Annotated in this window: 57 protein-coding genes, 1 pseudogene and 2 other annotated features (2 of these 60 only partly in view); of the genes and pseudogenes, 54 read left to right on the forward strand and 4 right to left on the reverse strand. The window is 28.3% G+C overall.

The window, feature by feature from the left end:
• Positions 1–151: pseudogene (locus tag BM384_RS18605) on the forward strand (IS1595 family transposase); the annotation flags it as partial.
• Positions 152–376: 225 nt separating this feature from the next.
• Here BM384_RS18605 and BM384_RS00010 read toward each other — a convergent pair.
• The gene (locus BM384_RS00010) at positions 377–1,078 is read right to left on the reverse strand and encodes a DUF6873 family GME fold protein (RefSeq protein WP_090009194.1); all 702 of its coding nucleotides are present in this window, start codon (positions 1,076–1,078) and stop codon (positions 377–379) included.
• A 143-nt stretch (positions 1,079–1,221) separates the two neighbouring features.
• Here BM384_RS00010 and ytxC point away from each other — a divergent pair, with 143 nt between their 5' ends.
• The 9 genes from ytxC (at position 1,222) to pheT (ending at position 10,196) form a co-directional block, all read left to right on the forward strand.
• Positions 1,222–2,118, forward strand: coding sequence for a putative sporulation protein YtxC (ytxC, locus tag BM384_RS00015; protein ID WP_090009197.1), 897 nt, complete (start codon positions 1,222–1,224; stop codon positions 2,116–2,118).
• Between the two features lie 13 nt (positions 2,119–2,131).
• Positions 2,132–2,259: a sequence feature (ribosomal protein L20 leader region), on the forward strand.
• 24 nt (positions 2,260–2,283) lie between these two features.
• On the forward strand, positions 2,284–2,805 hold the full coding sequence (infC, locus tag BM384_RS00020; RefSeq protein WP_090009200.1) for a translation initiation factor IF-3: 522 nt from the start codon (positions 2,284–2,286) through the stop codon (positions 2,803–2,805).
• Positions 2,806–2,826: 21 nt separating this feature from the next.
• Positions 2,827–3,024 carry a 50S ribosomal protein L35 gene (rpmI, locus tag BM384_RS00025; protein WP_090009202.1) on the forward strand — a complete coding sequence of 66 codons (198 nt, stop codon included), beginning with the start codon at positions 2,827–2,829 and terminating at the stop codon, positions 3,022–3,024.
• 24 nt (positions 3,025–3,048) lie between these two features.
• Positions 3,049–3,408: a 50S ribosomal protein L20 gene (gene rplT / locus BM384_RS00030; protein WP_090009205.1), complete on the forward strand. Its 360-nt coding sequence runs from the start codon at positions 3,049–3,051 to the stop codon at positions 3,406–3,408.
• 102 nt (positions 3,409–3,510) lie between these two features.
• Positions 3,511–4,860, forward strand: coding sequence for a TrkH family potassium uptake protein (locus BM384_RS00035; RefSeq protein WP_090009208.1), 1,350 nt, complete (start codon positions 3,511–3,513; stop codon positions 4,858–4,860).
• Between the two features lie 12 nt (positions 4,861–4,872).
• Positions 4,873–5,541, forward strand: a complete 669-nt coding sequence (locus tag BM384_RS00040) for a potassium channel family protein (protein ID WP_090009211.1) — start codon at positions 4,873–4,875, stop codon at positions 5,539–5,541.
• A gap of 13 nt (positions 5,542–5,554) precedes the next feature.
• Entirely contained in the window at positions 5,555–6,331 is a 777-nt protein-coding gene (locus tag BM384_RS00045; protein WP_090009215.1) for a TrmH family RNA methyltransferase, read from the forward strand.
• A 43-nt stretch (positions 6,332–6,374) separates the two neighbouring features.
• Positions 6,375–6,608, forward strand: a binding site (T-box leader).
• Positions 6,609–6,787: 179 nt separating this feature from the next.
• Positions 6,788–7,807, forward strand: a complete 1,020-nt coding sequence (gene pheS, locus BM384_RS00050) for a phenylalanine--tRNA ligase subunit alpha (RefSeq protein WP_090009217.1) — start codon at positions 6,788–6,790, stop codon at positions 7,805–7,807.
• Between the two features lie 13 nt (positions 7,808–7,820).
• Complete coding sequence (gene pheT, locus BM384_RS00055) at positions 7,821–10,196, forward strand: phenylalanine--tRNA ligase subunit beta (RefSeq protein WP_090009219.1); 2,376 nt, start codon at positions 7,821–7,823, stop codon at positions 10,194–10,196.
• Positions 10,197–10,296: 100 nt separating this feature from the next.
• Here pheT and BM384_RS00060 read toward each other — a convergent pair whose 3' ends face one another.
• Positions 10,297–11,505, reverse strand: a complete 1,209-nt coding sequence (locus tag BM384_RS00060; RefSeq protein WP_090009222.1) for a CapA family protein — start codon at positions 11,503–11,505, stop codon at positions 10,297–10,299.
• Positions 11,506–11,683: 178 nt separating this feature from the next.
• Between BM384_RS00060 and zapA the strand changes: the two genes are divergently transcribed.
• From zapA to BM384_RS00130, 14 genes are all read left to right on the forward strand, one after another.
• Positions 11,684–12,931, forward strand: a complete 1,248-nt coding sequence (zapA, locus tag BM384_RS00065) for a cell division protein ZapA (RefSeq protein WP_090009225.1) — start codon at positions 11,684–11,686, stop codon at positions 12,929–12,931.
• Between the two features lie 142 nt (positions 12,932–13,073).
• Complete coding sequence (locus BM384_RS00070) at positions 13,074–15,419, forward strand: U32 family peptidase (protein WP_090009228.1); 2,346 nt, start codon at positions 13,074–13,076, stop codon at positions 15,417–15,419.
• Between the two features lie 3 nt (positions 15,420–15,422).
• Complete coding sequence (locus tag BM384_RS00075; RefSeq protein ID WP_090009231.1) at positions 15,423–17,783, forward strand: endonuclease MutS2; 2,361 nt, start codon at positions 15,423–15,425, stop codon at positions 17,781–17,783.
• A gap of 89 nt (positions 17,784–17,872) precedes the next feature.
• The gene (locus BM384_RS00080) at positions 17,873–18,817 is read left to right on the forward strand and encodes a carbohydrate kinase family protein (protein ID WP_090009235.1); all 945 of its coding nucleotides are present in this window, start codon (positions 17,873–17,875) and stop codon (positions 18,815–18,817) included.
• A 66-nt stretch (positions 18,818–18,883) separates the two neighbouring features.
• The gene (locus BM384_RS00085; protein ID WP_090009238.1) at positions 18,884–19,333 is read left to right on the forward strand and encodes a 2-thiouracil desulfurase family protein; all 450 of its coding nucleotides are present in this window, start codon (positions 18,884–18,886) and stop codon (positions 19,331–19,333) included.
• A 177-nt stretch (positions 19,334–19,510) separates the two neighbouring features.
• Positions 19,511–20,137, forward strand: a complete 627-nt coding sequence (locus BM384_RS00090) for a 50S ribosomal protein L25 (RefSeq protein ID WP_090009241.1) — start codon at positions 19,511–19,513, stop codon at positions 20,135–20,137.
• 127 nt (positions 20,138–20,264) lie between these two features.
• A complete protein-coding gene (locus tag BM384_RS00095) occupies positions 20,265–21,989 on the forward strand; it encodes a phospho-sugar mutase (protein WP_090009245.1) in 1,725 nt (574 codons plus the stop codon).
• A 109-nt stretch (positions 21,990–22,098) separates the two neighbouring features.
• Positions 22,099–23,187 carry a tetratricopeptide repeat protein gene (locus BM384_RS00100; RefSeq protein ID WP_090009247.1) on the forward strand — a complete coding sequence of 363 codons (1,089 nt, stop codon included), beginning with the start codon at positions 22,099–22,101 and terminating at the stop codon, positions 23,185–23,187.
• 12 nt (positions 23,188–23,199) lie between these two features.
• Entirely contained in the window at positions 23,200–23,910 is a 711-nt protein-coding gene (locus BM384_RS00105; protein ID WP_090009250.1) for a WecB/TagA/CpsF family glycosyltransferase, read from the forward strand.
• 10 nt (positions 23,911–23,920) lie between these two features.
• A complete protein-coding gene (gene murJ, locus BM384_RS00110; RefSeq protein ID WP_090009253.1) occupies positions 23,921–25,447 on the forward strand; it encodes a murein biosynthesis integral membrane protein MurJ in 1,527 nt (508 codons plus the stop codon).
• 10 nt (positions 25,448–25,457) lie between these two features.
• Entirely contained in the window at positions 25,458–26,738 is a 1,281-nt protein-coding gene (locus BM384_RS00115; protein ID WP_090009256.1) for a glycosyltransferase, read from the forward strand.
• A 3-nt stretch (positions 26,739–26,741) separates the two neighbouring features.
• Positions 26,742–27,875, forward strand: coding sequence for a glycosyltransferase (locus BM384_RS00120; RefSeq protein ID WP_090009258.1), 1,134 nt, complete (start codon positions 26,742–26,744; stop codon positions 27,873–27,875).
• A gap of 72 nt (positions 27,876–27,947) precedes the next feature.
• The gene (locus BM384_RS00125) at positions 27,948–28,865 is read left to right on the forward strand and encodes an AEC family transporter (RefSeq protein WP_242945916.1); all 918 of its coding nucleotides are present in this window, start codon (positions 27,948–27,950) and stop codon (positions 28,863–28,865) included.
• 26 nt (positions 28,866–28,891) lie between these two features.
• Positions 28,892–29,542, forward strand: a complete 651-nt coding sequence (locus tag BM384_RS00130) for a cyclodeaminase/cyclohydrolase family protein (protein ID WP_090009261.1) — start codon at positions 28,892–28,894, stop codon at positions 29,540–29,542.
• A gap of 59 nt (positions 29,543–29,601) precedes the next feature.
• Here BM384_RS00130 and pdaA read toward each other — a convergent pair whose 3' ends face one another.
• Entirely contained in the window at positions 29,602–30,393 is a 792-nt protein-coding gene (pdaA, locus tag BM384_RS00135; RefSeq protein ID WP_090009264.1) for a delta-lactam-biosynthetic de-N-acetylase, read from the reverse strand.
• A 311-nt stretch (positions 30,394–30,704) separates the two neighbouring features.
• Between pdaA and ychF the strand changes: the two genes are divergently transcribed.
• From ychF to BM384_RS00235, 20 genes are all read left to right on the forward strand, one after another.
• Entirely contained in the window at positions 30,705–31,802 is a 1,098-nt protein-coding gene (ychF, locus tag BM384_RS00140) for a redox-regulated ATPase YchF (RefSeq protein ID WP_090009267.1), read from the forward strand.
• A gap of 533 nt (positions 31,803–32,335) precedes the next feature.
• Positions 32,336–33,268 carry a 16S rRNA (cytosine(1402)-N(4))-methyltransferase RsmH gene (rsmH, locus tag BM384_RS00145; RefSeq protein ID WP_090009270.1) on the forward strand — a complete coding sequence of 311 codons (933 nt, stop codon included), beginning with the start codon at positions 32,336–32,338 and terminating at the stop codon, positions 33,266–33,268.
• Positions 33,269–33,302: 34 nt separating this feature from the next.
• Positions 33,303–33,794 carry a hypothetical protein gene (locus BM384_RS00150; protein WP_090009272.1) on the forward strand — a complete coding sequence of 164 codons (492 nt, stop codon included), beginning with the start codon at positions 33,303–33,305 and terminating at the stop codon, positions 33,792–33,794.
• A gap of 44 nt (positions 33,795–33,838) precedes the next feature.
• Positions 33,839–36,046, forward strand: a complete 2,208-nt coding sequence (locus tag BM384_RS00155; protein WP_090009275.1) for a stage V sporulation protein D — start codon at positions 33,839–33,841, stop codon at positions 36,044–36,046.
• A 30-nt stretch (positions 36,047–36,076) separates the two neighbouring features.
• Entirely contained in the window at positions 36,077–37,534 is a 1,458-nt protein-coding gene (locus BM384_RS00160) for a UDP-N-acetylmuramoyl-L-alanyl-D-glutamate--2,6-diaminopimelate ligase (RefSeq protein ID WP_090009278.1), read from the forward strand.
• A gap of 89 nt (positions 37,535–37,623) precedes the next feature.
• Positions 37,624–38,973, forward strand: a complete 1,350-nt coding sequence (murF, locus tag BM384_RS00165; RefSeq protein WP_090009282.1) for a UDP-N-acetylmuramoyl-tripeptide--D-alanyl-D-alanine ligase — start codon at positions 37,624–37,626, stop codon at positions 38,971–38,973.
• A gap of 48 nt (positions 38,974–39,021) precedes the next feature.
• The gene (gene mraY / locus BM384_RS00170) at positions 39,022–39,984 is read left to right on the forward strand and encodes a phospho-N-acetylmuramoyl-pentapeptide-transferase (protein ID WP_090009285.1); all 963 of its coding nucleotides are present in this window, start codon (positions 39,022–39,024) and stop codon (positions 39,982–39,984) included.
• 24 nt (positions 39,985–40,008) lie between these two features.
• Positions 40,009–41,121 (forward strand): stage V sporulation protein E, encoded by a 1,113-nt coding sequence (spoVE, locus tag BM384_RS00175; RefSeq protein WP_090009288.1) that lies wholly within the window; start codon positions 40,009–40,011, stop codon positions 41,119–41,121.
• A gap of 116 nt (positions 41,122–41,237) precedes the next feature.
• Entirely contained in the window at positions 41,238–41,984 is a 747-nt protein-coding gene (locus BM384_RS00180; RefSeq protein ID WP_175537233.1) for a cell division protein FtsQ/DivIB, read from the forward strand.
• A 20-nt stretch (positions 41,985–42,004) separates the two neighbouring features.
• The gene (locus BM384_RS00185; RefSeq protein ID WP_090009293.1) at positions 42,005–42,736 is read left to right on the forward strand and encodes a DUF881 domain-containing protein; all 732 of its coding nucleotides are present in this window, start codon (positions 42,005–42,007) and stop codon (positions 42,734–42,736) included.
• Between the two features lie 12 nt (positions 42,737–42,748).
• Positions 42,749–43,090 (forward strand): small basic family protein, encoded by a 342-nt coding sequence (locus BM384_RS00190; RefSeq protein ID WP_090009296.1) that lies wholly within the window; start codon positions 42,749–42,751, stop codon positions 43,088–43,090.
• Positions 43,091–43,099: 9 nt separating this feature from the next.
• Positions 43,100–43,831: a DUF881 domain-containing protein gene (locus tag BM384_RS00195; protein WP_090009299.1), complete on the forward strand. Its 732-nt coding sequence runs from the start codon at positions 43,100–43,102 to the stop codon at positions 43,829–43,831.
• Between the two features lie 97 nt (positions 43,832–43,928).
• Positions 43,929–44,609, forward strand: coding sequence for a YggS family pyridoxal phosphate-dependent enzyme (locus BM384_RS00200; protein WP_090009302.1), 681 nt, complete (start codon positions 43,929–43,931; stop codon positions 44,607–44,609).
• Complete coding sequence (gene sepF / locus BM384_RS00205; RefSeq protein WP_090009306.1) at positions 44,602–45,054, forward strand: cell division protein SepF; 453 nt, start codon at positions 44,602–44,604, stop codon at positions 45,052–45,054. Before BM384_RS00200 ends, sepF begins: the two co-directional genes overlap by 8 nt.
• Before the next feature lie 5 nt (positions 45,055–45,059).
• A complete protein-coding gene (locus BM384_RS00210; RefSeq protein ID WP_090009309.1) occupies positions 45,060–45,317 on the forward strand; it encodes a YggT family protein in 258 nt (85 codons plus the stop codon).
• A 5-nt stretch (positions 45,318–45,322) separates the two neighbouring features.
• Positions 45,323–46,090 (forward strand): YlmH family RNA-binding protein, encoded by a 768-nt coding sequence (locus tag BM384_RS00215; RefSeq protein ID WP_090009312.1) that lies wholly within the window; start codon positions 45,323–45,325, stop codon positions 46,088–46,090.
• A gap of 14 nt (positions 46,091–46,104) precedes the next feature.
• On the forward strand, positions 46,105–46,716 hold the full coding sequence (locus BM384_RS00220) for a DivIVA domain-containing protein (protein ID WP_090009316.1): 612 nt from the start codon (positions 46,105–46,107) through the stop codon (positions 46,714–46,716).
• 141 nt (positions 46,717–46,857) lie between these two features.
• Positions 46,858–47,775 (forward strand): RluA family pseudouridine synthase, encoded by a 918-nt coding sequence (locus tag BM384_RS00225; RefSeq protein ID WP_090009319.1) that lies wholly within the window; start codon positions 46,858–46,860, stop codon positions 47,773–47,775.
• 15 nt (positions 47,776–47,790) lie between these two features.
• The gene (pyrR, locus tag BM384_RS00230; RefSeq protein WP_090009322.1) at positions 47,791–48,327 is read left to right on the forward strand and encodes a bifunctional pyr operon transcriptional regulator/uracil phosphoribosyltransferase PyrR; all 537 of its coding nucleotides are present in this window, start codon (positions 47,791–47,793) and stop codon (positions 48,325–48,327) included.
• A 17-nt stretch (positions 48,328–48,344) separates the two neighbouring features.
• The gene (locus BM384_RS00235; RefSeq protein WP_090009325.1) at positions 48,345–49,517 is read left to right on the forward strand and encodes a THUMP domain-containing class I SAM-dependent RNA methyltransferase; all 1,173 of its coding nucleotides are present in this window, start codon (positions 48,345–48,347) and stop codon (positions 49,515–49,517) included.
• Positions 49,518–49,534: 17 nt separating this feature from the next.
• Here the strand turns inward: BM384_RS00235 and BM384_RS00240 are convergent, their stop codons facing one another.
• Complete coding sequence (locus BM384_RS00240) at positions 49,535–51,280, reverse strand: Rqc2 family fibronectin-binding protein (RefSeq protein ID WP_090009328.1); 1,746 nt, start codon at positions 51,278–51,280, stop codon at positions 49,535–49,537.
• Between the two features lie 181 nt (positions 51,281–51,461).
• Between BM384_RS00240 and BM384_RS00245 the strand changes: the two genes are divergently transcribed.
• Positions 51,462–52,463, forward strand: coding sequence for a hypothetical protein (locus BM384_RS00245; protein ID WP_090009333.1), 1,002 nt, complete (start codon positions 51,462–51,464; stop codon positions 52,461–52,463).
• 103 nt (positions 52,464–52,566) lie between these two features.
• Positions 52,567–53,913: a GspE/PulE family protein gene (locus tag BM384_RS00250; RefSeq protein WP_242945917.1), complete on the forward strand. Its 1,347-nt coding sequence runs from the start codon at positions 52,567–52,569 to the stop codon at positions 53,911–53,913.
• Positions 53,903–54,931 (forward strand): type II secretion system F family protein, encoded by a 1,029-nt coding sequence (locus BM384_RS00255; protein WP_090009336.1) that lies wholly within the window; start codon positions 53,903–53,905, stop codon positions 54,929–54,931. Before BM384_RS00250 ends, BM384_RS00255 begins: the two co-directional genes overlap by 11 nt.
• Positions 54,932–55,393 carry a pilus assembly FimT family protein gene (locus BM384_RS00260; protein ID WP_090009339.1) on the forward strand — a complete coding sequence of 154 codons (462 nt, stop codon included), beginning with the start codon at positions 54,932–54,934 and terminating at the stop codon, positions 55,391–55,393.
• Positions 55,386–55,820 (forward strand): hypothetical protein, encoded by a 435-nt coding sequence (locus BM384_RS00265; protein WP_090009343.1) that lies wholly within the window; start codon positions 55,386–55,388, stop codon positions 55,818–55,820. The genes BM384_RS00260 and BM384_RS00265 overlap by 8 nt, the downstream gene beginning before the upstream one ends.
• Positions 55,729–56,265 carry a hypothetical protein gene (locus BM384_RS00270; protein ID WP_139232015.1) on the forward strand — a complete coding sequence of 179 codons (537 nt, stop codon included), beginning with the start codon at positions 55,729–55,731 and terminating at the stop codon, positions 56,263–56,265. Before BM384_RS00265 ends, BM384_RS00270 begins: the two co-directional genes overlap by 92 nt.
• Positions 56,249–56,659, forward strand: a complete 411-nt coding sequence (locus BM384_RS00275; RefSeq protein WP_090009349.1) for a hypothetical protein — start codon at positions 56,249–56,251, stop codon at positions 56,657–56,659. Before BM384_RS00270 ends, BM384_RS00275 begins: the two co-directional genes overlap by 17 nt.
• Before the next feature lie 130 nt (positions 56,660–56,789).
• Positions 56,790–57,284: a hypothetical protein gene (locus BM384_RS00280; protein WP_090009352.1), complete on the forward strand. Its 495-nt coding sequence runs from the start codon at positions 56,790–56,792 to the stop codon at positions 57,282–57,284.
• Positions 57,265–57,671: the 5' portion of a hypothetical protein gene (locus tag BM384_RS00285; RefSeq protein ID WP_090009355.1), read on the forward strand. Its footprint extends 7 nt past the window's final position; 407 of the gene's 414 nt are visible here — the first part of the coding sequence; it begins with the start codon at positions 57,265–57,267; its stop codon lies beyond the right edge, outside the window. Before BM384_RS00280 ends, BM384_RS00285 begins: the two co-directional genes overlap by 20 nt.
• A protein-coding gene (locus tag BM384_RS00290) for a hypothetical protein (RefSeq protein WP_090009359.1) crosses the window boundary here: on the forward strand, positions 57,638–57,671 show its start. It continues 353 nt past the right edge of the window; only the first 34 of its 387 coding nucleotides appear in the window; it begins with the start codon at positions 57,638–57,640; its stop codon lies beyond the right edge, outside the window. Before BM384_RS00285 ends, BM384_RS00290 begins: the two co-directional genes overlap by 41 nt.

The following is a 57,671-nucleotide window of genomic DNA, read 5'->3' on the forward strand; positions in this document are numbered from 1 at the left end:
CTATTGTAAGCTTAATCATATAGCCATTCCAAAAGGAAAACATAGTTTCAAAGGTTTTAACATTCAAAGAATAAATAGTATTCACAGCAATATAAAAAGATTTATCTCTGTCTACAGAGGAGTTTCAACTAAATACTTAGCTAATTATTTATCCTTATTTAAATATATTTTTGATAAAATTCAGGAATATCCATTATTTATACAGGGTAAACATTCTTATAAAATCAAGAATTTTAAAGGCCGTCCACCTATATTTGAATAGCTAGTTTTATTTATCACTCTATTTCATAATTGAGCCTTTTTTATTAATAAGTTTTTAATATTAAAATCATATAAGAACAATTTATATATATTTATAGTAAAATAATATATAAGTTTATATAACAAAAAGGCTTCCTCTATCATATAGTCTGCCTTTTTTTAAGCTAATAGGCTCAACATCCATCTTATATAAAAATTTGTAAAGTTCATCTCCATATTTATAATAATCTAGTTCACCAAAAATAACTAATTTTTCAGGACTTATTAAGCCTCCTATGCCTCCAATAAAACCATAGTTTAAAGATGGAAGCTCAATATCGCCAGGAGGAAGAAGAAGACATTCCATATCTATTTCTTTTAATGCAGTATAAATTCCTTTATCGCTAGTAACAAAAGCGTTATGGCCTACAGGAAGAACTGAACACTTTGTATACCCCTGCTTTACATCTATTATTTTTTTGTTTTTTTGAAAAGGAAGAAGATTTTTATCAGTATATTTTAAGTTGTGAATAAAAATACTATCAGATATAAGAGCATTTAAAATAATATCATCAGGATATTTTGAAGAAAGTGAATTTTTTGATAGTACATAATTAATATCATGCATTGATAGTTCATCTAGGAATTCTTTGTCTATATCTTTTTGAACTATAATAAGCTTTTTTTCTTTATATAAAATATTTAACTGAATATCTACGTGGCCATTAATTGCTTCATATACTTTTGTTGATTTAGGTACTTTAATTGGTATTAAATCTAGCTTTTTTAAGCTTTGGATTTCTTCATCTGTAGTCCTATAATCGATAAAACATATCATATAAAAACACTCCTTAAAATCTCTTGTGTAAGATAAAAATACTATTAAAGATGTGAAAAATCAAGGAAATAATTACGAAAAATAAATTTTGTATAGAGTTGAAAATTTAATACATACTATTAGTAGGAAGGGAGTGAAAACCCATGCTTGTTCAGGAATTAGCTTATTCAGGTGATTTAGATTTTGTTGGTGAACTACAAGAATTAAAAAAAGTATTAGAAAAGAAAGATATAATAGTTGGAATAGTAGAAAGCCAGGAAGGCATTACTCATGTAGTTAAGTTAATCTGTGATGATGATACATACGATGAAAGAATAACAAATAGAGTTAACTTATATATAAGTAATATATTATATGAAATAGTTATATCTAAATATAAAGAAAAAGAAATGTTTCAATTTTTAACAGACACATATTTCTTCTTAAAACATGATGAAATATTAGAAGTAGAAGAAGATATTATGAAGGTTCTCCTTAGAAAAGAACAGATTAATAACGATTTATTTGTATATTGTAATAATAAAATCAATAGTATATTAGATAAAATACAGAGTTGTATGGAAGAAAATAAGGAAATAAATATAAATGGTTTCCTAACTTTTAGAATGAGGGAACTTAGAGAAGATATAGAATGTATTATAGAAAAAGTAGTAGAAGGATATTTAGTTGAAAAAGAATATAAAGAATTCGTAAAACTCTTAAAGTATTTTGTTGACATACAGGAAAGTAAAATAGAAAAAGTCAATATTTATGTGGAAGGAGATTCTACATATAAAGTAACAGATGGATATGATGAAGATATCTTCACTTCTTTTCTAAAAGATTTATCTGATTGTAAATTAGGTATAGATGCTAATGTTGAAGATATAATAATAAGTGGATTGATAAGCAATGCACCTAAAAGTATAAATATTTATGGAAAAGATAATTGTAAAAATAAAGAGTTTATTGATACAATTATTAATGTGTTTGGTGATAGAGTTAGGACGTGTGCAAAAGAAAATACATATAAAAAAAGTGTTGACATGCAGAAGAGTTAATGATAAAATAATTTTTGTTAAGAAGAAACAGCCGTTTCTCACCTTACAGCGCATTAAATTAGCAGCTAGTGTGGTTATTTATCGCAATGATTTTGTTTGATAATATAGGGCGGCAGTTTACTGCCGTTTTTTTATTATATAGAATATTGCTTTTATTTTTCGGAGGTGAAAACTATTAATAAAAATTATATAGTTAATGAAGATATAAGAGAAAAAGAAATAAGAGTTATAGCTAATGACGGAAGTCAGTTAGGTGTAATGGCTACTAGAGATGCGTTAGTTAAAGCAGAAGAAGCAGATTTAGATTTAGTTATGATATCACCAGGAGCTAAGCCACCAGTTTGCAAGATTATGGATTTAGGGAAGTTCATATACGAGCAATCTAAAAAGGAAAAGGAAGCTAAAAAGAAGCAAAAAGTTGTTAATGTTAAAGAAGTAAGAGTAAGTCTTACAATAGAAGAACATGACATCGATATTAAAGCTAAAAATGCAAGAAAGTTCTTATTAGACGGAGATAAAGTAAAGATCACTGTCAGATTTAGAGGAAGAGAAATGGAACTTGGTCATTTAGGACTTAGAATTTTGGAAAAATTCTCTACTAAGTTGGAAGATGTATGTGTAATAGAAAAGCCAGCTAAGAGAGAAGGAAGAAATATGACAATGGTTTTAGGCCCAAAGAAGGCATAAACTGAGAGGAGGAATTTAGCAATGCCAAAAATGAAAACTCATAGAGGTGCAGCAAAAAGATTCAAATTAACAGGTACAGGAAAATTAAAGAGAGCAAAGGCTTATAAGAGCCATATCTTAACAAAAAAGAGCTCTAAGAGAAAGAGAAATCTTAGAAAAGCTAGTCTAGTATCAAATACTCAAGAAAAAGCAATGAAGAAATTATTACCATATCTATAAGAGACGGTACAGGAGGTTTAAAGAATGGCAAGAGTAAAAAGAGCGGTTAATTCTCGTAAGAATCATAAAAAAGTTTTAAAGCTTGCAAAAGGTTACTATGGAGGAAAGAGCAGATTATTCAAAACTGCTAACGAATCAGTAATTAGAGCATTAAGAAATGCTTACGTAGGAAGAAGATTAAAGAAGAGAGATTACAGAAGACTTTGGATAGCAAGAATAAATGCTGCTACAAGAATGAATGGTCTTTCATATTCTAAATTCATGAATGGAATGAAATTAGCTGGAATCGACATAAACAGAAAAATGTTATCTGAAATAGCTATCAACGATCCAAAAGCATTCGCTGATTTAGTAGAAGTAGCTAAAAAACAAGTTAACGCTTAATATATATTTGTAAATAAAATGCGACTAATAGTCGCATTTTATTTTATATACAGAAAAATATTTAAAAACTAATGTGTTAAGTGTGGGGTGTGGAGTGGTAATATGAAAAGTAATGATAAGAGAATAAAGAAAAGTCTAAATGGAGTTCAAATATTATCAATAGGATTTTTAGTACTTATTGTGGCAGGAGCAATAATATTAAGCCTTCCTATATCATCAAAAGAAGGAGTATATACTAATTTTCTTGACTCCTTATTTACATCTACGTCTGCAGTTTGTGTTACTGGTTTAGTGGCAGTAGATACAGGGACTTATTGGAGTACATTTGGTCAATTTGTAATAATATTATTAATACAAATTGGAGGCCTTGGTTTCATGTCTATAACGGTATTTGTTGCAGCTTTATTAGGTAAGAAAATCACATTAAAGGACAGGCTATATGTACAAGAATCTTTAAATACACTAAGTATACATGGAATTGTTAAAATGGTTAAGTATGTAATAAGCTTTGTTTTTATAGTTGAAGGAATAGGGGCTCTTTTGTTATCAACTCAATTTATACCTGAGTTCGGACTGGTAAAAGGTATGGGTTATAGTTTTTTTCATTCTATATCTACTTTTTGTAATGCAGGTTTTGATTTAATGGGGAATTACAGTAGTGTTACATCATATAGCAGCAATGCAGTTGTATTAATTACTCTATCCTTGCTTATTATTATAAGTGGTCTTGGTTTTACTGTTATTTTAGAACTATTAAATTATAAAAATAATAAGAAACTTTCTATTCATTCTAAGATAGTTTTAACTATGACATTAGCTTTAATTATTTTTCCTACAATTTTTATATTTTTATTAGAATATAAAAATGCAGGTACTATGGCTAATATGAGTTTTGGAGATAAGATTCTAAATTCTTTCTTTACAGCGGTATCACCAAGAACAGCAGGATTTAATAGTATAGACTTAGCTAAGATGGAAATTGCAAGTATTTTTCTTACTATATTTTTAATGTTTATAGGGGGATCACCAGGATCAACAGCAGGAGGGTTAAAGACAACCACTTTTGCTATTGCAATATTAACTCTTATAAGTGTAATAAAGGGTTATGAAGATACAGAAGCTTTTGGAAGAAGATTTTCTAAGGAGTTAGTTTATAAAGCTTTTGCCCTTTTAATGTTAGGTGTTACTTTAGTGGTAACAGTTACAATGATATTATCAATTACAGAATATGATATACCTTTTATAGATTTATTTTTTGAAGCTGCATCTGCTTTTGGAACTGTAGGATTGACTTTAGGAATAACTCAAAAGCTTTCTGTTATAGGAAAGATAGTTATAATGATAACTATGTATTTAGGAAGAGTTGGTCCTTTAACAGTTATGCTTGCACTTATGCATAGACAAAAACAAAGAGGATTTAGTTATCCAGAGGGAAAGGTATTAATAGGATAGAGGTGTATTAAGATGTCAGAAAAACAATATATAGTTATAGGTCTTGGAAGTTTTGGTAAGGCTGTAGCTAGAAATTTAAATGATATGGGAAATGATGTGTTAGCTATAGATAAGAGTATGGAAGCTGTTCAGGAAATTTCAGAATATGTAACTCATGCAGTTCAAGTAGATGCTACTGATGAAGCTGCCCTTAAAAATTTAGGTATAAGAAATTTTGATGTTGCCATAATAGCTATTGGAAGTAATATTCAGTCTAGTATAATGGCAACCCTTATTGCAAAAGAAGCAGGAATAAGTCATATTGTTGCAAAAGGAAATAATGAACTTCATGCAAAGGTATTATATAAGGTAGGGGCTGATAAAGTAATTCTTCCAGAAAAGGATATGGGTGCTAGAGTAGCTCATAATCTTGTTTCTTCAAATATATTAGATTATATTGAACTTGCATCTGACTATAGCATTATGCAAATTGAGACTTTAAATAAGTGGAATGGTAAAACTCTTAAGGACTTAGATTTTAGACGAGAGTACGGAATAAATATTATTGCTATAAAAAATAAGGGAGATATAAATATTTCTCCAGCAGCAGATGTGGCTTTAAATAAAGATGATATTTTAGTGGCCTTAGGTCAAGATGAGAACTTAAAGAAACTTGAAAAAATCATAGAAAAAGATAAGTAAAAGAGGTGATTCTTTGGTTTGTATAGAAAGTAAAGATAACAGTTTATATAAAGAAACTAAAAAGCTAAAAGAGAGAAAAGGGCGTAGTAAGAGCTCAAAGTATATTATTGAAGGTTTTAGATTAGTTCAGGAAGCTTTTAAAGCTGGTATTGATATAGAGTATCTATTTATAAGTAATAAAGAAGAATATAAATTAGATGATTACCTTAAAGAGTATAAAGATAAAACAAAAGTATATGGGCTAGATGATAATCTTTTAAAAGAATTATGTGCTACAGAAAAACCTCAAGGAATAGTAGCTGTTGTAAAAATGAAGGATAAGGATATAGCTTTAGAGGGAGATTTTTATATTATATGCGATAAAGTTCAAGATCCAGGAAATCTTGGTACTATAATAAGAACAGCTCATGCTGCAGGAGTTAATGGAATTATACTTACAAAGGGAACAGTTGATGTTTATAATGAGAAAACTATACGTTCAACTATGGGATCATTATTTTATGTGCCAGTAGTATATGATGATGATAATCTTACTTTAGTAAAAAAACTTAAAGAAAAAGGATTTTCTATTCTTGCCACTTCATTAGAAGGGGAGAAGGATTTCTTTAATGAAGATTTAAGTGGAAAAATAGCAATTTCAGTAGGTAATGAAGGAAATGGTGTAAGTGAGGAAGTTTATAATATTTCTGATAAGAAAGTCAAGATACCTATGCCTGGTGGTGCGGAATCATTAAATGTAGCTATTGCATCTTCTATCATTATATATGAAAAAGTTAGACAAAATGGTTGATATTTTTATTAAGTTTTTGTATAATTGATAGGTAATTAAATAAATAAAAACTATGAATGAGAAAGTAGACATAATGGCGCTTTCAGGGAGAAAAGGTCAATAGACTGCAAGCCTTTTTATGAAGATTTATGTTGAAGTTCCCTCAGGAGTTCCAGTTGTGAAATTATAGTAGCTTCTGGCGGTATATAAAACCGTTAATTTTATTAGAGCTGGATTTAAGTTTATATAATTAAATTTAAATCAATTAGGGTGGTAACGCGGATATTTCGTCCCTTTTTAAGGGGCGTTTTTTTAATGTCTAAATATATAATTTTTATAATAATAAATACTTATTATTACTGAATTTTAGTTATGTAAGATACTAAGACATTAAAAATAATTATAGCCTAAAAAGAAAAATGAATAAATATTTTTAACCTTTTTAAATGGCAAACAAAATCTGAAAGGAGAAAAGAAATGCAAGAACAATTAATGCAAATTAAAGAAACAGCCTTAAAAGAAATTGAAACAGCTAAAACTGCTGCAGAAGTTCAAGAATTAAGAGTAAAGTTCTTAGGTAAAAAAGGAGAACTTACAACTATCTTAAAGAGTATGGGAGGTCTATCTAAAGAAGAAAGACCTATAGTTGGAAAGATGGTTAATGATGTTAAAAAGGTTGTTGAAGAAAAATTAGATGCTGCTGCTAAAGAAATTAAAGAAAAAGAAAAGATAGCTAAACTTCAAAGTGAAGTTATAGATATAACTTTACCAGGTAAGAAAAATGTAATAGGTAAAAGACATCCATTAGAATTAACTCTTGAAAAAATGAAAGATATATTCATATCAATGGGATTTACTATAGAAGAAGGTCCAGAAGTAGAACTAGATCACTATAACTTTGAAGCTTTAAATATTCCTAAAAACCATCCTGCAAGAAGTGAGCAAGATACATTATATATTAATGATAATATAGTACTTAGAACTCAAACTTCACCAGTACAGGTAAGAGTTATGGAAAAACAAGAACCACCAATAAAGATGATTTCTCCAGGAAAGGTTTATAGAGCAGATTCAGTTGATCCAACTCACTCTCCTATATTCTATCAAATGGAAGGTCTAGTAATAGACAAGGGAGTAACATTTGCAGACTTAAAGGGAACTTTAGAATTATTTGCAAAGAAGATGTTTGGTGATAATGTTAAAACTAAATTTAGACCACATCACTTCCCATTTACAGAACCATCAGCAGAAATGGATGCTACATGCTTTGTATGTGGAGGAAAGGGATGTAATGTTTGTAAAAACTCTGGATGGATTGAACTTTTAGGATGCGGTATGGTACATCCTGATGTTTTAAGAAATTGTGGATTAGATCCAGAAGTATATAGCGGATTCGCCTTTGGATTTGGTGTTGATAGAATGGTTATGTTAAATTATGGCCTAGATGATATAAGATTATTATATGAAAGTGATATGAGATTTTTAAATCAATTCTAGAGGAGGATAAGAAATGAAGGTACCATATAATTGGATAAATGATTATGTTAATGTAAGCGTAAGCCCAAAAGAACTTGGAGATATATTAACTTTAACAGGTTCTCAACTTGAAGAAGTTATTATTCAAGGGGATAATATAAAGAATGTTGTTGTAGGTCAAATCAATAAAATAGAAAAGCACCCTGATGCTGATAGACTAAATGTATGTCAAGTAAATATTGGTGATGAAGAAATTCAAATAGTTACTGCTGCAACTAACATGAAAGAAAATGATAAAGTTCCTGTAGCTTTACATAAATCAATATTAGCTGATGGAACAGAAATTAAAAAAGGTAAAATGAGAGGCGTAGTTTCTAACGGAATGTTCTGTTCGGAAGAAGAACTAGGTATTGCAGGAGATGAACCTGTAGTAGGACTAATGATTTTACCAGAAGATGCACCAATAGGAATGGATATAAAAGAATACTTAAAGCTTAATAAGGCTATTTTAGATTTTGATATAACTTCAAATAGACCTGACTGTTTAAGCATGGTTGGTATGGCAAGAGAAACTGCTGCAGCTTTAAGAACAACTTTCAAAATGCCAAATACATCATATGAAGTTAAAGCTTCTGGAAATGTAAATGATGAATTAAAGGTAGAAGTTAAAACAGACCTTTGCAAAAGATATATGGCTAGAAAGATTAAGAACGTAAAGGTTACTCAATCTCCAGGATGGATGCAAGAAAGACTTTTAGAAGCTGGTGTAAGACCAATTAATAATATAGTTGATATTACAAACTTTGTTATGCTTGAAATTGGTGAACCAATGCATGCTTATGATTCAAGAGAATTAACTAAAGGTCATATAGTAGTAGAAAATGCAAATGACGGAGAAAAGTTTACTACATTAGATGAAGTAGAAAGAACTTTAGATTCAAGCTTTATATGTATAAAAGATGGAAATAAGACTATAGGACTTGCTGGTATAATGGGTGGTCTTGATTCAGAAATAAAAGATGATACAACTGAAGTAGTATTTGAATGTGCTAACTTTGATGGAACTAACATAAGAGTTAATTCTAAAAGATTAGCATTAAGAACAGAAGCTTCAGGAAGATTTGAAAAAGATATAGATCCAAACTTAGCAGAAATTGCATTAAATAGAGCATGTGCTTTAGTATGTGAATTAGGTGCTGGTGAAGTTGTAGATGGAACTATTGATGTATATCCTGAAGTTAAGGAAATTTCTCATATGGAAGTTTCAGCTAGCTGGATAAACAAATTCTTAGGTACTGAAATATCTACAGAAGAAATGAAGTCTGCTTTAGATTCATTAGAATTATTAACAGAAGTAGACAATGATACTTTAAAGATAACTGTTCCTACATTTAGAATAGATATAGCTATAAGAGAAGATATAGCTGAAGAAGTTGCAAGAATATATGGTTATGATAAAATACCAACTACAGTGTTTGATGTGACTCCTAATAGAGAAAACAAGCATAGAGATGAAAGACTTAGAGAAGTTTTAATAGATGCATTAATAGCATCAGGACTTAACCAATCAATTTCTTATTCATTTACTTCACCAAAGGTATTTGATAAGATAAGAGTTCCAGAAGATTCAGAACTTAGAAATGTTGTTAAGATAAGAAATCCATTAGGAGAAGATTTCTCTGTTATGAGAACTTCAACTTATCCTTCAATGATGGATTCATTAAGCAGAAACTACTCAAGAAGTAATGAATATGCTAGACTATTTGAAATAGGAAAAGTTTATATAAAGAATGAAGATGAAAATGCACTTCCAACTGAAAAGAATACATTATCAATTGGTATGTATGGAAACTGTGACTTCTTAGACTTAAAGGGAGTTGTGGAAAATGTTTTAGACAGACTAGGAATAGCTAAAGCTAAGTTTGTTCGTGAAAGCGAAAATCCAACATTCCATCCAGGAAAAACTGCAGGTATAACTTTAAGAGGAAAGAATGCAGGTGTATTTGGTGAAATTCATCCAGATGTTGAAGAAAACTATGATATTGAAACAAGATGTTATGTGGCAGAATTAGACTTAGATGTTTTATTTGATGCTGCTGATGTTAAGAGAAGCTACACACCAATTCCTAAGTTCCCAGCAGCAACTAGAGATATAGCTATCTTAGTAGATGATGAAGTTTTAGTAGGAGATATTGAAGACATTATTAAGAGAACTGGTGGACAATTAGTAGAAAAAGTATCATTATTTGATATTTATAAGGGAGCTCAAATTCCAGAAGGAAAGAAGAGTATCGCTTATGCAATAGTTTATAGAGATGCAAAGAAATCTTTAACTGATAAAGATGTAAACAAGGTTCATGACAAGATATTAAAGAACCTTGAAAATAAACTTGGTGCTGAATTAAGATAATAATTAAATATTTAAAGACAGTAAGTAGATTTGTGAAAATTCAAATCTGCCTACTGTCTTTTTTATAATAAATTTGTTTATATAAAATTATCAGTTGTAGTTATTTAGTGTTAATTATTTCTAGAGTAGAGTCAAAGGATTCTTTTGCATCATTAAAAACCTCAGTAGAATAGTCATCAGCGTTATCTAATACATCTTTATCTTTCATAATATTATAATGAGGATTTCCTAAATTATCATTATATTTATTTACCCATGTAGGTTCTGATTCATAAGATTTTAAAGAAACCTTATTATTTGTTTTTTCAAGATTTAATTTAATCATAAGACCATCTTCTGACTTTCTATTTCCCATAGTTTCTTCTCTTTGATTTGAAATAAAGTTTCCAAGTGAGTAGCAGACAAGAGTTTCTTTATTAGAAGCTTCATTTTTTATAGTTTCTATAGGTTGTACGACATGAGGGTGGCTTCCTATTATAGCATCTACTCCTAGCTCACTGAGCTTTTTTGCTAAATATTTTTGCTTATCATTAGCAGTAGTTTGATATTCGATTCCCCAGTGAATATAAAATATAATATATTGGGCTCCATCTTTTTTCATATTTTCTATAGTTTTATTAATTCCTTCTAAGTATTTATCTATATTACTTTCATCAGAAAAGAGATTTATTTTATTTTCTAAGGAAGAGGGAAGTTCAATATTATTAAAGGTATGTTTTGATTGTTTTTCTCCACAATAAGAATAATTAGTGAAGCCTACCTTGATATCATTAATATCCTTAATAACATAATTTTTATCATTTTCATTTTCTTGTATTCCTATTAAATCAAGACCGCTATTTTTTATGTTTTTCACAGTATTTATAAAGCCATCATAACCCCTATCTAATATATGATTATGGGCAGAGGATACAATGTCAAAACCACAGGTCTTTAAGGAAGTTAGAATTTCAGGGGGGCTGTTAAAATCAGGATATCCAGAATATCCAGAATTCTTGCCTAAAAATGTAGTTTCTGAATTACATACAGCTATATCTGCACTTTGTATATAATCTTTCACATTAATAAAGAATTCATCAAAGTTGTAGACATTAGATTCTTTATTATATTCAGCTTCAAGTTCGGCGTTATGAAGAAGTATGTCTCCAGCAAAAACAATAGAACAGTTTTCTTTATTTTCTTCTTCCTTCTTCATAGGTTCTTCATTAAAATTATTATTAGTATCTTTTGAAACAGTACATTGATTTAAAAACAATATAGTAAAAGATAAAATAATAAAAAACTTAAAATTACATTTTTTACTTTTCAAAATAATCACTCCTTATTCAATATATTAACATAAATTGTTTTATAGTGTAAAAAAAGTAAGTTTTATTCATTTTTATTTGTAACAATTTGGAGTGTTGAAAATCTACTGTCTGCCTTGTTTTATAGATATAAATACCATATAATATTTTTTATAGGACAAGTATTTGTGAGGTGTTAAGATGATAAAGGTTATCGTTAATATAAATGGTAAAGATTATACTCTAAAGGGAAGAGACAATGAAAAATACTTAAAACAAGTGGCAGAGTATGTAGATGGAAAAATAAGTGAGATAGCTACAAAAAATAGATTTTTAAGTACTGGAGATGCAGCTGTTCTTGCAGCAGTTAATATAGCAGATGATTTGTATGAAAGTGATATAAATTATCAAAATGCTAAAAAGGATAAGGTTTCTTTAGAGGAAAGAAATCAAACTTTAAGTGATACAATTAAGGAACTAAGAGAAAAGGTTGATAATCTTCAAAAACAAAAGGATAGTGAGGCTTCTATACTACAAGAAAAGCTTGAAAGTAATAATAAGGATATAGAAAATTTAAATAAAAATATAGAGACTTTAAATAAAGAAAAGGAAGACTTAAGTGAAAGTAATAGAATCTTAAATAAAGAAAAAGGAGATTTAAGTGCAAGTAATGAAATTTTAAGTAAGGAAAAAGAAGACTTAAAGGAAAATAATAAAACTCTAAATAATGAAAATAATAATCTTAAAAATGAAATTTTGAGATTAAAGAAAGAAATTGAAAAAACTAATAAATTAAATGAAGAGTTAAATAAAAAGAAAGAAGAATTAAGAAATAGCAAAGTTCACTTAGAAGAAAAACTTAAAGAAAGCCATAGAGCAAATAGTAAGCTTAAGGAGTCATCAGATAGAATAGCTAAAGAAAAAGAAAATAGTAAAAAGACAATTAATGAATTAAAATATAATGAAAGTATTTTGACTAAAGAGCTTGAGTCTGTTAAAAATAAAAATAGGGTTTTAGAAGAGGAAAATAAAAATATTGAAGAAGAGAAGAATTCTTTAATAAAAGAAGCAGAAGTATTAAATACTAGCATTAAAGAATTAAAAAATATAAATGATGATTTAAGTAGTACAATTTCTGAAAAAGAAAAGGAAATTGAAGAAAGAGGAAAAGTTCAATCATCTTTAAAAGAAGAATTTGAAAATGCTAAAATAGCGCAAAAAGAAATAATGGATGAAGAAATAAGTAAAAAGAATTCTATTATAGAAGAGATGCAACAAAAAATAGATAAATTAGCATCAGAAAAAAGTAAGATATTAGAAAGTGGAAAAACTTCAAGACAAGAATTAAGAGATGCAAAATATAGAATTCTTGATTTAGAGAAAAAGATAGTTGATGTTCAAATCGAAATGACAAAGATGAAAAGAGATAAAAACATATTAAAAAAATAAAGTATAAAAAAACTGTCTCGAAAAATTAATTTCGAGATATTTTTTGTTTGTCAGTTATAAATTTGTATGAAAGTAGAATTAATCTGTGTTTTATGTTATAACATACAATAGGGATTAGTGACTAAACGTAGGAGAGATGAAAATGACAAAAATAGAATTATTAGCACCCGCAGGAAGCATGGAAAGTGTATATGCTGCTGTAAATAGTGGAGCCAATGCAGTATATTTAGGTGGTCCTAAGTTTTCAGCTAGATCAAAGGCTGTAGAATTCGACAATGAAAAGATGAAGGAAGCTGTAGATTACTGCCATAGTTATGGAGTTCAAGTACATGTAACTATGAATATAATATTAAAAGAGAGCGAATTAAAGGAAGCTATAAGATATGTAGGATATTTGTATGAAATTGGTGTGGATGCTCTTATTGTACAGGATACTGGCCTTGTTAAGCTTATAAAAGAAAATTATCCTGATTTTGAAATACATGCATCTACTCAGCTTACTGTTCATAATGGAGAAGGAGCAGTTTATTTTACTAATAAAGGCTATAAGAGAATAGTATTATCAAGAGAATTAAGCTTTAAGGAAATAGAACATATATCAAAGGATCTAGGAATAGAAACTGAAATGTTCGTTCATGGAGCTTTATGTGTATCTTATTCGGGTCAATGTCTTATGAGCTCTATGATAGGTGGAAGAAGTGGAAATAGAGGTAAGTGTGCACAACCTTGTAGACAAGAATATAGACTTGTTTCTGAAAAAAGTGGAGAGAAAAAAGGTTACCTTTTAAGTACTAAGGATACATGTACTGTAGAAGACGTGAAAGATATTATTAAAAGTGGAGCATATTCATTAAAAATTGAAGGAAGAATGAAAAAGCCAGAATATGTTGCAGGTGTTGTAAGTACATATAGAAAGGCCTTAGATAAAGAACTTAAAAAGGAAGAATTTGATGTTCAAAAAGGCAAAAAGACACTTTTACAATTATTTAATAGAGGTGGCTTTGGAAGTGCATATTTAAAAAAGGATATGGGAAGAGATATGATGAGCTTCCAAATTCCAAAGAATACAGGTATAGAAATAGGAAAAGTTGATTCAAAAGGATATATTGTTTTAAAGGATTCTATAGCTCTTGGAGATGGTATTGGATTTGGCAAAAAGGGCTTTACTGTAAGTAAAATTGTTTTAAAGGGTAAAGAAGTTAAAGAAGCTTTTAGTGGTGATAGAGTTAAATTATATCCAGAAGGCTACAAGGAAGGAGATACTATATATAGAACATCTAGTAAAAAACTACTAGAAGATCTATCTGAAAATGTAAGACCTTATAATAGAAAAATAGGTTTAGAAATCTATGTATCTTTCAAATGCAATGAAAATCTTAAACTTAAAGCTTATGTAGATGGAATAGAATATGAAGTTTTAGGAGATATAGTTGAAAAGGCAGAGAAAAAACCTCTTGATAAGGAAAGAATAGAAGAGGCTTTAAGAAAATCTGGAGACACTCCATATAGAATTGATAAAATAAATTTTGAAAGCTTTGAAGACGGATTTTTAAGAATAGCATCGTTAAATAACTTAAGAAGAGAACTTTTAGATAAAATTTTAAAAGATAAGTTATCAAAGAAGAGAAGAAATAGAAGTAAGGTAGTGCCTAATGAATTAAATTTAAAAGCTAAAGATCCTATAGATGTTGATATGATTGTTACATGTGTTACTAAAAGTCAATTAAAAACATTAATTGACTTAGGAGTTAAAAATATAGGTGTTGATTTATATAGCAGAGAAAAGGATGCTATAACATCTGAAGATATTAAGAATATTAAAGATGTTAATATATATATACATACACCTGAAATAATAAAATCGGAATTTAAGGCTGTTGTTAAGAAAATTGATGAAAATAAACCTTACATAAAGGGATTAATAACAGGAAATGCTGGAATAATTAATATATATAAAGATGAAATGAAGATTATAGGAGATTATAAGCTTAATATATTTAATTCAGAAGCAGCTAACTTTTATAGAGAAGATTTAAATATGGTTTCATTAAGTCTTGAATTAAATAGAAAAGAAATTAAAGACATAATGAAAAAAGGTGTAACAGGTGCAGTATATGAGCTTTATGGAAAAACTGAACTTATGGTAAGTGAATACTGTCCTATAGGAAGTACCTTTGGAGGAAAGTGCACAGATAAAGCTTGTAATAAGGCTTGTATGAGAGATAAATTTACTCTTGTGGATGATAAGAAAGAAAGCTTTAGAGTTATGACAGATGTATTCTGTAGAAGTCATATATTAAATGGAACTCCATTAAACTTAATTGGTGAAATAGATGATTTAAAAAGTATGGGTATAAATACTTTTAGAATAGACTTAAGAGATGAAAGTGAAAAGGAAGTAAGAGAAATATTCAAAATGCTTAATGGAGAAAAAGAAATAGAAGGAAAATATTACACTAAAGGATGTTATAAAAGAGGTGTAGAATAGAAAATGAATAAAAGAGCGCTAAGAATTTTAGAGTTTAACAAAATAAAAGAAAAAGTAAAAAAATATGCTGTAACTAGAGGAAGTAAGGAATTAGTTGAAGCTCTAGTTCCTTATGAATCTGTTTATGATGTGAAAAATGCTTTAGAAGAAACTAACGAAGCATTAAATTTAATTTTAAAAAAGGGAAATCCTCCTTTTGAAGGATTAAGAGATGTAAGAGAAGGATTAGAAAGAGCTAAAAAGGGAGGAACCCTTACTACAAGCCAGCTTTTGTATATAGGAAACATGCTTAGAACTACAAAGAGCATGAAGGAATATCTTACAAGAAAAGAAGAGGAAGAAGCCTTCGAAAGACTTGAAGACTTAGGATATATATTAAGTCCTATAGGAGGTCTTCAAGCTGATATAGAAAGATGTATAGTATCAGAAGATGAAATAAGTGATAGAGCAAGTAGTGTTCTTCATGGAATAAGAAGAAATTTAAAAGAAAAGAATTCTTCTGTAAGAGAAAAGATAAATTCTATTGTAAGAGCAAATAGCAAGTATCTTCAAGATGCTATATATACTATGAGAGGAGATAGATATGTAGTTCCTGTAAAAGCAGAATATAAAGGTCAAGTTCCAGGATTAGTTCATGATCAAAGTTCAACTGGAGCAACACTTTTTATTGAGCCTATGGGTCTTGTTAATTTAAATAATGAAATAAAAGAACTTAAGCTAAAAGAGCAGGCTGAAATAGAAAGAATTTTATGGGAGCTATCTGTAAAGGTAAAGAATAATTCTGAAGTTTTAGAAAGCAATATGAAAATACTTTTAAACATAGATTTTATATTTGCTAAAGGAAAATATGGAGCTCAAATTAATGGTATAAAGCCTGAGGTAAATGAAGATGGATCATTTAATTTAATAAGTGCAAGACATCCTCTTATAGACCCAGATAAAGCAGTACCTTCAGATATATATCTTGGCAAAAACTTTACTGCTCTTATGATAACAGGGCCAAATACAGGAGGTAAGACTGTTACTCTTAAAACAGTAGGACTTACTCATTTAATGGCTTTAAGTGGATTATTAATATGTGCAAAGGATAGTTCTTCTGTAAGTTTTTATAAAGAAATATTTGCAGATATAGGTGATGAACAAAGTATTGAACAAAGTCTTTCAACTTTCTCATCTCATATGACTAATATAGTAAGAATAATGGAAGAAGCTGACGAAGAATCTTTAGTATTATTTGATGAACTTGGTGGAGGTACAGACCCAACTGAAGGAGCTGCCCTTGCAACAGCTATTATAGAAACTTTAAAAAATAGAGGTTCAAAGATAGTAGGTACAACACATTATAGTGAATTAAAGGGATATGCTTTAAAGACTCCAGGAGTTGAAAATGCATCTGTTGAATTTGATGTAGATACTTTAAGACCTACTTATAGACTTTTAATTGGGGTGCCAGGAAAATCTAATGCCTTTGAAATTAGTAAGAGACTTGGCTTAAAAGAAGATGTAATTAATAAGGCTAAGGAAACTATATCTAATGAAAGCCTTGTTTTTGAAGATTTAATAAGAGAACTTCAAGAAAAGAGTATTATAGCTAATAGAAATGCAAGAGAAGCTTCAAAGCTTAAAGCTGAAGCTGAAAAGATGAAGCGTGAATATGAAGAAAAGATGAAGAGGCTAGAAAGCGTAAAAGATAAAGCATATAACGAAGCCAGAAAAGAAGCTAAAGACATTATTGCAGAAGCTAAAGATGAAGCTGATGAAATATTAAAGGCTATGAGACAACTTGAAAAAATGGGCATTTCAGGTGGTGGAAGAGCAAGACTTGAAGAAGAAAGAAAGAAGCTTAAGGATTCTTTAGAAAATAAAGAAAAATCTTTAATTAAAGAAAGAGAAAATTCTGGAGAAGAAATAAAGAAGGTAACCTTAGGAATGGATGCATATCTTCCTTCTCTTAATCAAAATGTTGTTATAATTTCTATGCCTGATAAAAAAGGTGAAGTTCAAGTTGAAGCTGGAATAATGAAGATTAATGTTAAATTAAAGGATTTAAGAGTAGCTAATGGAGTACAAAAGGCTAAGGAAAAGAAAAAGAAGAGAGAAGTAAGCTTAAATCTAAAATCTGTAGAAAGCAGAGTAGACTTAAGAGGATTAGATGCAGAAGAAGCGTGCTATAGAGCAGATATGTACTTAGATGATGCTTATAGAGCTAATTTAGGAGAAGTAACTATTGTTCATGGTAAAGGAACTGGGGTATTAAGAAAGGCAATTAATGAGATGTTAAAGAAACATCCACACGTAAAGAGTTACAGATTAGGTGCTTATGGTGAAGGTGGAGATGGAGTAACCATGGTTGAATTAAAATAATATTTATAATAAAATTATATTTTAATTTTTATAAAAATAACTTATAATACAATAATGTAGTCAACATAATAAAGCACAGGAGAGATAAAATGAAAGATAATAATTCATATGCACTAGTATTAGGAGCATCAATAGTTGATATTTTAGGATTCAGCAGAAGTAAATATACAGAAAAGGATTCTATACCTGGAAATATCAAAATTTCTTTAGGTGGAGTATGTAGAAATATAGCTGAAAATATGGCTAGAGTTGGTGTAAATACTAAGTTTATATCTATTGTCGGAGATGATGAACAAGGAAGAAATATTTTAGAACACTCAAAAGTAATTGGGTATAATATGGAACATAGTTTGCTTTTAGAAAATAAAGCAACACCTACATATATGGCTATTTTAGATGAAGAAGGAGAAATGGTATCAGCAATTGTAGATATGTCATCTTTAGATGAAATGGATGAAGATTTCATAGATGCTAAGAGAAAAGTTATAGAAAATGCTGAATATACATTTCTAGATTCAGATAATCCTAAAATTTTAGAGCATATATTAAAAGAATTTGCTGGGAAAACTAAGTTTGTGTTAGACCCGGTTTCAGCAGCTAAAGCTGAAAAAATAAAGCATTTAATAAAGTATTTCCATACAATTAAACCTAATAGATATGAAGCAGAAATTTTATCTGGAATAAAAATTAACTCATATGAAGATGTAAGAAAAGCAGGACAATATTTCTTAGATCTTGGAATAAAAAATATATTCATAAGTTTAGATTCAGACGGAACTTATTATACTAATGGTAAAGAAGAAGGAAAGATAAAGGCATGTGATGTTGAAGTTAAAAATACAACTGGTGCAGGAGATTCTTTTGTTGCAGGATTAGGATATGGATATATGAATAATTTATCTTTAAAGGATACTGTAAAATATGCAATGGCAATGTCTGTAATTACAATCAGGGATGAAGATACTATTAATCCTAAAATGAGTGATGATTACGTAAAATATTATTTAGATAAAATTAAGTGGGAAGAAATTTAAGAAGTTAAGGGTAGTTACTACAAAGTTTTTGTAGTAGCTACTTTTTTAAATAAAAGAGGTGGAATGATGTATTTAGTAAGTGCATGTTTATGTGGCGTAAACTGCAAATATAATGGTCATAATAATATAAATGAAGATTGTTTAGAGCTTCTTAGAAGTAATAAAGCAGTTCTTATATGCCCTGAACAGCTTGGAGGATTAACTACACCTAGAGAGGCTTCAGAAATTATAGATACTTTAGAAGGGAAAGTTATTTCTAAAAGCGGAGTAGATGTAAGTGAAAATTTCAAAAAAGGTGCTAAAGAAGCTTTAAGGATAGCTGAAGAAGCTAATATAACAAAGGCTATATTAAAAGAAGGAAGTCCTTCTTGTGGATGTAATTATATTTATGATGGAAGCTTTCTCGGAAAGAAAATAGAGGGAGAAGGTATAACTTGTAGGACCTTAAGAAAAGCTGGAATAAGTGTTATATCTGGTGAAGAATATAGTAAAATAATAAGAAAAGATGATAAATAAAAGTATAAGTTTGCAAAAAAAGATGTATTTAAGCCTATTAAGGGTTAAGTGCATTTTTTGTTTTTTATAAAAAACTTTCTTAATTCTAAGTTTTAAATTCTAAAATTTAAATGTATAAATTATGTTGTTTTTAGGAATAATTAAAAAGAATGTATGAAATAAAAGGAGTGTAAGATATTGAATAACCTATGTTTAAAGGAGAGAAACCTAAAAATAAAGCATAATACAAAAAGAGAAAGAAGAGAGGGGTATACACCAGGAGTTATATACGGTAAAAGTATGAAGAATCTTTTGTTTGAAGTAGGTTCTTTAGAACTAGCAAAAGAAATTTCTTCTGTTGGAGATCATGGAATGATAAACTTTAGTATAAATGGTACTGAAGAAAAAGCTTTAATTAAAGAAGTGCAAAGAGACCCTGTAACTCATAAAATCATTCATATAGACCTAGAAGAAATATGTGGTGATGAAAAAATTCAATCAGAAGTACCTATCCATTTTGTAGGTGAAAAGTGGCTTATGAAAAAAGGAGAAGTATTACAAAAGGAAAAAGCAGTAGTTAAAGTAAGCTGTAATGCAAGTGACCTTCCAAAGAGCGTTGATATAGATGTGTCTAAAGGTGAACTTGGACAATTATTTAAATTTGCAGATTTAGAAGTAGGAAGCGAAATATCTATAATGGATGATTTAGAAGGAGTTATAGCTTCTATAAGCAATGAAAGAAAGTTAGTATCAGACCTTCATGCAGAAGAAAAGATAAATGGGGTTGATGATACTGAAGATTCAAATAAAGAAGCAGAAAAATAAAGTATAAGGAGCATATTACTTATGCTCCTAAAAGTAAAATATTGGAAAAAATACAACTTTTTCATTGTCAAATATAAATTATGATGTATAATATTACTTGTAAATAAGTAGAGGAGGGGTTAAAAAAGTGTATAAAGAAAAATATCAAAGCTGGCTAAACTCAAATATTATATCTGAAGAGATTAAAGAAGAATTACGTAACATAAAAGATGATAAGGAGATTGAAGATAGATTTTATAAAAATTTAGAATTCGGAACAGGTGGACTTAGAGGAGTTATAGGTGCTGGAACTAATAGAATGAACATATATACAGTATCACAAGCAACTCAAGGTTTTGCAAACTATCTAAATGAAAGTTTTGATTCACCAAAGGTAGCAGTTGCGTATGATTCAAGAAATATGTCTAAGGAATTTGCAAAAGCAGCTGCATTAACACTATGTGCTAATGGAATAAAAGTATTTTTATTTGAAAGTTTAAGACCTACACCAGTACTTTCATTTACAGTAAGACATTTAAACTGTGAAGGTGGTATTGTAATTACAGCTTCACATAATCCAAGTATTTATAATGGTTATAAGGTGTATGATGAATTTGGTGGACAAGTTACAGACTTAAAGGCAAATAAAATAATTACAGCTGTAAGCGAAATAAAAGATTTTGGAAGTATAAAAACAATTACTGAAGAAGAAGCTGTGGAAAAAGGATTATTAAACTACATTGGTGAAGATGTAGATAAAGCCTATATAGAAAAGGTTGAAGGTTTAACTATTAGAGAAGATTTAGTAAAGAATAACGCTAAAGATTTAAACATTATTTATACTCCTATTCATGGAAGTGGTAATATTCCAGTAAGAAGAGTATTAAAAGAATTAGGTTACGAAAATGTTAAGGTTGTTAAAGAGCAGGAAATGCCAGATGGAAACTTTCCAACAACACCTTTCCCAAACCCAGAATTTGCACAGGTATTTGAATTAGCATTAGATATGGCTAAGGAAGAAAATCCAGATATAATATTTGGTACAGATCCAGATTGTGACAGAATTGGTGTGGTTGTTAAAGCGGGGAATGGTGAATACAAAGTATTAACAGGAAACCAAACAGGATTATTATTAACTCAGTATGTATTAGATTCTTTAAAAGAGACAAAAAAGCTTCCAAGTAATGGCGTTGTTATTAAAACAATTGTTACTACAGAAGGAGCAAGAAAGATTGCTGAAGATTACGGCGTAGAAATAATGGATGTTTTAACAGGATTTAAGTATATTGCTGAAAAGATTCAACAATTTAATGATGCCGGTGATAGACAATACTTATTTGGTTTTGAAGAAAGCTATGGATATTTAGCAGGTGAATTTGTTAGAGATAAGGATGCAGTAATTGCTTCTATGCTTATTGCTGAAATGACTCTTTACTATAAAAACAAAGGTATGAGCCTTTACGATGCATTAATTAAGTTATATGAAAAATATGGATTCTTTGAAGAAGAATTAGTATCAATAGATCTTAAAGGAAAAGAAGGTGCAGAAAAGATTGCTGCATGTATAGATGCTTTAAGAAATGAAACTTTATCAGAAATTGATGGAGTAAAGATAGAAACTAAGTTAGATTATAAACTAAAAGTTGAAGAAAATATGATTACAGGAGGAAAGAAAGCTATCGAGCTTCCAACTTCTAATGTACTTAAATATATCTTAGAAGATGGTTCTTATTTCGTTGTAAGACCTTCAGGAACAGAACCTAAAATGAAAGTATATCTTGCAGTAAGAGGAAACAGCTTAGAAAATGCTGCTACAGAAGTTGCAAGATTTAAAGAAAAGGTTATGGAAGTAATCAACGAAAAATTAAACTAATATCTGTAAGTAAAGATACAAAAATGCTGTCATTTTTTAAAATGATAGCATTTTTCGTTTTTTAGGGTATAATGTATAAGAAGATATTAAAAGAAACAGGCGGTGCACAATGGATTATAAAGCAGTATTTAAAGAAAAATTAGGTAAATTATTATTTTTAGAAATCAATTGGGAAGGCTTTAAGAGAAGTACTAGTATTCCTGAGGCTGTAAAGTTAAAAACAAAGGATTTATATCTTCCTATAAGCTCTAAATACATTACTAGTAATGTGGAAGATGAATTAAAAATAAAGAATCTACCAATATACTATTTTATTGAAGGTATGCTTATGGCTCTTGGTGCAGACAGCAATTTGAGTTATAGTGAAGATTACATAATAATATTAAATAATTTAAAGGAAAGCGAAGACTGTGGTAAGACTTTAGTTGCCAGTAGAGTAAAAGAACATGAACTTGTAGAAGCTTACCTTTTAGTTAAAGGATTATATACAGCAACTGGAGATGAAGAATATTATAAAAAGCTTTTACTAGTTGGCGAAACTTTAAGAGAAGATGATAGTGCTTTTGCAGAAATATTATTAGAAGATATTGAAGAAGGTAAAAAAGAATTTATAAATATGCCAGATCCTTATCTTTATAAAGCAATAGTATTAAGAGCTAAAGATGATTTTGCTGGGGCAAAGGTAGAAATAAATGAATATGTAAATAAAGGCGGAGAAGTAACTGATGATATAAAGGCTATGATGAAGGATATTGATAATGTTACAGCTTATGAAAAAGCAATAGAAATGCTTGATGAAAAGCCAGAAAAGTCAATAGGTACACTTTTAGGACTTTTAGATCAGTTTGAAAGCAATCCTCTAATTTATTATTATATTGCAGTTGGTTACAGAAAACTCGAAAACTATGAAAAAGCTATAGTTTACTTAAATGATGGTCTTGAAAAAGATTCTGGTATATTAGAAATAGTAAATGAACTAGGAATCAACTATGCATGCTTAGGAGATTATGAACAGGCACTAAAATACTTTAAGAAAGGCTTTGAAGCTTCTAGGGATGTAGAAATGTGTACAAATATAGTAATGTGCTATTTAAATTTAGGTGATGAAGAAAATGCTAAACTTCACTTAGATATAGCTAAAAAATTAAATCCAGAAGATGAAATAGTACAGCAGATAGATAGAATGTTTATAAAATAAAGAGGAGAGCTTATGTATACAGAAATATTAGGTTATAAAGTATATAACAAAACTAAAGATGAGTTCTTAAAAGAGATTTTAAAAAGAGATAAAGTAAACATAATTTCTGGAAATCCTGAGGTTTTATATAATGGACTTAATGATGAAAAGCTAAATAAAAACTTTAACGAGGAATATTCAATTATTATTCCAGATGGAGTAGGTACTGTTTTAGCTTCGAAAATAGTTAAAAACCCAGTTAAAGAAAAAATAGCTGGCATTGAAATTATGAAAGAAATATTACAGGAATCTGCTAAGGAAGGTAAAAGTATATATTTATTAGGAGCAGAAGAAGAGGTTCTAAATAAGTGTATAAAAAATCTTAAAAAGGAAATTCCAAAACTTAATATAGTTGGATCACATAATGGATTTTTTGATTTAGATAATTGTGATGATATTATTGAAGATGTTAAAAATAAGAAACCCTGGGCAATTTTTGTTGCCATGGGGTCTCCAAGACAAGAAAGATTTATTGATAAAATAATAAATAATACAGACTGTAAAATATACATGGGAGTTGGGGGAAGCTTTGATGTATTCTCTGGTAATATAAAAAGAGCTCCTAAATGGATGATAAAATTAGGTCTTGAATGGCTTTATAGAGTTGCTCTTGAACCATGGAGAATAAAAAGGCTAGGAGCTATACCAAAGTTCTTGTGGAAGGTTTTTATAAGTAAAAAATAGGTGGCTTTAGATGAAAAAGAGTAGTATTGTTAAATCAACAATTATTGTTATGTTCATGGCTTTAATAACTAAGTTTATTGGCTTTGGACGTGATTTGTTAATAGCTTATAAGTTTGGTGCTACAGACTATACAGATGCTTATAAAATAGCTGCATCTATACCAGATACTATATTTGTTATAGTGGGCCTTGCTATATCTACAGCATTCCTTCCTTTACTTAGTAGAATAAAAGTTAAAAAAGATACTGATGAAATGCATAAGTTTGCTAATAACGTTATAAATATTTTGCTAATTATTTCCTTGGTAATATTTTTGATATCTAGTTTTATGCCAGAAAAAATAGTTGCTATATTAACAGATGGAGCAAAAACAAGTCCTGAAACTATAAGGATAGCTACAAATCTTACAAGAATTACTTTAGTTAACCTTTTATTTTTAGTTATTAATGCTTGTTTTATAGCATTATTACAGGTACATGAAGATTTCATTATACCTTCAATACTAGGACTATTTTTTAATTTACCAATAATTCTATATTTATTAATATTTAAAGACTTTAATGTATATGGTCTAACAGTAGCTAATGTAATAGGAAATTCATTTAAGGTGTTAGCTCAAATTCCTTCTTTAAGAAAGAATGGATATAGATATAGATTCTTTATTAATATTAAGGATGAAGAAGTTCATAAAATAGTAATAATAATCTTGCCTGTAATTGTAGGGGCAGGTGCTAATTCAATAAATATGATAGTGGATAAAAAAATTGCAAGTGGACTTGGAAGTGGAGTTGTTACTGTATTAGATAATGCTCAGCTTTTAATAACCTTTATAAATACAGCAGTTACCACATCTATTTCAAATGTAATATATCCTTTGTTAGCTAATAGAATAAATGAAGGAAAACATGAAGAATTTATACAAATTCTTTCTAAAACAATTATATATCTTGCTATATTTTTAATTCCTATTTCCATAGGAACTGCAATTTATTCAGAAAAGGTAGTGCGTATTGCATACTTTAAATATAGTGAAGAAGCTAAAGTTCTAGGTGGAACAGCACTTTTAGGTTATAGTTTAGGAATATTATTTACAGGTATAAGAGATGTTTTAAATTCAACATTGTTTTCTATGGGAAAAACTAAGATCGCTGCATTAAATGGAGTTATAGGAGTTATAGTAAATATAATTTTAAGTGTTATTTTATCAAAGAAAATAGGAATTATGGGTGTGTCTTTAGCATCTTCAATTGCTATGATTGTAACATCTATACTTCTTCTTAAATCAGTTACTAAGCTGCAAGGAAAGCTTGAGATAAAGAGCATGTCACTTAAAGCTTTAAAGATTTTAATTTCAAGTGCAATAATGGCTTTAGTAGTTATTTTTATTTATTATAAATGTATAAACTTAAATAATATTCTTCAACTTATAATTGGTGGAAGTGTAGCAGCAGTTATTTATTTCCTATGTATATATTTATTAAGATTATCAGAAGCTAGAGAAGTTATTGAAACAGTAAGAAAGAAGATAAAGGTATAAGGAGGATAAGATGAAAATATTATTTATTGCATGTTATTCACCATTTATAAATAATTCAGCAGCCATAGAAACTTTACAGTATTTAAATAAGTTAAGTGAAATGAAGGGTAATGAAGTACATTTACTTACTGTAGATTTTCCTAAGGACTCTATTTATTATGATGAAGCATTAAGTAAAATGATTAATAAAGAAGTTAAAGTACATTTAATTGAAGGGGGAAAACTCTTTAATAAGCTTGTTCCAAGAAAACCTAAGGAAAGTAATGAGAAAGTACCAGAGACAAGCGGAAATGTTAAGAAAATGAAACTTTTAAGAAGTATAAAGAATGCAGTTGTTATTCCAGATATGTATTATCATTGGTCAAAAACAGCTGGAGAGTTTGGAATAGAACTTATGAAAAAAGAAAAGTTTGATGTAATATTTTCTATGCATGAGCCTCCTTCATCACATTTATGTGCTTTAAAAATAAAAAAGGAATTTAAGAATGTACCATGGATAACTTATTGGAGTGATCCTTGGCTTAAGGATTCAACTAGAGAAAATTCCAATATAGTTAAGAAAACTATAGAAAGTAATATGGAAAAAAATATTGTTAAATCAGCTGATAAATTTATTTTTGTTACAGAAGATAATAGACAAGACTATATTAAAAGCTACGGAATTGAAGAAGATAAATCTTTTATAATTACAAGAGGGTTTGATAAAAGATTTTTTGAAGAAATGAAAAAAGAGAAGAAACCAGATTTAATTGAAGAGGATAAGATTAACATAATTTATGCAGGAGAAATATTCTCTAAACTTAGAAATATAAGACCTTTTATTGAAGCAGTAGAAGAAATAAAGATTAAGTATCCTGATAAATATGAAAAGATGAATATATTATTCTTTGGAAATATAGATGATGCAGAAGCTAAAGAAAGGCTATCTAACTTATCTATAGCTACTGTTTCCAAAAGAATTCCATTTAATGAAGCTATTAAGTATATGCTAAATTCTGAAGTGCTTTTACTTTTTGGAAATAAAAATTCTAAACAGATACCAGCTAAGATATATGAGTATTTTGGTGCAAAAGGAAAGGTATTTGTAATATATGGAGATGAAAATGATCCTATAAGAAAGCTTACAGAAAATCATGAAAGATGTATTAATTCTTTAAATAATAAAGAGGATATAAAAAATAATCTTTTAAAGTTATTAAATAAAGATAAGCAGGAACTTTTAGGAGAACCTGATTATAGTTTTGAATGGAATAGTATTGTAGAAAGATTAAATAAAATTTTAGAGGTGTAGAATATGCATATAATGGTTGTACCTTCATGGTATGCAAATCCACAAAATAAAGTACATGGAAGTTTCTTTAAAGAACAATTCTTAGCTCTTCAAAAAAGTGGAGAAAAGGTAACAGTAGCATATAATGAAATATGGCCTATTACAAGACTTGGAAGGGTTAGAGAAAAAAGAGGATTAAGTTTTCAAGTGGAAGATGGACTTAGAACTTATAGATATAAAGATTATAATTATCTTCCTAAAAATCATAATATGTTTAAGTTTTTTAATAAGAGAATGGAAAAGCTTTATCTAGAAATAGTAAAAAAAGAAGGAAAAGTAGATGTAATCCATGCCCATTCAGCTTTTTGGGGAGGCATATCAGCTGCCTTTGTAGCTAAGAAATATAATATACCTTTTGTTTTAACAGAACATAGTTCTTTAAAAAACAGTGTATATGTAAAGGATAGCTATTATAAGTATATTAAAGAAGCTTATGACTCTGCTGATAAATTAATAACTGTTGGAAATGGTCTTAAAAAAGAACTTGAAAATTATACAGATAATAATATTGAAGTGATTCATAATCTTGTTGATTTTTCAAAGTTTAAAGTTAAAGAAACAGAAAAACATGAAGGTGTTAAGTTATTTTCACTAGCTTATTTAGTTGAAGGCAAAGGAATGGAAGCCTTGATAAAAGCCTTTAATGAAGCATTTAAAGATGAGAATGTTACCTTGAAGATAGGTGGAGATGGTGAAAAGCGACATGAATTAGAAGCTTTAATAAAGGAGCTGAATTTAGAATCTAAAGTTGAACTTTTAGGAATGTTATCTAGAGAAGAGGTTGTATCTGAAATTAATAATTGTGATGGATTTGTACTAGCCTCAGAACATGAGACCTTTGGAGTTGTATATATAGAAGCTATGGCTCTTGGAAAGCCTGTTCTTGGAACTAAAAATGGAGGGGCTGAAGATATAATAAGGGATTATAATGGGATACTAGTAGAAAATAAAAATCACAAAGAATTAGTTAAGGGATTAAAAGAATTTGTTCATAATATTAATAGTTATGATAAGACCTTAATTAGAGAAATGTGTATAAATAACTATAATGAAGACGTAATTGTCCAAAAAATAGAAGATATATATAATAAATTGTAAAAGAAGGGTGGTATAACCCCCTTTTTTTATATTATAATAAAAAGTGAAATTTATACGAAGGGTAGTGGTGAATTGGTAGAAATTGGAGAGGTAATGGGAAATGTAGTATCTTTATTCTTAATAATATTAGCAGGTGTATATGGTGTTAAAAGAAGATTTATTAATTATGATATACAAAAAGGATTAAATACCATATTAATAAATATCACACTTCCTTTGCTAATAATATCTTCTTTTTCAGTAGAATTTGATAGTTCTATGAAAAGTAATATTGTAAAAGCTTTTTTATATAGCTTTATTTTTTTTATAGTTGCAGGCATAATATCATATATATTCTTAATTCCTATAAAAGATAAAGAAAAGAAAAAGGTGCTTCAATTTGCAAATGTATTTTCTAATTGTGGTTTTATTGGTTTTCCTATTATAGATAGTATTTATGGGGCTGAAGGAGTGGTTTATACATCTATATTTAATTTATTTTTTAATATTTTCGTTTGGAGCTATGGAGTGGCATTATATTCAGATAAACTAGATAAGAAATCTCTAAAGAAAATCGTAGTTAATCCAGGAATAGTAGCGGTTTATATAGGACTTCCTATGATGTTATTTAATATTTCACTTCCAAGTTTTTTTTCAAAAAGTATTACAACAGTTGGTAATATGACAACTCCTCTTTCTATGATAATAATAGGGTGTATATTAACTAAGATTAATATTAAGGATGCATTTAAAGACTGGATCGTATATTACGAAAGTTTAATAAGATTAATAGTAATACCACTTGGTATTTTTGTTATTGCAAAGGTTATAAAGGATGATAGTATATTGATGAAAACAATAATAATTCTGCAGGCAATGCCAGCTGGCACTATGGCTTCAATAATGGCTGAAAATTTAGATAAGGACAGCAGTTTTGCAGCTATAATTATTTTTGTTACTACCTTATTATCAATAGTAACATTTCCTTTAGTATTAAATATTATTTCATAATGTAATTTTAGAAAGGGTAGATTAGTATGGAATTTAATGAATATAAAGTTGGAGAATTTTTAATGGAGTTATCATCAGATTTACCATCTCCAGGAGGTGGCAGTGTTTCTGGACTTGTGGCTGCACTATCAGGAAGTCTTAATTCTATGGTGTATTCTTTAACTGTAAATAAAAAGAGCTTTGAAGCAAAAGATCCTGATACAAAAAAACTTGTACTTGATTTTAAAGAGGCTAGCAATAAGTTTGTTAAAAATTCAGTTAAACTTATGGAACTTGATAGAAAATACTTTAATGAATTAATGGACTGCTATAAATTAAAAAAAGATAGTGAAGAAGATAAAAAAAAGAGAAGTATGGCTATTATGCAGGGAACACTAAAAGCTATGAAAGCACCTCTTGATTTAACAAGAGAATGTTATAAGTTTTATGATAATATTGATATAGCTGTAGAGCATGGAAATAAAATGTTATTATCAGATGCTGGATGTGCAGCTTGTTTATTACATGCAGCTATAGAAACTTCAATTATTAATGTTAAAGTAAATTTAAACTCTTTAAGAGATAAAAAGTATGCAAAGGATATTGAAAAAGAAATCAAGGATATAGAAAGTAATTCTTTAAAGAGAAAAGATTCTATAATGAAAAAGGTTAATGAAGTTATATACCCAGAAAAGTAATTAAAAATATGCATCTGAAGAAAATTTTTCAGATGCATATTCTTTATTCCTCAGAAGAACTATTCAGGAAGTTCGTTTAGAGATTTAAATTCATATCCTTGTTCCTTCAAATCTTTAATAACTTTTTCTAAAACATTAGTGTTAGTTTCAGATACTGCATGAAGGAGAATTATTGCACCAGGGTGAACCTTGCTTTCTATTTTCTCTATTGCATAGCTTTCTGATGGTTGCTCTTCCGTGATCCAGTCTTTATAAGCAAAACTCCAAAAAATAGTTTTATAACCTAGACTTTTTGTTTTTTCTAAGGAATCTTTTGAATATTTGCCCATTGGAGGTCTAAAGAATTTTGGCATTTCCTCACCAGTTAAATCTTTAAAGGCATTCTCTACTTCAATAAGTTCGCTTTTAAATTTTTCATTATCATGAATAGAAGCCATGGAAGGATGGTGGCTTGTATGATTACATACAAGATGTCCTTCAGAAACCATTCTATTAATTAGTTCTGGTTCCCCTTCTATATAAGGTTTTACTACAAAGAAGGCTGCTGGTACCTCTGTGGTCTTTAATATATCTAAAATTTTCCCAGTATATCCTTTTTCATAGCCTTCATCAAAAGTTAAGTAAAGTGTTTTGGAAGATGTATCTCCGAGAAAATAGGCATCATTTTCTTCTAAGAAGGATGAACTTTCTTTTGGAGGGTCAGGTATTGCATTCTTTTCTTCAGTAGGAGCATAGTACCAATTAAGCTCAGAACTATCAGAAATAGTTATAGATTTTGGAAAATATTCTATAGGAATAATACATAATAAAAATGCAGAAATTGCTACTGATAATAATTTATTTTTTCTCATATTATAGTCACCTTTCTATTATTTATTTGTTTAATTTATTCGTAAATATTTTTTCCAGTGTGCATATTAAAATGTGTGGTAAATAAATGTAGAAGTACATGAGAAAATGGTGAAGTTTTGGGTATTGAAATTTATGCTGAAAATAAATATAATTAGTATTATGATGTAGACAGAAATTATATTTAATTTAAATAGGTTTAGAGATACATACAAAGATAAGTGGTTTAAAAGCTGACTTTAGAGTAATTACATCTATGTTAATGCTTTTAAACCATTTTTGAGGTATTTTAATTAGAAGGGAATGTACGTTAATGAAATTAGGAATTGTAGGTTTACCAAACGTAGGTAAAAGTACTTTGTTTAATGCTATAACAAAGGCAGGAGCTGAATCAGCTAACTACCCATTTTGTACTATTGAACCAAATGTAGGAGTAGTTTCAGTGCCAGATAAAAGATTAGATGTATTAGAAGGAATATATAATACAAAGAAAAAAGTTTATGCTGCTATAGAATTTTATGATATAGCAGGTTTAGTAAAGGGAGCTTCTAAAGGAGAAGGTTTAGGAAACAAATTCTTAGCTAACATAAGAGAAGTTAACTCTATAGTACACGTTGTAAGATGTTTCGATGATGGAAATGTTGTTCACGTTGATGGTTCTGTAGATCCAATAAGAGATATAGAAACTATAAATCTTGAGCTTATATTCTCAGATCTTGAATTACTAGATAGAAGAATAGAAAAAACTGTAAAACTTGCAAGATCAGGTGATAAGACAGCTAAAAAAGAAATGGAAATAATGGAAAGGATTAAGGCTCAGCTTGAAAATAACCTTCCAGCAAGATCTTTAGAATTTACTGAAGATGAAATTCCATTTGTTAAGAGTCTTTTCTTAATTACATACAAACCTGTACTTTATGCATGTAATGTTTCAGAAGATGATATAATGAGCGGAGATCCAAGTAACGATTATGTTAAGAAAGTTAAGGAATATGCTGAAAAAGAAAATTCAGAGACAATAGTTGTATGTGCTAAACTTGAAGAAGACTTATCAGGTCTTGAAGATGAAGAAAAAGAAGAAATGTTAAAAGAATATGGTCTTGATGAATCTGGATTAGATAAGCTTATACAAGCTTCTTATAAGCTTTTAGGATTAATGAGTTTCTTAACTGCTGGAGTTCAAGAAGTTAGAGCTTGGACAATAAAGAAGGGTACAAAAGCTCCAGAGGCAGCAGGTAAAATTCACTCTGATATAGAAAGAGGATTTATAAGAGCTGAAGTTGTAAGCTATGATGCTTTAGTTGAATGTGGTTCAGAAGCAAAGGCAAAAGAAAAAGGTTTATACAGACTTGAAGGTAAAGAATATGTTATGCAAGATGGAGATATAGTTAACTTCAGATTTAATGTATAATAAATATATGTGTTTAAAAATATTAGGGGATTTTAAAAATTTCCTGATATTTTTTTATGCTTTAAATTAATAATTTCAATATTTTATATAAAAATAATAAAAAAGAAGGAATTTTTTAAAATATAACGAATAATTACTAGTAAATATAATGGTTAATGGTTGAAAGTACGTTGAAATAGATATAAAGTATATAATAGGAGAGTATTTTTATACTATTAAATAAATGTAAATATGCCTTAAATATAAAAAGTAATATAGTTCCATCTAAATTAAGATAAGAACTTGAAGATGATATGGTAATTACAAAGGTCTCCATAGATGTCTATATGTATTCATAAGTGAATGGAAAGTGATGCTACCTGAAAATTTAAAAGAATATGCAGGCATTGAAAAGGAAATAGTAAGAATAAGCATTTTATTTAGATTTTAAATTTAAAATGCAAGAAGTAGCATCAGTACAATAATTCAAATGTAAATTATGAGAAGATAGTAGAAAACATGACAGAACTGGTAATAAATAAGGAGTTAAAAAGATGGAATTTAAACACGTTTCAGTATTATTAAATGAATGTTTAGATAATCTAGACATTAAAGAGGACGGAATTTATGTGGATTGCACTTTAGGAGGTGCAGGACATTCTTCACATATATTAAAAAGGTTAAGTGAAAAGGGAATGCTTATAGGGATTGATCAGGATACAGATGCTTTAAAGGCAGCAAAAGAAAGATTAAAAGACTATAAGAACGTAAAGTTTGTTCATAGTAATTTTTATAATATAGACAGCATATTAGAAGAATTACAAATCGAAAAAGTAGATGGTATATTGATGGACCTTGGAGTATCCTCATATCAATTAGATGAAGGTGAAAGAGGATTTAGCTATATGCAAGATGCACATTTAGATATGAGAATGAATAGAGATAATGATTTTTCAGCTTATGAAGTTGTAAATAAATATTCAATAGACGAACTATTTAGAGTAATTAAAGATTATGGGGAAGAAAAATTTGCAAGGAGAATAGCTAATTTTATTGTAGAGAGAAGAGAAGAAAAACCTATTGAAACTACTTTAGAATTAGTAGAAATAATTAAAGATGCAATACCAGCAAAAGCTAGGAGAGAAGGTCCACATCCTGCAAAAAGAACTTTTCAAGCTATAAGAATAGAAGTAAATAGTGAACTTAAAATATTAAATAAAGCTATTGAAGATGGTGTAGGAAGATTAAATAAAGGGGGAAGAATGGCTATCATAACATTCCATTCTTTAGAAGATAGAATAGTAAAGTTAAAGTTTAGAGAATTAGCAGATCCATGTACATGTCCAAAGGATTTTCCTATATGTGTATGCGGGAAAAAACCTACAGTTAAATTAATAAGTAGAAAAGCTATTGAACCAACTAAAGAAGAAGTGGAGGAAAATCCAAGAAGTAGAAGTGCTAAGTTAAGGGTTTTAGAAAGAATTTAAAGGGAAGTTATAAAGTGTCTGGGGTGTGAATAGTATGATAGTAAAAGAGTTTGATTATGTAAAAGGTAATACGGTAGTAAAGCCTACAAGAAAAAGTAAAGAGAGTAATAAAAAACAAAAAGAATTAGAACGTGCTAAAAGGAATAAACAAAAAAGACAGCATGAGAAGCAACGTAAAACTAGAATGGCATGTTTACAAATAGCAGCTGTAATATTTTTTGGTGGTTTCTTTATAGTTCATCAAGATACTAAAGTATATCAAAAACAGAGAGAATTAGCATCAATTAATAATGAGATACGTGTAGTTACAGATAATAATGAAGCGCTTAGAATAGACCTTTTAAAGATGAGTTCGCTAGATAGTATAAAAACTAATGCAGAAAGCAAGCTAGGGATGAGCATTGCTACAAAAGATAATACAACACAGATAGAAGTTCCAAGTAATTATTTTGAAGAGGAAAATAATAGTGCTGACGAAAAACAAAAAACAGTATTTTCAAAGATAATGGATGCGTTTAGTAAATAACGCATCCAAAGTTTTGTAAAAGAAATAATGATGGAGGATTAAGGTTGAAAAAGAAAGTATATCATGATGTTGCAAAAGTAAAAAAAAGAATTAGTCAAGCGTGTATTGGTTTACTGGCATTAATTTTTATTCTTTCCTTAAGGTTGTCATATATAATGATAGTAAAGCAAAAAGAGTATTCAGCTATGGCAGAAGAACAATGGACAAGTGAAGTTTCTATAGATGCGAAAAGGGGAAGGATTCTAGATGGAAATGGAGTTGAATTAGCAGTTTCAGCTAATGTTTATAGAGTTGATTTTGATCTTAATTCTATAAGAGATTACTTAAAAGGGGAAAATGCTAAATATAAAACTACTAAAGAATTAGCAGAAGCTATAGCTCCCTTTGTAGATATGAATGCAGAAGATGTTCAAAAGAAGCTTGAAACAAAACTTCCAAGTGGAAAGGATGCAGGGTCTGCAACGCTTATAAGAAGGATTGAAAAAGAAGCTGCAGATAATATATCAGCATTAAATGTAAATGGTATTATTGTTTCTGCTGATACAAAGAGATATTATCCAGATGGCACATTCTTAGCTCATGTACTAGGATCTACTAATATTGATGGTCAAGGGTTAACTGGAGTAGAATTAAAATATAATGATATTTTATCAGGAACTCCAGGAGTTAAAATAACTGAACTTGATTCTTCAGATAGAGATTTACCTTATACAATATCTCAGTATACAGAACCTGTAGATGGTAAAGATGTTACACTTACTATTGATGAAAATATTCAATATTTTGCTGAAAGCACTGCTAAGCAAGCACTTACAGAACAAAAGGCAAAAGCAGTATCTGTTTTAGTTATGGATCCTAATACAGGAGAAATTTTGGCTATGGCAAATAAACCAGATTTTGATCCTAATAATCCATACTCAGGAATAGAAGCTTTTGAAGGTGCAACAGATGGAGAAAAGCTTCAGAAGATGTGGAGAAACAGACTTGTAAGTGATACATTTGAACCAGGTTCCATATTTAAGGTTGTTACAGCTATTACTGCAATGGAAGAAGGGGTAGTTTCAGATGATGATACATTTGTATGTAATGGAAGTCTTAAATTTGGTAATAGAACAATAAAGTGTTGGAAGTCTGGAGGTCATGGAGTACAGCATCTTGGAGATATAGTTCAAAATTCATGTAATGTTGGCTTTATGGAATTAGGAGAAAAAATAGGTAAAGAAAAACTTACAGAATATATTAAGAAGTTTGGCTTTGGTCAGCTTTCTGGAATAGATCTTCCAGGAGAGGCAAAAGGTATAGTAAAATCAGTAGATAATATATCAGAAACAGATTTAGCTACTATTTCTTTTGGTCAAACTAATACAGTAAACTCTGTTCAATATATGGCAGCATTTAATGCTATAGCAAATGGAGGTACTTGGATTCAACCACATGTAATGAAGGAAGTAACTCATGAAGATAGTAATGGTACTGAAATAATAGATACTACATTTACTCCAACAACTAGAACAGTAGCTAGTTCAGAAAAGTCAGCAATTCTTAGAGAATATCTTGAAAGAGTTGTAACTAATGGTTCTGGAGCAAGTACATTTATTGAAGGATATCATATAGGTGGTAAAACAGGAACAGCTCAAAAGATTAAGGATGATGGAACTGGATATGCTCAAGGAAAGTATATTTCAAGTTTTGTTGGAATGGCTCCAATTGATAATCCTAAAGTAACTGTTATGATAACAGTTGATGAACCAGGTGCTGATCAATATTATGCAGGACAGGTTGCAGCTCCATATGCTAAAGGCTTATTTACTAATATATTTAACTATATGGAAAGTAGCTTTAATAATGAAAATGCAGCTGCTTTAAATAAAGAAATTGTTATACCTGAAGTAAGAGGAATGAAGGTTGATGCAGCTAAAAAAGTATTAACTGATGCAGGACTTGAAGCTGATATATCAGGAGATCAAAATGGAATTATTAAAACAATGAAACCATATCCAGGATATACAGTAAAAGAAGGTGCAAAGGTAAGTCTATATACAAATGATGATGGTGGAAGCACAAATAGTATTGTTATGCCAGACTTAAGCGGATATTCAGAAGAATCTGCAAAAGAGCTTTTAAATGCTTTAGGTCTTAAATATACATTAGCAGGTAGTGGAGTGGTAAATAATCAAAGCGTTCCTGCAGGTGAAGTAATAACAAATGGAACAACAATAAAACTAGAATTAAAAACAACAATTGAAGATTAGTTCTAGTAAAGAAAAAATTGAGGTGATAGTATGATTTTAAGTGAATTATTAAAAGGATTGGATTATGAAATTATACAAGGTGATGATAATGCTGAAGTTAATAAAGTAGAGTATGATAGCAGAAATGTTAGTGAAAATGATCTTTTTGTATGTATAAAAGGTTATGCTACAGATGGACATAAGTATGCTGAAAGTGCATCAGAAAAAGGGGCTTGTGCAATTTTATGTGAAGATTTAGTAGAAGTTTCCAAAAAAGATGTCATAATTATAAAGGTTCAAGATTCTAGAAAGGCGTTAGCTAGAGTAGGAAGCAATTTTTATGGTAACCCATCTAAAAAGATGAAAATAATTGGTGTTACAGGTACAAATGGAAAGACTACTACAACATTTATGTTAAAGACTATTCTTGAAAAAGAAGGTAAAAAAGTTGGGTTAGTTGGAACAATTGCTAATTATATTGGGGATGAAAAACTTCCAACAGAAAGAACTACACCTGAATCTTTTGAATTACAAAAATTATTCTCTGAGATGGTTGATAAGGGATGTGAATATTGTGTAATGGAGGTATCATCACATTCATTAGCTTTAGATAGAGTGTATGATATAGAATTTGAAGCAGGTATATTCACAAACATAACTAGAGACCATTTAGATTTCCATAAAACTTTTGAGAATTACTATAAAGCAAAATTTAAGTTATTTGAAAACTCTAAATTAGCCGTAGTAAATATAGATGATAATTATGGAAAAGATGTTGTAAGAGATTTAAAGAGCCTTGGAAAAGACAATATAGTAACAGTATCAATTAAGGAAGATAGTGACTTTAAGGCATATGATGAAAAGTGTGGAAGCAGACATATTGCTTTTAAACTTGATATAGATGGAAAAACAGAAGACTTTATAGTTGGTATGCCAGGAGAATTTAATATTTACAATTCCTTAGGTGCAATTGCAACTCTTTATAAATTAGGAATTTCTTTAGACAGTATAAAGAAGGGAATAGAAAAAGTTGTTGTTTTAGGAAGATGTGAAATGGTTGGACGTAAATATAATCTTCCATTCACTATAATAGTTGATTATGCTCATACTCCAGATGGTCTTGATAATATCTTAAAAACAGCTAGAGGCTTTACTGAAAACAGATTAATATCTGTATTTGGATGTGGAGGAGATAGAGATAAGGTTAAGAGACCTCAAATGGGTAAAATAGGAAGTGAACTATGTGATATAGCTATTATAACTTCAGATAATCCAAGAACAGAAAATCCTGCTAGCATAATAGCTGATGTTGTAGAAGGTATTGATAAAGATAACTATGAAGTTATTGAAAATAGAAAAGATGCTATAAAGAGAGCTATAGAAATAGCTAAGGCTGGAGATGTTATAGTAATAGCAGGAAAAGGTCATGAAGATTATCAAATCTTAAACACTGGAAAGATTCATTTTGATGAAAGAGAAGTAGTAGACGATATACTAAAAAACAGATAAAATAATAATGATAATGGATGTGGAATATTACATATGCTAGTAATATTCCACATATTATTGATATAAAAAATGAAAATAGGTGAATTTAGGTGGAATTAACTTTTAATGAATTAGTTGAAGCTGTTAATGGAAAATTAATAGTTGAAAACAGTAATAAGGATTTTAATAGTATTTGTACAGATACTAGAAAGATTGAAAAGAATAACGTATTTTTAGCGTTAAAAGGTGATAATTTTAATGGTAATAAATATGTTAAAACTGCAATGGAAAAAGGTGCGTCAATTGCAATAGTTGATGAAGTATGTTTTGATGAAAATGAAGTTAAGGGAAATGTAATAAAAGTAGATAATACATATGATGCATTATTAAACTTAGCAAAGTATTACAGAGAAAAACTAAATGTAAAAGTTGTTGGAATAACTGGTTCAACAGGAAAAACATCAACAAAAGATTTAGTGGCAGCATTTTTGCAAGGAAAATATAAAGTTTTCAAAACTAAAGGGAATTTCAATAATCATATAGGACTTCCTCTTATGATATTAAGTATGGACTCAAGTATAGATGTTGCTGTTTTAGAAATGGGTATGAGCAATTTAGGAGAAATAGATACTTTAGCTAATTGCGCTAGACCAGATATTGCTATGATAACTAATATTGGTTTATCTCATATTGAAAATTTAAAAACTCAAGAAAATATATTAAAAGCTAAAATGGAAATAACAAATTACTTTACTGATAAGAATGTGCTTATAGTAAATGGAGAAGATGAATTTTTAAAAGGCATAAAAGAAACATCATTTAAAGTTATAAAAACTGGTTATGATGACAATAATATGATTAGAGCTTATGATCCAGTATTAAAAGAAGATTCTACATCTTTTAAAATTAAGGATAATGGTAAAGAATATACTTTTGTGCTTCCAATGGTAGGAGCTCATAATATATTAAATTCATTACTAGGAATAGCTGCTTCAAAGGAATTAGGTGTAACTTATGAAGAAATGATAGAAGGCTTAAAGAAAATAGAAGCTACATCTATGAGACTTGAATTTAAAGAAACAAATGGATATACAGTTATTAATGACTGCTATAATGCAAGTCCTGATTCTATGAAAGCAGCTTTAGATGTACTAAAAGCTAGAAGAGGAAAAAGAAAAATAGCTATTTTAGGTACTATGAGAGAGCTTGGAGATGAATCTAAAAAAGCTCATAAATTAGTAGGAGAATATGCAAAAAACAAAGCGGATATATTGATTACATGTGGTGAATTTATAGAAGACTATAAACTTGGATATGGAGATCAAAATATTTTCACATATGAAACAAAGCAAGAGCTTATTCAAAATTTATCTAATATAATAAGCGAAGGTGATGTTATCTTAGTTAAGGCTTCTAGAGGAGCAAAATTTGAAGAAATTGTTGAAGAATTAGTAAAGTAAGAATTACAGTTAGGAGGTAACTGTCTTGAAGTTAAGACAGAATATTTTATGGGGGACATATTAACGAACAAAATATTATTAGCATTTATCATAGGTTTAGTGGCATCGCTAATACTTGGACCTATAATAATACCACTTCTTCATAAATTGAAGTTTGGTCAAAACATAAGAAAAGAAGGCCCTAAAAGCCATTTAAAGAAAGCAGGTACACCAACTATAGGAGGACTTATATTTTTAGCATCAATATGTATTGTTATGGTGTGTATGAGATATAGTCTTACAGATAAGGCTATGGTAGTTTTATATGCAACACTTGCTTTCGGACTAATAGGTTTTTTAGATGATTTATTAAAAATAATTCATAAAGAAAATGAAGGCTTAACAGCAAAACAAAAGTTTATACTTCAAATACTATTTTCTATTGCAGTAGCTGTTTATTGTTATAAGGTACTTGGCACTTCAGTTTCAATACCATTTATAGATTTTAAATGGAATATGGGTATTCTTTATATACCTTTTGTAATAATTTATTATGCGGCTGTAACTAATGCAGTTAATTTAACAGATGGATTAGATGGGTTAGCTACATCAGTAACAATTTTAGTGTTAACATTTATAGCTATATTTTCTTATAAAGTAGATATGGTAAGTGTAACTGTATTTACAGTAGGATTAATTGGTGCTTTATTAGGATTTTTAAGATTTAATGCGTTCCCAGCTAAGGTGTTTATGGGGGACACAGGATCCCTTGCGTTAGGAGGTGCACTAGCAACTTTAATGCTTGTTTTAAAATCACCATTTTTAATAATAATAGTAGGTGGAATATATGTAATGGAAACATTATCTGTAATTATTCAGGTTACTTCTTTTAAACTAACAGGAAAAAGAGTATTTAAGATGTCACCTATACATCATCATTTTGAACAATGTGGTTGGTCAGAAGTAAAGATAGTTTCAGTATTCTCTATTATTACATTTATCTTGTGCGTTATTGGTTTTGTCTCTCTATAAGTAATATCAATGGAGGATTTATAAATGGGAAGACTTGTTAAAGTAAAGAAAAAATTAGGCAGTATGGATTATGGAGTTTTTTATTCAGTGCTTATTTTACTTTCAGTAGGAATAGTTATGGTATATTCAGCTAGTTCCTATTATGCTATGTTTAGATATAAAAACAGTTCTTACTTTTTAACTAAGCAAGCTTTTATAGCCCTACTTGGAATTGGTACTATGATACTATTTATGAATTTTGATTATCATAAATTAAAAAAAGTAACACGCATACTAATGATTGTAACAATACCCTTGCTTTTAGCGGTGTATTTTTTCCCTGCAACAAATGGGGCACAAAGATGGATAAAGATAGGTTCTTTGACTTTTCAGCCCTCAGAACTTGCTAAATATGTTGTAGTACTTTATTTAGCTAAAAGGCTATCTGAGAGAGGCGATAAAATAAAGGACTTTTGGAAAGAGATAGTACCTGATATTGCTGTGGCAGGATTTTATGCAGGTTTAGTTCTTGCACAAAAGAATTTAAGTATAGCTTCACTTATAATGATAGTTTCTTTTATCATGCTTTTTTCAGCAGGAGGAAGAATAAAACACTTATTTGGATATGTTTTCCCAGTGCTTTTATCAGCAGCCCTTGCTTTTGCACTTATACCAACATATAGAAGAAAAAGAATGTTAAACTTTATTAATCCATGGAAGGATGCTTCAGGAAATGGATATCAGTTAGTTCAGTCTTTTTATGCCTTAGGAGCAGGTGGACTATTAGGGCTTGGGCTTGGGCAGTCAAGACAGAAGACATTATATATGCCTGAGCCTCATAATGATTTTATTTTTTCTATAATAGGAGAAGAGCTTGGTTTAGTTGGATGTCTTGCCATACTTTGTGTTTTTGGAGTCCTTATTTGGAGAGGAATAAAGGTAGCTCTTAATGCGAGAGATACTTATGGAATGCTTCTTGCATTAGGTATTACTTCTGTTATTGCGGTACAGACAATAATAAATATAGCAGTTGTAACTGGTTCTATGCCAGTAACAGGAGTTCCATTACCTTTTATTAGTTATGGTGGTACATCACTATTAATTACTATGTCAGCTATGGGTGTGCTATTAAATATATCTAGACAAAAGAAAAGTTGAAAATATTAAAAAATCACTGCAAAAGCAGTGATTTTTTTAATTTTGTAATGAAATTAGAATAATTAAGTGTTATTATATTCATAGCATAATATGATAAAAAAGGGATAGGGATGGTTATGGCAAATACAAACAATGTATATATAAGAAAGGCACGAAAAAATAGAAAAATAAAAAGGATAATATTATTATGTATTTTTTTAATTTTTAGTGGAATAATTGTAATTACATATACAGATATTTTTAAAATAAAAGATGTTGAAATTACAAGTGAAAATCTACTTGTTAAAGATTACGTTGAAGAAAAAGCTGAATCCTTAAAAGGCTTGAATCTTGTGTTTTTAACAGATAAAAAATTAAATAGCATATTTGCAGATAATTATTATATTAGCGAAGTAAAAATGAAAAAGATTTATCCATCATCTATAAATATTTCTGTGACAGAAAAAACAGGACTATTTTATCAAAAAGATGGAAGCATGTATAATATATTAAGCAGTGGGATGATATATATTGAAAATACCAGTACAATAAAAAGCGATAATATGATTGAAATTGTAGGAGTAGACTTTTTAGGTAGGGGAATAGGAGAAGATATAAGTACTTCAACAAGAGAAAAAGAATTCTTAAACAATATATATAATGCTCAAGAATTTTTAAATGAAAATTTTGATGATGTAAAAATTACGAAAGTAGATATTTCTAATTTATCAGATATAAAGTGTTACTTTAATAATGTAGAAGTCTATCTTGGAAATGATGAAGATACTATAAAAAAAATTAAAACAGCAGCTTTAATTTATGATCAGTGTGGCGTGAAAAACTATATTAAAGTAAATTTTACTGGTTCGCCTGATTTTGAATAAACTAGGAGGAATATTAAGGAATGAAAAAAGTGGTATCACAAGTTACAGTAGCATTGGTATGTGCCATACTAGGTTTCTTACTAGCATACCAATTTAAAGTATTGGCAAAAAACGATAGTCAAAATGGTGATTATAGTAATTCCAATATATTAGATGAAATAGAAAGTTTGAAAAAGGAAAAAGAAGAACTTGCAAGTACCAATGCAAAGTTGACTGAAGAAGTGAAAAAAATCGAAGAAAGTGCTTCGGAGGAAGGTGAAATAGAAAAGGAAATAAAAAAGCAGCTTGATACAGCTAGAATGCAACTTGGATTAGTAGATGTTGAAGGTCCAGGTATTATAATAACTATTACACCTAAAACTAACATATTTGGTTCTGGTTCAACAAGTGATATAAGCACTAATTTAGATGAAAGAGAACTTATAAATATAATTAATTTATTATGGTTTTCAAAGGCAGAAGCTATTTCAGTAAATGATTATAGAATAACTCCACAAACGGGTATTAAAACATCTAATAATTATTTATGGATAGGTTCAGCAGGAAAGGTAAGCCCTAAAGAAAAGATTGTTATTGAAGCTATTGGAGATAAAACTAAACTTAATGTTGGGGTTAGATTTCAATCAGATTATAATTTAACTACAGGGACACTTGCAAATTATGATGTAGATGTTAAACTTGTAGATGAATTACAAATTGATAAAACAACTCAGACATTAAAAAGTGATTATATTACTCCGGTTGTAGAGTAAAGGAGGATAGCTATGGTAGCAGGAATTGGATTATTATTAGGAATAATATTAGGGTTTATATTAGATGTAAATATACCAGAGAAGTTTTTACCATATATGTCAGTAGCAATCTTAGCATGTCTTGATTCAGTATTTGGAGCTATTAAGGCAAACTTATCTAAAAATTTTCAGGCTAATATCTTTATATCTGGTTTTTTTGGAAATGCATTATTAGCTGCAGGATTAGCTTATCTTGGAGATAAACTTGGTATACCTATATATATAGCAGCTGTAATTGTTTTTGGAGGAAGAATTTTTGATAACTTTGCTATTATCAGAAGAATACTTATAGAAAAATTAAAGTTTAGACATTGAGGTATTTAAATGAAAAATATAGGATCAAAAACTATTATTTTTATTTTAACAGTATCTTTAGGTTTTTTAATTGCAGGAAAATTTAGCTTTCAAGGTTTTAATGATTCCTTAAAACTAAATACAGCACAGTATCAAGATGCAATTGAAAAAAAGAATAAGTTATTGAAGGAAATTGGAAGCTTAAAGTCAGATAATGCTAAGGCACAAGAAAAAATTGAAAAGTATACTAATGAAGGTGTTAATAGTGAAAAAGTTGTTGAGGACATGAAATCTGAATTAGAACAGCTTAATATGATGACTGGTTTTGATGAAGTATCTGGAGAAGGAATCGTTATTATAGTTAATGATGGAGTATTTGACAATGATTTAGATTCTCAGCAGGACTTACTTAGAAAAACTCTTCATGATGCAGATATGTTTGCAATTTTAAATGAGCTGAAATCTGTAGGTGCAGAAGCTATTTCAATAAATGAACATAGGTTTACTCCTTTATCTGCATTAACTTGTAAGTATGCTTTTTTAGAGTTTGAAGATTCAGATATGGTTTCGGCACCTTTTAATATATACGCTATTGGAGATGCTGAAACTATGAAAAGTTTGATGTTAGAGGATGGAAGCTACTTGAAAAGACTACAAATTAGAGGACTTTCAGTTGAGTTAGAAGTTAAAGAAAATATTGTTATGAAAGCTTCTACTACAAGAGAAATGAAGTATGCTAAGGAATTTATAAAAAATAATTGATAAATATAAAATTTATCTTTCTTTTATGAAGGAAATTTTATATTTATGAAGAATAATAATAATAAGTAGATTACTTAACCCAGGGGGCAAGAAATATATGAGTATAAGTGAAAATATAAAATTAATAAAGAAGGAATTACCAGATTCAGTAACACTTTTGGCAGTATCTAAAACTAAACCGCTAGAATACTTAGAAGAAGCATATCAGGCGGGAATGAGAGATTTTGGAGAAAATAAAGTTCAGGAGATGATGGAAAAAGAAAATATATTTCATAAAGATGTTAGATGGCATTTTATTGGAACATTGCAAACTAATAAAGTTAAATATTTAGTTGGGAAGGTTCATTTAATTCATTCGCTTTCTAGTATTAAATTGTTACAAAAGATAGAAAAAGAATTTGGGAAAAGTAATGAAATTGCAAATGTATTAATTCAAATTAATATAGGTAGAGAGGAAAGTAAAAGTGGCATATTTATTGAGGATTTAGAAGAAATTATTTCTGAAATTGAAAAATGTAAGTATGTCAAAGCAAAGGGGATTATGGTTATCATACCTAAGGGAAATGATTCTGAGAATCGTACATACTTTAAAAAGACAAAAGAAATTTTTGATAACTTAAAATCAAGAAATTTCAACAACATAAGTATGGATGTGCTATCAATGGGAATGACCCATGACTATAAGATAGCAGTAGAAGAAGGCTCTACATTAATTAGAGTTGGGGAAGGTATATTTGGAAAAAGAATGTATAATTTAGGAGGAAAAGAAAATGAGTAATGTATTAGCAAAAGTAAAATCAGCTTTAGGATTAGGAGAATATGAAGATTACGAAGAATACGAAAACGATGATATTCAAGAAGAAGAAGAAGAAGAAGTAGGAATAGAACCTGTAATTCAAGGTAATAAGAGAAATGCAAAAGTAGTTAATCTTCATACTGCAGTATCTCCAAAGGTAACTGTAGTAAAACCATTAGCTTACGAACAAGCTACAGAAATTAGTGATGCTTTAAAAGATAAGAAAATAGTAGTAGTAAATACAACTGCTTTAGAAAACAGAATAGCCCAAAGATTATTAGATTTTATTAGTGGTTCATGCTATGCTTTATGCGGAGAACTACAAGAAGTTGAAAAAGGAGTTTATTTATTAGCCCCTTCAAATGTTGAAGTTAGTAATGATTTAAAGAATGAATTGAGTTCAAAAGCTTTTAGTTGGAGTAAATAGTTAGTATGGGATTAATTCCAAGACTTATTTCCTCATTAGTTAATGTAGTTGAATTTTTGATAATGATTGAATGTTTATTATCTTGGGTTTTACCAGGTAGTAATGAAATAATGAGTATAATAAGAACTATTACAAATCCAATACTTGAACCCTTTAGACAACTTCAATATAAATTCTTAGGAAATATTCCAGTAGATATATCACCAATTTTTGCATTTATGGCTTTAGAGCTAGTGCGAAGATTGATATATGTACTTCTTTAAAAATTATGAAAAAGATAGATGTGTTAAAGTTCTTTGGGGATAATGATAAAGCAGAAGTAACTAATTTATATGAAAAATATAGCATGGCTAGAGAGAGGGATATACCTCTCTTTGGCAATTGTTTTTACTCACCTAATATATGGATGTTTTTTGAGAAAAATCTTAAAGAAAGTGGCTTTTGTATAGCTTCAGATGGTTTTTTTAAAGAATCTGAAAGAAGGATGATTTCATTTAATAATGTATACAATATTCCTTTTCCTTATGAAGTAATTAAAGTTACAAACTTATCTAAGTTTAATAAGATAGAACATAGAGATTATCTTGGGGCATTATTAGGATTAGGTATAAAAAGAGAAAAGGTAGGAGATTTATTAGTTAGAGATAATGAGTGTTATTTTCCTGTATGTGAAGAAATTAAAGATTTTATATTGAATAATTTAACATTTATAGGAAAATCACCATGTAAGGTTGAGTGTGTTTCTAAAGATTTTGATCCGCCTTCATTCAATTTTGAGGAAATTGTTATTTTAGTTCAAACCTTAAGACTTGATTCTATAGTAGCAAAGCTTGCAAAATTATCTAGAGGAAAAGCTCAAAGCATGATAGATGAAGGTAAAGTACTTATTGATTATTCTACACTTAATAGTAAGTCTTCAAAGATTGAGGTAGGTTCTAGAATAACCATAAGAGGGATTGGAAAATTCATTTTAAGTGATGTAATTGGGAATAGTAAGAGTGGAAAATTTAAGGTGTTAATAAAAAAATATACATAGTAGAGGTGAAACTTATGAAACTTACACCAATGGATATTAATAATAAAGAATTTAAAAGAGGTTTAAGAGGTTATCTACCAGAAGAAGTTGATGAGTTCTTAGATGAGATAGTAGATAGTTATGAAGAATTATATAAAGACAATGTAAAACTTAAAGAAAGACTTACAGCAGCAACAGATAAGATTGAGCATTATTCAAAGATAGAAAGTACAATACAAAATACTTTAGTATTAGCTCAAAATGCAGCTGAGCAGGCAAAAACTTCTTCTCAAAAAGAAGCAGAAATGATTATAAAAAATGCAAATGAAACTGCTCAAAAAATATTAGATAAAGCTCATAATGATGTAATAGGAATAAATGCTGAATTTGATAAAGTAAAACAAGAATTTATAAAGTTTAGAGCAAAATATAGAAACTTTATAACTACACAATTAGAAACTTTCGAAGATTTAGAAAAAGATTTTAATAAAAATTATAGTATTTCAGCACCAATTGAAGAAGAAGTTGAGTGTAAAGATATAGAACTAAATGAGGAAAGTATAGTTACTTTTGAAAAAGAAGAATCTAAAGAAATCAGTGATATGGATGAGATAAAAAGTTTCTTTGCAAATACTGATGAAGAATAATGAAAAAGATGAAAATACTGTAGATTAATATCTACAGTATTTTTTAATGCTTAATTTTATTAGGAAAATTAAATTGAGAAATAGGTTTTCTTATATTATAATGTTATGGAATACAAAGATTTTTGAGGTGTAGTTAAAAACATGGAAGAAACTATTTTTACAATTGAAGAAAATTATGAAGGAGAAAGAATAGATAAATATTTAACTCATGTCTTTGAAGGTAAATCTCGTTCATATCTTCAAGGTTTAATAGAAAAAGGAAATATATTAGTTAATGACAAAAATATAAAGAGTAACTATAAATTAAGACTATATGATGAAGTTAAAGTAACAATTCCAGAACCTCTAGTTTTAAAGGCTGAACCAGAAGATATTCCTTTAAATATTATATATGAGGACTCTGATGTTATAGTAGTTAATAAACCACAAGGAATGGTGGTACATCCAGCTCCAGGGAATTATAATGGAACTTTAGTTAATGGTCTTTTATATCATTGTACTGATTTATCAAGTATAAATGGTGTTGTAAGACCAGGGATAGTTCATAGAATTGATAAGGATACAAGTGGAATATTAGTAGTTGCTAAAAATGATAATTCACATAATTTTTTATCTGAACAATTAAGAGATCATTCAATGAAAAGAGAATATATTGCTTTAGTTGAAGGTGTAGTAAAAGAGGATAGTGGAACTATTGATAAACCTCTTGGAAGAAATAAAAAAGATAGACTTAAAATTGGAATAGTTGAGGGTGGAAGAAGAGCTGTTACTCATTATGAAGTATTAGAAAGATATAAATCTAGCACCCTTATTAAGTGTGTGTTAGAAACAGGAAGAACTCATCAAATAAGAGTGCATATGGCGTCTATAGGGCATCCATTAATAGGAGATCCTTTATATGGATTTAAAAAGCAAAAATATAAATTAGAAGGCCAAATGCTTCATGCAAAAGTATTAGGTTTTATTCATCCTTCAACAAAAGAGTATGTAGAATTTGATTCAAATCTTCCTGTATATTTTGAGGAGTTAATTGAAAAACTGAGAAATGAAATGTTTTAGGAGGAAATGATAATTATGAAATTAAAAGCTAATTTACTTGATGAGAAGGCAATTAAGAGAAGTTTAATTAGAATATCTCACGAAATTATTGAAAAAAATAAAGGTATAGAAAATGTTGTCCTTGTAGGTATCAAAAGAAGAGGATATCCAATAGCTCAAAGAATAGCTAAGGAAATTAAAAAAATTGAAGGTGTTGAAGTTCCAGTTGGAAGCGTAGATATAACATTTTATAGAGATGATTTATCATGTAAAGAAGATATGCCAAAGGTCCAAGGTATCCATATAGGTGTTGATATTCAAGATAAAATAGTAATCTTAATTGATGATGTTTTATTTACATGTAGAACAGTAAGAGCTGCTATTGATGCTTTAATAGATGCAGGAAGACCAGGAGCTGTACAGCTAGCAGTTTTAATAGACAGAGGACATAAAGAACTTCCAATTAGAGCTGATTATGTTGGAAAGAATATTCCAACTTCAAAGTCTGAAAATATTACAGTTCATATTTCAGAAATAGATGAAGATGATTCTGTTAAAATTTATGAAAATTAATCTAAGGAGATAAAGCAATGGAATATAATTTAATAGCTACAACTACTTTTGGACTGGAAGGAATTACGGCTAAAGAACTTAGAGCTTTAGGATATGATGATGTAAAGACTGAAACAAGTAAAGTATGTTTTACTGGAGATGAAATGGATATAGCAATTGCTAATATTCATTTAAGAACAGCAGACAGAGTTTTAATAAAAATGGCTGAATTTGAGGCAAGAACTTTTGAAGAGTTATTCCAAGGAACTAAGAATGTTAATTGGAGCAAACTTATTCCTAGAAACGGAAAGATGCACGTTGTTGGTAAATCAATAAAATCTACTTTACATAGTGTTCCAGACTGTCAGTCTATAGTAAAAAAGGCTATAATAACTCATATGAGTGAAGCTTATGGAATAGATAGATTTGAAGAAAATGGACCAGTTTATAGAATTGAAGTAGCTATATTAAAGGATAAAGTTACATTAACAATTGATACTTCAGGTTCAGGCCTTCATAAAAGAGGATATAGAGAAAATTCAGGGGCAGCTCCTTTAAAAGAAACTTTAGCAGCAGCTATGGTATATCTTTCAAGATGGCAAGAAGATTATACCCTTATAGATCCATTCTGCGGGTCAGGTACAATTCTTATAGAGGCAGCAATGATAATGCTTAATATAGCACCTGGAATTAATAAAGAATTTGTATGTGAAACATGGCCAACTATGCCTGGGTATGTTTTTAATCAGGTAAGAGAAGGAGCTAGAAAAGCAGAAAAAAGAGATAAAAAATTAAAGCTTATAGGATATGATATAGATACATGGGTTTTAAGAACTGCTGAAAATAATGCATATAAAGCTGGAGTTAAAGATTACATAGAATTCCACAAAAGAGATTTTAGAGAATTTTCTAATAAAGGAGATTATGGCTTTATTATAACTAACCCTCCATATGGAGAAAGATTAAGTGATAAGAGAGAAGTAGAAGAGCTTTATAGAAAATTTGGATTATATAAAAAAGAATATGATAAATGGGACTTTAATGCCTTAACATCTTATGAAGATTTTGAAAAGCCTTTTGGAAGAAAGAGTACTAAAAATAGAAAGTTATATAACGGTAAATTAAAGTGTTATTATTATCAATACTTTGATAACAATAAGATAAAAGGTCATGGAGATACTGTAATTCAAGAAATTATTAGAAACTCATAAAAGGAAAGCTGTAAAGATTACTTTACAGCTTTTGTTATGTTTAAACTATCAAATTTTGCAGGATCTACATACATAGTTTTATTTGTATAATAAATAACCATTCCAGGTTTTGCACCATTAGGCTTTTTTAAGTTTCTTACTTCAGTATAATCTACAGGAACCTTTGAAGTATTCTTTCCTTTACTATAGTGAGCAGCAATTATAGCAGCTTCGCTTAAAGTTTCATCATCTACATCATTACCTTTTATAATACAGTGAGAACCAGGAATTTCTTTTGTATGAAGCCAAATATCATTTTTATTTGCAAATTTTAAGCTTAGATAATCATTTTGAATATTATTTTTTCCTACATATATATCAAAGCCTTTAGATGATATGAAATGAAGAGGCTTATCAGCTTTGTTTTTCTTGCTTCCCTTTTTATCAGCCCTATATTTTATGTATCCTGTCTCCATAAGTTCAGACTTTATTGCATCTATTTCATCATATGAGTCAACATTGTATATGTTTGTAAGAACTGAATTTAAATAAGTAAGTTCTTCCTCATTTTTTTCTAATTGCTCAATTGCCCATTCTTCAGATTTTTTTAGTTTATTATATCTTTTATAATATTTTTGAATATTTTCTGAAGGAGTTTTATAAGGATCTAATGCAATTGTCATATACTCTTCATTTTCTGAGTAGAAGTTTAAAAGACTTACTTCTTTATCACCAGGTTTTATTGTATAAATATAAGAAGTTAAAAGATCACCTTTTATTTTATAAATATCTTTCTTTTCACCTTCTTTAATGTTTTCATTTAAAATTTTAGATTTCTTATTACATCTTTCTATATTTGTATGAATTAATTTTGCAAGATCTGTTGAACGACTTGATAGTCTATCTTGTTTATCCTTCATACTAAAGAAATTATCCATCATTTCAGATGGTGATTCAAAAATAATTTTTTTATAATCTTTAAAGGTTTCTTTTAAGTCTATACAGTAAAAATCTTTATATATATTATTTTCATCTGTATATATGTAAAACTCTTTGTTTTCTGATAAAGCATTAGCAAAAGATTTCATAAAGTTTATAAAATCTTCATTTTCATTTGAAGATATATTTAATTTAGTACATTCACTATATAATTCTTTAGATAGTACCTTTGATATACCTGTAAATGTCTTTAAAAAGAAATTTTCATCAAATACAATTTCGTTTTCAGAAGTAAATTTAATTAAGTCTTCTTTAGAGAAAGATAATGGATCTAACTTTTTCGAAGCAGGAGGGTACATGTATTCCACTCCAGGATATAATACACGATAGCTATTTATGTCAGGTGTTATATGCTTTATAGATTCCATAACCTTATTATCTCTATCACGTACAAGGGTAATATTTGAGTGTCTACCCATTATTTCTATAATTAAAGAATAGGTGCTATTAAATCCCATTTCATCAGAGGCTTCTATATTCATAGTAACTATTCTATCGCAATCCTTTTGACTTACATCAATAATTTTACCACCTAAAAGATATTTTCTCATAACCATTAGAAACATAGGTGCCTTTAATGGATTCTCTTTAGCTATATTAGTAAAGTGAATACGTGGAAAATTTGAAGATGCAGATAAAAGGAGTTTATGATTTTTTCTGTCTTTTCTTATAGTTAAAATTATCTCATCTTTTTCGGGTTGATTGATTTTGTCTATTTTTGAATCAATTAATGTATCCTTTAAATTATTTAGTAAACTATGTAGGAAAATTCCGTCAAGTGCCATAAAAATCATCCTTTCTCTATATATATAGAGTATATCATTAAATAAAAATTTAGTTAAGGTGTAGGAAAATTAATAAATTATTATTTTTACTATTGTCATAAAGAAAATTTCAGAGTATTATGTTAGTTGTGAGAAAAAAAGTACATAAATTACAGTGATATAAGTCAAGAGGGAGACATTAATGAAATGTTTTGTAGGAAATAAATTATTAGTTTTTATAGTTTCAATGTGCTTTGTATTATTTGTTTCTTGCGAAAGTGATATTAAAGAAAAGGTAGAAGGCATAAAACTTAGTACAGGAGCAGTAATTCAAAATGATTCAGGAGAGTTATCTAATTTTAACTTACTTGATGGAAATTATACAAAAATAGATAATAGTGAAGTAGTAGGAGTATATAACAGTAAAAGTGGTAACTATGTTGGTATTAAAGATGGAGAATATGAGTATTTTTATGATGGTATTATAAGAAAACTTGAAAATATTGATATAAATTCTACAGATTTAAAATTATCTAAATCAGGAGATTACTTAAGCTATTTTGAAAATGAAGATGGTGTTTTAGAATTAAAGTTAAAATCTCTTAAGGATGATAGTAATATAGAATTTAATTCTCACGTATATATTTCAAGTACACTTATGGACTGGATTGATAATGAAAATATAGTTTACTATGGAATAAGCGAAGAAAAAGTTAATGGAATTTTTATATATAATGTAAGTACAAAGGAAGAAAAATTACTTTATGAATTAAATAATGGTATCATTCAATTTGTGAAAACTATTGATGATGGAGTTTTATGTATACAGGAAACTGTAGATGGAAAAAAACTTCTTAAGGTTATAGAACAAGATGGAAAGTCTGAAAAGATAATTTCTGAAAAAGTTACTCAAATTATAGATATTATAATGAAGGATAATGAGTATTATTTTATAGGTAAGGTTTTAGGAGAAGCAGAGTCTATATATAAATTGTCAAATAATCAGTTAAAGAGAATGGTTTTTGATTTTCCAAAGGTAATAGATTTTAATAAAGGATTATCTGTAGATTCTGAAGGAGATATATTATTTATAGGAAAAAATAATATTAAAGATACTGGTGAAGAAATTTATAAGGTAAATTCTAAAGGTACAATAAGTAAAATTAAAGATAAAGCAAAAGAATATACATTTGTAGATTTTTAGTAAGATTTTTTAAAAATCTTACTGTTTTTTTATGTATAGAAATTCTTGTCTGTGGTAAAAATTAGAATATAAATTGGGAGGTGAAAATATTAAAAATAATTTAATGAAAGATATTGATTTATCTGTATCAAAAAAGATAACAATTAATCAGGCTAGGGAAGGAAATATACTGCCTATTTATGAAAAAGATAATATTATATATGCTGCATCTATAAAAAACAATAATAATGGAAAAGATTTTTTAGAAATGGTATTAGGCAAGAAGGTTTATTTAATATATGTATCTTTAGAAGAAATTACAGAGCTTATTAATTTAGTTCTTGGTATAAGTGATAAGTTAGAAGAAGATATATTTAAAGAAGCTGTTAAAATGAATGCTAGCGATATTCACTTTGAACCTTCAAATAATGTTGTAAAAATTAGATATAGGATAAATGGAAATTTAATTTTAAGAAGAAAGATTGTATTAGAGGAATATTTGAAAATTATTTCTAGAATTAAAGTGAAAGCAAATATGGATATTGCAGAAAGAAGAAAAGCTCAAGATGGAAAAGTAATTATGAGTGATGATAATGGAAATGAGTATAACTGCAGAATAGCTTCTATGCCTTTAATTCAAGGAGAAAAACTTGTAGTAAGAATAATATATAACGAAGAATATAGGAAAATAACTAGTCTTAATTTTACAGATAAACAATTAGAAAGTGTGCAAAAGATAAAAAAAGCTAAAAATGGTTTGGTTATAATAAATGGCCCTACAGGTTCAGGAAAAACTACAACATTATATTCAATGCTAGGAGAGATAAAAGATGAGTTTATAAATATAACAACTATTGAAGATCCTGTTGAGATAACTATGGATGAGATAAATCAAATTAATTTAAACCCAAAAACAGGAGTGACTTTTTCTTCAGGCCTTAGGGGTATATTAAGGCAAGATCCAGATGTAATTATGATAGGAGAAATTAGAGATGAAGAAACAGCTAAAATGGCAGTAAGAGCATCTATAACAGGACATAAAGTGTTTTCAACTATTCACACAAAATCTCCTAGAGAAGTTTATTTAAGACTTGAAGAAATGGGGGTTAAAGGATATCTAATAAGATCAGCTTTAATAGGTATTATCTCTCAAAGATTAATAGGAATATTATGTGATGAGTGTAAAAAGTATATTGGAGATACATTAATAAACTCTAAAAAGGTGAAGATTTATAAAAAATGTGGATGTGATAAGTGTAATAAAACAGGAATAAGAAAAAGAAAGCTTATTTCAGCAGTGTATTATATAAGTAAAAATTTAAGAGAAGATATGAAGAAAATATATGAAAAAGAAAACTTGTTATCTAATGATGAAATGCTAGAAGGATTAAATAAATTATTGATGGAAGGAAAAGTTGATTATTATGACTATCTTGGATTTATAGAAGGAGAAGAATTAGATGAAATATGATTCATTAGCGCTTATTTCAGGAAATTTATTAACTCTTTATGATGATGGAATATCAATTATTGAGAGTATAGACATTTTATTAGAGCTGCCTTTAGATAATAAATACAAGAAAAGTCTTATGAGTATAAAAATAAGTATTGAAGAAGGTAATACTTTAGGTGTGTCCTTTGAGAAATTTCCTTTTTTATATCCAAAATTCTTTTCAGGAGCATTAAAGATAAGTGAAGATACAGGAGTTTTAAGTGAGACTTTATCTAATTTAAATATTTTTTACAATAATCTTAGTAATATTAATAAAAAACTAAAGACAGCATTAAGATATCCGCTTTTGGTGTTAGGATTTTTAATTGGATTAGTTTTTTTATTTTTCATTATGATAGTTCCAAGTATGTATGAAACCTTTCAGTCTATGAATAAAAATATTCCTAGCATTATAAAAAAAGTTTACGAAATATATAAATATCTTTTATCAGATAAAGTATATTCAATATCATTAATAATTTCTTTAATTATTATTTCTATACTTTTATTTTTTCTTTTTAAGATTAGAAGTAAGGAAAAAGAAAATAGATGGCTTTTAAAAATTAAATTTATCAGGCAGTATTATGAATATATTTTTATTATGAATCTTTCAATTATTTTAAATAGTGGAATGCAGATTAATAAGGGAATTGACTTATGCATGGAGTCTATGAATATAAAGTGCATAAATAATGAAATGAAAAAACTTAAAGAAAAGGTTTCTAAAGGAAATAGTATTGAAAACAGTCTTAAAGACAGCAGAATTTTATCAAAGTATACATTATCTATGATAGCCTTAGGAGGACGAGGTAGTAATCTTCATGAGGTATTAATAGTATCTTCTAAAAGGTTAGAAGAACAACTTTTAGATAGACTTAACAAAGTAGTGTCAGCTATTAATCCAATAGCTATTACAATTATAAGCTTATGTATTATGGTGTTTATTTTTTTATTTATTTTACCTATGATTGATATGCTTTATTCTGGAGCTATTTAAATGAAAAAAGAAGGAATAAGCACTATTGAAGTAATAGCTGTATTGTCTATTATAATAGTCTTAATGAGCATAGGTATTGGTTCAAGTGAGCATTTTAAAGATTATATTAGCAGTCTTGAGTATAAGTCTGATATATATAATATACGTGAAATTATGACTTATTCTAGGCAGTATTGTTATGAAAATAAAGTTTATGGAGAACTATACTTTATAAATTCTGATGAATCTATAAGGGTTTATTTATTATCTAAAAAGAGAATAGTAAAATCGATAGATATTTCTAGAGGAAAAAGAATAGAAAATTTTAATTATGTTCTTGATGGAAAACAAATTTTAAAAATAGATATTAATGAGGATGGCTATATTAGTCCATATACAATAAATATATCAGATAATACTGGAACTAAAAAGAAAATAGTAATTCAAGTAGGAGGAAATTTAGTTTATATAAAAGATGATTAAATATTCTAAGGGAAATTCAATAATAGAAGTCTTAGGAGCTTTGGCTATAGTTTTAGTTACTATAAGTATAGCCTATAGAATCTCCTTTATTGCTGAAAAAATTATAAGAAATAATGAAGAAATGTTTAATAGAAGAGAGATAGTTAATGCAGTATGTAATGAAATTAAATATAATATTCAATTTGATGAATTAACTAATAGATTATTAGATAAACCTATTTTTATTAACTATGATAAAACTTTATTAGATAAACTTAAAGAAGAGCCTTTAATGAATTTAGTATCTGAAAAAGAAAGTAATAAAACTATAGTAATTAGTCTTGAGGAGAAGAATAATGAAAGACTATTTATTAAAATTAACTTTTATGGAAATGGAAAAGTTATTAAAAAAGAAGTTGTTAAGGGACGTTGGATGGATTATGTATAAAGTTAAGAAGGGAACTACATTAATAGAGAGCATTTTGTGTATTGCATTAATTATGATTATTACAGCTATCTTAGCTAATATTTTTATAAGTGTAAATAATATATTTATTAGATGTGAAGAATCAGAAATGGCTGAAAATGATATAAATGATCTATTTATAAATATAGAAAGATTTTTAAATGAAGAGGGAGTTCAAAAAATTAATTCAAAAGATAATAAATTGATAATTTATAAAGGAACTTTAGATAAAGAATATGAAAAAGAAGTTATAAATAAAGAAGCAGATAAAATTATAATTAAATACTATGATATTAGAGATTTTGAATATTACAATACGTACAATACATTAGCTAAAAAAATAGATAAATTTGATATTAAAAGAAAAGGAAAAATCTTATATATAACTGTTTCTAAAGGAGGAAAGGAATATGTTAAAGCATTATAAGAAAAATGGATCTATTTTGATAGTCTCGTTAATGGTATTAATGTGTATAACAGTTTTGAGTAGTTCTTTTATAAAGTTATATTGCTGTAATTTCAATGATTATAATGCAAATATTAAACATAATGATTTATATAACAAGGATTATTTTGATGAGGTTTTGTGCAGTATAGATGCTTATGTTATGGAGGAAAATGAATCTATAGACTCCCTTAAAGAAAAAAATACTCTTATTAATGATTATATTTTGCTATTTTATGATAATACTTTGGAAAGGTTTTGTGCTTCTTATAAATATAAAGAAATAACTTATGATAAAAAGCTTAAGGTTGTAGAAGATAATGATAAAATTATCTTTATACCTGAAGAGAAGAAATATTTAGATAAGGAGGATTAAGAAAATAGGAAAAACTATAATAAAGGTATATGAAGATACTATTAAGTGGAATGGAGAAGTATATAATTATTATAATTTTCTTAAAGAATTTAATAAAAAGAATGCAAAGATAATTTTATTTGAATCTAATATGTATATAAAAAGAATTAATATTAATTTTAAAAATATTAATGAAAAGAAAATAAATAATATTATAGAAGAAGAACTTGGAGATGAAGAAAAATATTTAATTAACTATGAAATATCTAAAAAAGAAAAGTCCATGTATTTATATTACATGATGGAAGGTATGTTTATTTCACGAATAGCTAGAAAGCTAAAAGAGATAGAAGTTATACCAATTCAAGTATATTTTTTTAAGTATTTAAGAAAAAAGATTAAAAAAGAGTCTTTTAAGTGTATTTTATATTATTCTAAAACCTATTATTTTATAAATGTGCATAAAGGATATTTATCTATGTGCTATATATTACATTCTATTAATGAATTAGAAGAAGTTTTTAATAGAATAAAGGATGAAGGAAGTTTATATGTTCAAAGGGGAATTGAATTTTTAGAAGATAATGAAGAAAATATTATATTTTTGGATTGTGGAGGGTTATATAGTGAAAAAATATTCTTATAATAAGAACTTTATTCCAGCATCATTTATAGAAAAATATAAAAGAGATACTAAAAAGAAAAATATTTCATTACTAATACTTATTTCAATTATAGAGCTTATACTTCTTCCTAAGACAATGTCATTTATATTATCTAATAACAATAATAGAAGTAAGAAAAATAATAAAGAAGATAAAATTATAGAATATTCTTATATAAATAATGAAAGTTTTTTTAAATGGATGGATATAATAAAGGATGATACAGTTGGAACATTTAATGAAAATGAAGCGATTATTTTTACAGATAGCATAGATGAATTTCAAGGAATATTAAAGGATAAAAGATTAAAAATAATAAATATGGAGGCTTATGATGATAAATATAAGATACGTGTTATTATGTCTGA

It is taken from the genome of Clostridium sp. DSM 8431 (assembly GCF_900116755.1).
In the GTDB taxonomy this organism is placed as follows: domain Bacteria; phylum Bacillota; class Clostridia; order Clostridiales; family Clostridiaceae; genus Clostridium.

What these genes read in the sequence shown, in the direction of transcription:
- BM384_RS00040 (WP_090009211.1), top strand. Translation starts at nt 4,873, where the DNA reads ATGTCAGAAAAACAATATATAGTTATAGGTCTTGGAAGTTTTGGTAAG.
- BM384_RS00245 (WP_090009333.1), top strand. Translation starts at nt 51,462, where the DNA reads ATGAAATGTTTTGTAGGAAATAAATTATTAGTTTTTATAGTTTCAATG.
- BM384_RS00280 (WP_090009352.1), top strand. Translation starts at nt 56,790, where the DNA reads ATGTATATAAAAAGAATTAATATTAATTTTAAAAATATTAATGAAAAG.
- BM384_RS00115 (WP_090009256.1), top strand. Translation starts at nt 25,458, where the DNA reads ATGAAAATATTATTTATTGCATGTTATTCACCATTTATAAATAATTCA.
- BM384_RS00185 (WP_090009293.1), top strand. Translation starts at nt 42,005, where the DNA reads ATGAAAAAAGTGGTATCACAAGTTACAGTAGCATTGGTATGTGCCATA.
- BM384_RS00180 (WP_175537233.1), top strand. Translation starts at nt 41,238, where the DNA reads ATGGCAAATACAAACAATGTATATATAAGAAAGGCACGAAAAAATAGA.
- BM384_RS00270 (WP_139232015.1), top strand. Translation starts at nt 55,729, where the DNA reads ATGAAAGACTATTTATTAAAATTAACTTTTATGGAAATGGAAAAGTTA.
- BM384_RS00130 (WP_090009261.1), top strand. Translation starts at nt 28,892, where the DNA reads ATGGAATTTAATGAATATAAAGTTGGAGAATTTTTAATGGAGTTATCA.
- BM384_RS00190 (WP_090009296.1), top strand. Translation starts at nt 42,749, where the DNA reads ATGGTAGCAGGAATTGGATTATTATTAGGAATAATATTAGGGTTTATA.
- BM384_RS00210 (WP_090009309.1), top strand. Translation starts at nt 45,060, where the DNA reads ATGGGATTAATTCCAAGACTTATTTCCTCATTAGTTAATGTAGTTGAA.
- BM384_RS00220 (WP_090009316.1), top strand. Translation starts at nt 46,105, where the DNA reads ATGAAACTTACACCAATGGATATTAATAATAAAGAATTTAAAAGAGGT.
- BM384_RS00100 (WP_090009247.1), top strand. Translation starts at nt 22,099, where the DNA reads ATGGATTATAAAGCAGTATTTAAAGAAAAATTAGGTAAATTATTATTT.
- BM384_RS00265 (WP_090009343.1), top strand. Translation starts at nt 55,386, where the DNA reads ATGATTAAATATTCTAAGGGAAATTCAATAATAGAAGTCTTAGGAGCT.
- BM384_RS00260 (WP_090009339.1), top strand. Translation starts at nt 54,932, where the DNA reads ATGAAAAAAGAAGGAATAAGCACTATTGAAGTAATAGCTGTATTGTCT.
- BM384_RS00150 (WP_090009272.1), top strand. Translation starts at nt 33,303, where the DNA reads ATGATAGTAAAAGAGTTTGATTATGTAAAAGGTAATACGGTAGTAAAG.
- rpmI (WP_090009202.1), top strand. Translation starts at nt 2,827, where the DNA reads ATGCCAAAAATGAAAACTCATAGAGGTGCAGCAAAAAGATTCAAATTA.
- BM384_RS00120 (WP_090009258.1), top strand. Translation starts at nt 26,742, where the DNA reads ATGCATATAATGGTTGTACCTTCATGGTATGCAAATCCACAAAATAAA.
- sepF (WP_090009306.1), top strand. Translation starts at nt 44,602, where the DNA reads ATGAGTAATGTATTAGCAAAAGTAAAATCAGCTTTAGGATTAGGAGAA.
- BM384_RS00235 (WP_090009325.1), top strand. Translation starts at nt 48,345, where the DNA reads ATGGAATATAATTTAATAGCTACAACTACTTTTGGACTGGAAGGAATT.
- ytxC (WP_090009197.1), top strand. Translation starts at nt 1,222, where the DNA reads ATGCTTGTTCAGGAATTAGCTTATTCAGGTGATTTAGATTTTGTTGGT.
- pyrR (WP_090009322.1), top strand. Translation starts at nt 47,791, where the DNA reads ATGAAATTAAAAGCTAATTTACTTGATGAGAAGGCAATTAAGAGAAGT.
- BM384_RS00255 (WP_090009336.1), top strand. Translation starts at nt 53,903, where the DNA reads ATGAAATATGATTCATTAGCGCTTATTTCAGGAAATTTATTAACTCTT.
- BM384_RS00010 (WP_090009194.1), bottom strand. Translation starts at nt 1,078, where the DNA reads ATGATATGTTTTATCGATTATAGGACTACAGATGAAGAAATCCAAAGC.
- BM384_RS00080 (WP_090009235.1), top strand. Translation starts at nt 17,873, where the DNA reads ATGAAAGATAATAATTCATATGCACTAGTATTAGGAGCATCAATAGTT.
- mraY (WP_090009285.1), top strand. Translation starts at nt 39,022, where the DNA reads ATGGGGGACATATTAACGAACAAAATATTATTAGCATTTATCATAGGT.
- BM384_RS00195 (WP_090009299.1), top strand. Translation starts at nt 43,100, where the DNA reads ATGAAAAATATAGGATCAAAAACTATTATTTTTATTTTAACAGTATCT.
- BM384_RS00225 (WP_090009319.1), top strand. Translation starts at nt 46,858, where the DNA reads ATGGAAGAAACTATTTTTACAATTGAAGAAAATTATGAAGGAGAAAGA.
- ychF (WP_090009267.1), top strand. Translation starts at nt 30,705, where the DNA reads ATGAAATTAGGAATTGTAGGTTTACCAAACGTAGGTAAAAGTACTTTG.
- murJ (WP_090009253.1), top strand. Translation starts at nt 23,921, where the DNA reads ATGAAAAAGAGTAGTATTGTTAAATCAACAATTATTGTTATGTTCATG.
- pdaA (WP_090009264.1), bottom strand. Translation starts at nt 30,393, where the DNA reads ATGAGAAAAAATAAATTATTATCAGTAGCAATTTCTGCATTTTTATTA.
- BM384_RS00250 (WP_242945917.1), top strand. Translation starts at nt 52,567, where the DNA reads ATGAAAGATATTGATTTATCTGTATCAAAAAAGATAACAATTAATCAG.
- BM384_RS00075 (WP_090009231.1), top strand. Translation starts at nt 15,423, where the DNA reads ATGAATAAAAGAGCGCTAAGAATTTTAGAGTTTAACAAAATAAAAGAA.
- BM384_RS00200 (WP_090009302.1), top strand. Translation starts at nt 43,929, where the DNA reads ATGAGTATAAGTGAAAATATAAAATTAATAAAGAAGGAATTACCAGAT.
- rplT (WP_090009205.1), top strand. Translation starts at nt 3,049, where the DNA reads ATGGCAAGAGTAAAAAGAGCGGTTAATTCTCGTAAGAATCATAAAAAA.
- zapA (WP_090009225.1), top strand. Translation starts at nt 11,684, where the DNA reads ATGATAAAGGTTATCGTTAATATAAATGGTAAAGATTATACTCTAAAG.
- BM384_RS00275 (WP_090009349.1), top strand. Translation starts at nt 56,249, where the DNA reads ATGTTAAAGCATTATAAGAAAAATGGATCTATTTTGATAGTCTCGTTA.
- BM384_RS00070 (WP_090009228.1), top strand. Translation starts at nt 13,074, where the DNA reads ATGACAAAAATAGAATTATTAGCACCCGCAGGAAGCATGGAAAGTGTA.
- BM384_RS00215 (WP_090009312.1), top strand. Translation starts at nt 45,323, where the DNA reads ATGAAAAAGATAGATGTGTTAAAGTTCTTTGGGGATAATGATAAAGCA.
- BM384_RS00035 (WP_090009208.1), top strand. Translation starts at nt 3,511, where the DNA reads ATGAAAAGTAATGATAAGAGAATAAAGAAAAGTCTAAATGGAGTTCAA.
- BM384_RS00085 (WP_090009238.1), top strand. Translation starts at nt 18,884, where the DNA reads ATGTATTTAGTAAGTGCATGTTTATGTGGCGTAAACTGCAAATATAAT.
- BM384_RS00160 (WP_090009278.1), top strand. Translation starts at nt 36,077, where the DNA reads ATGATTTTAAGTGAATTATTAAAAGGATTGGATTATGAAATTATACAA.
- rsmH (WP_090009270.1), top strand. Translation starts at nt 32,336, where the DNA reads ATGGAATTTAAACACGTTTCAGTATTATTAAATGAATGTTTAGATAAT.
- pheT (WP_090009219.1), top strand. Translation starts at nt 7,821, where the DNA reads ATGAAGGTACCATATAATTGGATAAATGATTATGTTAATGTAAGCGTA.
- BM384_RS00105 (WP_090009250.1), top strand. Translation starts at nt 23,200, where the DNA reads ATGTATACAGAAATATTAGGTTATAAAGTATATAACAAAACTAAAGAT.
- spoVE (WP_090009288.1), top strand. Translation starts at nt 40,009, where the DNA reads ATGGGAAGACTTGTTAAAGTAAAGAAAAAATTAGGCAGTATGGATTAT.
- pheS (WP_090009217.1), top strand. Translation starts at nt 6,788, where the DNA reads ATGCAAGAACAATTAATGCAAATTAAAGAAACAGCCTTAAAAGAAATT.
- BM384_RS00240 (WP_090009328.1), bottom strand. Translation starts at nt 51,280, where the DNA reads ATGGCACTTGACGGAATTTTCCTACATAGTTTACTAAATAATTTAAAG.